This window comes from Pseudomonas sp. SWRI51 (assembly GCF_014268825.1).
Lineage (GTDB): Bacteria > Pseudomonadota > Gammaproteobacteria > Pseudomonadales > Pseudomonadaceae > Aquipseudomonas > Aquipseudomonas farsensis.
This window is the reverse complement of the sequence record NZ_JABWRG010000021.1, coordinates 1-54,896: the sequence shown is the minus strand read 5'-3', so window position 1 is coordinate 54,896 and position 54,896 is coordinate 1. Positions and strand designations below refer to the sequence as shown.

The 54,896-nt window shown below is 63.2% G+C and carries 52 protein-coding genes and 1 tRNA gene; 23 read left to right on the top strand and 30 right to left on the bottom strand.

The genetic code is table 11. The features are described 5' to 3' along the window. Positions 1 to 98 precede the first annotated feature (98 nt). Both HU720_RS09705 and ompR read right to left on the bottom strand, forming a co-directional pair. A complete protein-coding gene (locus HU720_RS09705) occupies positions 99 to 1,412 on the bottom strand; it encodes an ATP-binding protein (RefSeq protein WP_186519511.1) in 1,314 nt (437 codons plus the stop codon). Between the two features lie 103 nt (positions 1,413 to 1,515). After that, positions 1,516 to 2,256 carry a two-component system response regulator OmpR gene (ompR, locus tag HU720_RS09700; RefSeq protein ID WP_186519509.1) on the bottom strand — a complete coding sequence of 247 codons (741 nt, stop codon included), beginning with the start codon at positions 2,254 to 2,256 and terminating at the stop codon, positions 1,516 to 1,518. Between the two features lie 227 nt (positions 2,257 to 2,483). Here ompR and HU720_RS09695 point away from each other — a divergent pair, with 227 nt between their 5' ends. The 4 genes from HU720_RS09695 to HU720_RS09680 all read left to right on the top strand — a co-directional run bounded on the left by HU720_RS09695 (position 2,484) and on the right by HU720_RS09680 (position 7,749). Then, the gene (locus HU720_RS09695) at positions 2,484 to 4,811 is read left to right on the top strand and encodes a Tex family protein (RefSeq protein WP_186519507.1); all 2,328 of its coding nucleotides are present in this window, start codon (positions 2,484 to 2,486) and stop codon (positions 4,809 to 4,811) included. Next, on the top strand, positions 4,811 to 5,194 hold the full coding sequence (locus tag HU720_RS09690; protein WP_186519505.1) for a PaaI family thioesterase: 384 nt from the start codon (positions 4,811 to 4,813) through the stop codon (positions 5,192 to 5,194). Before HU720_RS09695 ends, HU720_RS09690 begins: the two co-directional genes overlap by 1 nt. Before the next feature lie 330 nt (positions 5,195 to 5,524). Then, positions 5,525 to 7,117: a glutamate--cysteine ligase gene (gshA, locus tag HU720_RS09685; RefSeq protein ID WP_186519503.1), complete on the top strand. Its 1,593-nt coding sequence runs from the start codon at positions 5,525 to 5,527 to the stop codon at positions 7,115 to 7,117. Then, positions 7,117 to 7,749, top strand: coding sequence for a TetR/AcrR family transcriptional regulator (locus tag HU720_RS09680; RefSeq protein ID WP_186519501.1), 633 nt, complete (start codon positions 7,117 to 7,119; stop codon positions 7,747 to 7,749). The genes gshA and HU720_RS09680 overlap by 1 nt, the downstream gene beginning before the upstream one ends. Before the next feature lie 353 nt (positions 7,750 to 8,102). On the opposite strand, the gene HU720_RS09675 is transcribed toward HU720_RS09680, so the two are convergent. The 8 genes from HU720_RS09675 to HU720_RS09640 form a co-directional block, all read right to left on the bottom strand. After that, positions 8,103 to 8,318 (bottom strand): molybdopterin-binding protein, encoded by a 216-nt coding sequence (locus HU720_RS09675; RefSeq protein ID WP_008095172.1) that lies wholly within the window; start codon positions 8,316 to 8,318, stop codon positions 8,103 to 8,105. A 31-nt stretch (positions 8,319 to 8,349) separates the two neighbouring features. Next, complete coding sequence (gene ssuB, locus HU720_RS09670; RefSeq protein WP_186519499.1) at positions 8,350 to 9,162, bottom strand: aliphatic sulfonates ABC transporter ATP-binding protein; 813 nt, start codon at positions 9,160 to 9,162, stop codon at positions 8,350 to 8,352. Then, the gene (gene ssuC / locus HU720_RS09665; protein ID WP_186519497.1) at positions 9,162 to 9,959 is read right to left on the bottom strand and encodes an aliphatic sulfonate ABC transporter permease SsuC; all 798 of its coding nucleotides are present in this window, start codon (positions 9,957 to 9,959) and stop codon (positions 9,162 to 9,164) included. The genes ssuB and ssuC overlap by 1 nt, the downstream gene beginning before the upstream one ends. A 10-nt stretch (positions 9,960 to 9,969) precedes the next feature. Next, entirely contained in the window at positions 9,970 to 11,118 is a 1,149-nt protein-coding gene (ssuD, locus tag HU720_RS09660) for an FMNH2-dependent alkanesulfonate monooxygenase (protein WP_186519495.1), read from the bottom strand. 60 nt (positions 11,119 to 11,178) lie between these two features. Beyond that, positions 11,179 to 12,144: a sulfonate ABC transporter substrate-binding protein gene (locus tag HU720_RS09655; protein ID WP_186519493.1), complete on the bottom strand. Its 966-nt coding sequence runs from the start codon at positions 12,142 to 12,144 to the stop codon at positions 11,179 to 11,181. A 99-nt stretch (positions 12,145 to 12,243) separates the two neighbouring features. Continuing rightward, entirely contained in the window at positions 12,244 to 12,837 is a 594-nt protein-coding gene (gene ssuE / locus HU720_RS09650) for an NADPH-dependent FMN reductase (protein ID WP_186519491.1), read from the bottom strand. A 331-nt stretch (positions 12,838 to 13,168) separates the two neighbouring features. Next, the gene (locus tag HU720_RS09645; protein ID WP_186519488.1) at positions 13,169 to 13,807 is read right to left on the bottom strand and encodes a peroxiredoxin; all 639 of its coding nucleotides are present in this window, start codon (positions 13,805 to 13,807) and stop codon (positions 13,169 to 13,171) included. A 164-nt stretch (positions 13,808 to 13,971) separates the two neighbouring features. Beyond that, the gene (locus tag HU720_RS09640; RefSeq protein WP_186519486.1) at positions 13,972 to 15,324 is read right to left on the bottom strand and encodes an OprD family porin; all 1,353 of its coding nucleotides are present in this window, start codon (positions 15,322 to 15,324) and stop codon (positions 13,972 to 13,974) included. A 498-nt stretch (positions 15,325 to 15,822) separates the two neighbouring features. Between HU720_RS09640 and tauA the strand changes: the two genes are divergently transcribed. The 4 genes from tauA to tauD are packed head-to-tail and all read left to right on the top strand — an operon-like array spanning position 15,823 to position 19,288. Next, positions 15,823 to 16,794 carry a taurine ABC transporter substrate-binding protein gene (gene tauA, locus HU720_RS09635; protein ID WP_186519484.1) on the top strand — a complete coding sequence of 324 codons (972 nt, stop codon included), beginning with the start codon at positions 15,823 to 15,825 and terminating at the stop codon, positions 16,792 to 16,794. Between the two features lie 24 nt (positions 16,795 to 16,818). Further along, positions 16,819 to 17,607 carry a taurine ABC transporter ATP-binding subunit gene (tauB, locus tag HU720_RS09630; RefSeq protein WP_186519482.1) on the top strand — a complete coding sequence of 263 codons (789 nt, stop codon included), beginning with the start codon at positions 16,819 to 16,821 and terminating at the stop codon, positions 17,605 to 17,607. After that, the gene (gene tauC / locus HU720_RS09625; RefSeq protein WP_186519480.1) at positions 17,604 to 18,443 is read left to right on the top strand and encodes a taurine ABC transporter permease TauC; all 840 of its coding nucleotides are present in this window, start codon (positions 17,604 to 17,606) and stop codon (positions 18,441 to 18,443) included. The genes tauB and tauC overlap by 4 nt, the downstream gene beginning before the upstream one ends. Positions 18,444 to 18,454: 11 nt before the next feature. Further along, positions 18,455 to 19,288 carry a taurine dioxygenase gene (tauD, locus tag HU720_RS09620; protein WP_186519478.1) on the top strand — a complete coding sequence of 278 codons (834 nt, stop codon included), beginning with the start codon at positions 18,455 to 18,457 and terminating at the stop codon, positions 19,286 to 19,288. A gap of 178 nt (positions 19,289 to 19,466) precedes the next feature. Here tauD and betT read toward each other — a convergent pair whose 3' ends face one another. Continuing rightward, positions 19,467 to 21,428, bottom strand: a complete 1,962-nt coding sequence (betT, locus tag HU720_RS09615) for a choline transporter BetT (protein ID WP_186519520.1) — start codon at positions 21,426 to 21,428, stop codon at positions 19,467 to 19,469. Between the two features lie 415 nt (positions 21,429 to 21,843). Further along, positions 21,844 to 22,761: a serine O-acetyltransferase EpsC gene (epsC, locus tag HU720_RS09610; RefSeq protein ID WP_202883361.1), complete on the bottom strand. Its 918-nt coding sequence runs from the start codon at positions 22,759 to 22,761 to the stop codon at positions 21,844 to 21,846. Between the two features lie 368 nt (positions 22,762 to 23,129). Here epsC and tcyJ point away from each other — a divergent pair, with 368 nt between their 5' ends. From tcyJ to HU720_RS09565, 9 genes are all read left to right on the top strand, one after another. Further along, the gene (tcyJ, locus tag HU720_RS09605) at positions 23,130 to 23,924 is read left to right on the top strand and encodes a cystine ABC transporter substrate-binding protein (protein WP_186519474.1); all 795 of its coding nucleotides are present in this window, start codon (positions 23,130 to 23,132) and stop codon (positions 23,922 to 23,924) included. Beyond that, on the top strand, positions 23,921 to 24,589 hold the full coding sequence (gene tcyL / locus HU720_RS09600; protein ID WP_186519472.1) for a cystine ABC transporter permease: 669 nt from the start codon (positions 23,921 to 23,923) through the stop codon (positions 24,587 to 24,589). The genes tcyJ and tcyL overlap by 4 nt, the downstream gene beginning before the upstream one ends. Before the next feature lie 2 nt (positions 24,590 to 24,591). After that, positions 24,592 to 25,353 (top strand): L-cystine ABC transporter ATP-binding protein TcyN, encoded by a 762-nt coding sequence (gene tcyN, locus HU720_RS09595; RefSeq protein WP_186519470.1) that lies wholly within the window; start codon positions 24,592 to 24,594, stop codon positions 25,351 to 25,353. Positions 25,354 to 25,750: 397 nt separating this feature from the next. Then, positions 25,751 to 26,992, top strand: a complete 1,242-nt coding sequence (locus HU720_RS09590) for an SfnB family sulfur acquisition oxidoreductase (RefSeq protein WP_186519468.1) — start codon at positions 25,751 to 25,753, stop codon at positions 26,990 to 26,992. Positions 26,993 to 27,068: 76 nt separating this feature from the next. After that, on the top strand, positions 27,069 to 28,250 hold the full coding sequence (locus tag HU720_RS09585) for an SfnB family sulfur acquisition oxidoreductase (RefSeq protein ID WP_186519466.1): 1,182 nt from the start codon (positions 27,069 to 27,071) through the stop codon (positions 28,248 to 28,250). After that, positions 28,250 to 29,638, top strand: a complete 1,389-nt coding sequence (locus tag HU720_RS09580; protein ID WP_186519464.1) for an LLM class flavin-dependent oxidoreductase — start codon at positions 28,250 to 28,252, stop codon at positions 29,636 to 29,638. Before HU720_RS09585 ends, HU720_RS09580 begins: the two co-directional genes overlap by 1 nt. Next, positions 29,631 to 30,431, top strand: coding sequence for a MetQ/NlpA family ABC transporter substrate-binding protein (locus tag HU720_RS09575; RefSeq protein WP_186519462.1), 801 nt, complete (start codon positions 29,631 to 29,633; stop codon positions 30,429 to 30,431). Before HU720_RS09580 ends, HU720_RS09575 begins: the two co-directional genes overlap by 8 nt. A 1-nt stretch (position 30,432) precedes the next feature. Then, a complete protein-coding gene (locus HU720_RS09570; RefSeq protein ID WP_186519460.1) occupies positions 30,433 to 31,542 on the top strand; it encodes an ATP-binding cassette domain-containing protein in 1,110 nt (369 codons plus the stop codon). Beyond that, positions 31,532 to 32,176, top strand: coding sequence for a methionine ABC transporter permease (locus HU720_RS09565; protein ID WP_186519458.1), 645 nt, complete (start codon positions 31,532 to 31,534; stop codon positions 32,174 to 32,176). Before HU720_RS09570 ends, HU720_RS09565 begins: the two co-directional genes overlap by 11 nt. A 166-nt stretch (positions 32,177 to 32,342) precedes the next feature. On the opposite strand, the gene dibA is transcribed toward HU720_RS09565, so the two are convergent. Next, positions 32,343 to 34,238, bottom strand: a complete 1,896-nt coding sequence (gene dibA / locus HU720_RS09560) for a phosphodiesterase DibA (RefSeq protein WP_186519456.1) — start codon at positions 34,236 to 34,238, stop codon at positions 32,343 to 32,345. 150 nt (positions 34,239 to 34,388) lie between these two features. On the opposite strand from dibA, the gene desA reads away from it, so the two are divergent. Beyond that, positions 34,389 to 35,573, top strand: a complete 1,185-nt coding sequence (desA, locus tag HU720_RS09555; RefSeq protein ID WP_186519454.1) for a delta-9 fatty acid desaturase DesA — start codon at positions 34,389 to 34,391, stop codon at positions 35,571 to 35,573. Between the two features lie 140 nt (positions 35,574 to 35,713). Next, positions 35,714 to 36,703: a diguanylate cyclase gene (locus HU720_RS09550; protein WP_186519518.1), complete on the top strand. Its 990-nt coding sequence runs from the start codon at positions 35,714 to 35,716 to the stop codon at positions 36,701 to 36,703. Between the two features lie 12 nt (positions 36,704 to 36,715). Here the strand turns inward: HU720_RS09550 and HU720_RS09545 are convergent, their stop codons facing one another. The 3 genes from HU720_RS09545 to gabD all read right to left on the bottom strand — a co-directional run bounded on the left by HU720_RS09545 (position 36,716) and on the right by gabD (position 41,095). Beyond that, positions 36,716 to 38,062, bottom strand: a complete 1,347-nt coding sequence (locus HU720_RS09545) for an HDOD domain-containing protein (protein ID WP_186519451.1) — start codon at positions 38,060 to 38,062, stop codon at positions 36,716 to 36,718. Between the two features lie 129 nt (positions 38,063 to 38,191). Further along, entirely contained in the window at positions 38,192 to 39,469 is a 1,278-nt protein-coding gene (gene gabT, locus HU720_RS09540) for a 4-aminobutyrate--2-oxoglutarate transaminase (RefSeq protein WP_186519449.1), read from the bottom strand. A gap of 183 nt (positions 39,470 to 39,652) precedes the next feature. Beyond that, positions 39,653 to 41,095, bottom strand: a complete 1,443-nt coding sequence (gene gabD / locus HU720_RS09535; RefSeq protein WP_186519447.1) for an NADP-dependent succinate-semialdehyde dehydrogenase — start codon at positions 41,093 to 41,095, stop codon at positions 39,653 to 39,655. Positions 41,096 to 41,399: 304 nt separating this feature from the next. Between gabD and HU720_RS09530 the strand changes: the two genes are divergently transcribed. The 4 genes from HU720_RS09530 (at position 41,400) to HU720_RS09515 (ending at position 43,168) form a co-directional block, all read left to right on the top strand. Next, positions 41,400 to 41,476 (top strand) — tRNA-Arg (locus HU720_RS09530). 245 nt (positions 41,477 to 41,721) lie between these two features. Further along, entirely contained in the window at positions 41,722 to 42,075 is a 354-nt protein-coding gene (locus tag HU720_RS09525; protein WP_186519515.1) for a DUF4190 domain-containing protein, read from the top strand. Between the two features lie 25 nt (positions 42,076 to 42,100). Then, positions 42,101 to 42,559 (top strand): DUF805 domain-containing protein, encoded by a 459-nt coding sequence (locus HU720_RS09520; RefSeq protein WP_186519513.1) that lies wholly within the window; start codon positions 42,101 to 42,103, stop codon positions 42,557 to 42,559. 171 nt (positions 42,560 to 42,730) lie between these two features. Continuing rightward, the gene (locus HU720_RS09515) at positions 42,731 to 43,168 is read left to right on the top strand and encodes a CBS domain-containing protein (protein WP_186519444.1); all 438 of its coding nucleotides are present in this window, start codon (positions 42,731 to 42,733) and stop codon (positions 43,166 to 43,168) included. Between the two features lie 7 nt (positions 43,169 to 43,175). On the opposite strand, the gene HU720_RS09510 is transcribed toward HU720_RS09515, so the two are convergent. From HU720_RS09510 to oscA, 14 genes are all read right to left on the bottom strand, one after another. Beyond that, positions 43,176 to 43,814: an NADH:ubiquinone oxidoreductase subunit N gene (locus tag HU720_RS09510; RefSeq protein WP_186519442.1), complete on the bottom strand. Its 639-nt coding sequence runs from the start codon at positions 43,812 to 43,814 to the stop codon at positions 43,176 to 43,178. A 68-nt stretch (positions 43,815 to 43,882) separates the two neighbouring features. Then, entirely contained in the window at positions 43,883 to 44,125 is a 243-nt protein-coding gene (locus HU720_RS09505; protein ID WP_186519440.1) for a DUF2789 domain-containing protein, read from the bottom strand. A gap of 127 nt (positions 44,126 to 44,252) precedes the next feature. After that, positions 44,253 to 44,885 carry a LysE family transporter gene (locus HU720_RS09500; RefSeq protein ID WP_186519438.1) on the bottom strand — a complete coding sequence of 211 codons (633 nt, stop codon included), beginning with the start codon at positions 44,883 to 44,885 and terminating at the stop codon, positions 44,253 to 44,255. Between the two features lie 397 nt (positions 44,886 to 45,282). Further along, positions 45,283 to 46,068: a MetQ/NlpA family ABC transporter substrate-binding protein gene (locus HU720_RS09495; protein ID WP_186519436.1), complete on the bottom strand. Its 786-nt coding sequence runs from the start codon at positions 46,066 to 46,068 to the stop codon at positions 45,283 to 45,285. 305 nt (positions 46,069 to 46,373) lie between these two features. Beyond that, positions 46,374 to 47,312 (bottom strand): sigma 54-interacting transcriptional regulator, encoded by a 939-nt coding sequence (locus HU720_RS09490; RefSeq protein WP_186519434.1) that lies wholly within the window; start codon positions 47,310 to 47,312, stop codon positions 46,374 to 46,376. Positions 47,313 to 47,368: 56 nt separating this feature from the next. After that, positions 47,369 to 47,950, bottom strand: a complete 582-nt coding sequence (locus HU720_RS09485; RefSeq protein ID WP_186519432.1) for an alpha/beta hydrolase — start codon at positions 47,948 to 47,950, stop codon at positions 47,369 to 47,371. 278 nt (positions 47,951 to 48,228) lie between these two features. Continuing rightward, positions 48,229 to 48,630 carry a biopolymer transporter ExbD gene (locus HU720_RS09480; RefSeq protein WP_186519430.1) on the bottom strand — a complete coding sequence of 134 codons (402 nt, stop codon included), beginning with the start codon at positions 48,628 to 48,630 and terminating at the stop codon, positions 48,229 to 48,231. Between the two features lies 1 nt (position 48,631). Continuing rightward, positions 48,632 to 49,354 (bottom strand): MotA/TolQ/ExbB proton channel family protein, encoded by a 723-nt coding sequence (locus HU720_RS09475; protein ID WP_186519428.1) that lies wholly within the window; start codon positions 49,352 to 49,354, stop codon positions 48,632 to 48,634. Between the two features lie 32 nt (positions 49,355 to 49,386). Then, a complete protein-coding gene (locus tag HU720_RS09470) occupies positions 49,387 to 50,172 on the bottom strand; it encodes an energy transducer TonB (protein ID WP_186519426.1) in 786 nt (261 codons plus the stop codon). A 383-nt stretch (positions 50,173 to 50,555) separates the two neighbouring features. Continuing rightward, positions 50,556 to 51,545: a sulfate ABC transporter ATP-binding protein gene (locus HU720_RS09465; RefSeq protein WP_186519424.1), complete on the bottom strand. Its 990-nt coding sequence runs from the start codon at positions 51,543 to 51,545 to the stop codon at positions 50,556 to 50,558. Positions 51,546 to 51,548: 3 nt separating this feature from the next. Continuing rightward, positions 51,549 to 52,421: a sulfate ABC transporter permease subunit CysW gene (gene cysW / locus HU720_RS09460; RefSeq protein WP_186519422.1), complete on the bottom strand. Its 873-nt coding sequence runs from the start codon at positions 52,419 to 52,421 to the stop codon at positions 51,549 to 51,551. A gap of 13 nt (positions 52,422 to 52,434) precedes the next feature. Next, positions 52,435 to 53,253: a sulfate ABC transporter permease subunit CysT gene (cysT, locus tag HU720_RS09455; RefSeq protein ID WP_186519420.1), complete on the bottom strand. Its 819-nt coding sequence runs from the start codon at positions 53,251 to 53,253 to the stop codon at positions 52,435 to 52,437. Between the two features lie 185 nt (positions 53,254 to 53,438). Further along, complete coding sequence (locus HU720_RS09450; protein ID WP_186519418.1) at positions 53,439 to 54,446, bottom strand: sulfate ABC transporter substrate-binding protein; 1,008 nt, start codon at positions 54,444 to 54,446, stop codon at positions 53,439 to 53,441. 47 nt (positions 54,447 to 54,493) lie between these two features. Beyond that, positions 54,494 to 54,676 (bottom strand): sulfur starvation response protein OscA, encoded by a 183-nt coding sequence (gene oscA, locus HU720_RS09445; RefSeq protein ID WP_003248957.1) that lies wholly within the window; start codon positions 54,674 to 54,676, stop codon positions 54,494 to 54,496. Positions 54,677 to 54,896 lie beyond the last annotated feature (220 nt).

Genomic DNA, 54,896 nt, shown 5'->3' with positions numbered 1-54,896 from the left:
GGCGCGCAGCGGCCCCGACGATCTTGAATGAATCCTAGATTTCAGGGCCGCTGCGCGCCCCCTTCGCGACACAAGGCCGCTCCTACACCGCGTAAGCCCTAGACTGCGTCGCGCGGCAACATCAGGCCCAATGGCAAGCGCACCCGCGCCTCGATGCCACCGCCGGAGCGGTTGCGCAGCTCGACATTGCCGCCATGCTGCGCGGCAATGCGTTTGACGATTGCCAGGCCCAACCCAGTGCCCTTGCCACCGCGCGCACGGTCGCCGCGGATGAACGGGTTGAAGATGGTTTCGAGCTCCGATTCGTCAATGCCCGTGCCCCGGTCCAGCACGCTCAGCACCACATAAGGCGCGCTCTGCTCGCCCGACACATAAGCGGCCACTTCAACCCCCTGCCCGGCATGGTGCAGCGCGTTGCCGATCAGGTTGCCCAGCATGCGTTTGAGCGATACACGGCGCAGCGGGAACGGCGGGATGGGCTCCAGGCACAGGCGCACCCGCTCCTCTTGCTGGTTATACGGCGCCACCACTTCGCGGATCAGCTCGTTGAAGTCGACTTCCTCGACCGGCTCGTCACGCCCATCGCGGATAAACGCCAGGAACTGGTCCAGAATGGCGTCCATGTCTTCGATATCACGCACCATGTCATCGCTGAGGTCGTCGTCGTTACCCATCAGCGACAGCGACAGGCGCAGGCGGGTCAACGGGGTACGCAGGTCGTGGGACACCCCGGCCAGCATCAGTTCGCGCTCACGCCCGGCCTGCTCGACGTCCTCGGCCATTTGATTGAAGGCGCGGTACACCTCGGTCATTTCGCTGGGGGTGTCGCTGATCGGCAGGCGCACGCTACGGCCCTGGCCAAGCTGGCGGGCGGCAAACACCAGGCGCTTGAGCGGCTGGTTGAGCTGGCGCACGAAGATCCATGCCGAGGCGGTAGACAGCAGCCCGATGGCCAGGAACCAGCCCAGCACGTTCCAGATTTTCTGCCCACGCAGCGGGTGTGGGTACAGCGGCACCTTTAGCCAGCCCGGGCCCAGGCTCGGCGCGTTCACCCACAGCGCAGGCGGCGCATGGATGCGCAGGCGCACTTCGGTGTCCTCGCCAAGCTCTGCCTGCATCTGGCGCTGGTAGATCTCGCTGTACGGCCAGTGCTGCTCGCCTTCCGGCACACCAGACCCGGTAACCCGGATCAGCCCGGCGGCTTCGGCGATCTGCTCGCGGTTTTCCTCGTCTGCCGCCCAGTAGGCACGCAGGGTCAGGGCCACGCCGTGGCTGTACTGGCGGTCTACCAGCACGTCCTCGTTCATCAGCAGGTAGACCAGCGTCAGCGCCTTGGAAAACAGCACGACGATCAGCACCAGCCAAAGGGTGCGGGCGAAGAAGCTTTGCGGGAACCAGAGTGGGGTTTTCATCGATCGCTACGAGTCGGCAAGGGCAACGCGAGGGGCGCATGCCCCATACGAAAACAGGGCGGCCCGTTCGAGCCGCCCTGCACTGGCAGGATGAGCCGCAGGCTCATTTGCTGGCGTTTCCGTCCGGCACGAACACATAACCCACACCCCATACGGTCTGGATGTAGCGCGGCTTGGACGGGTCGGGCTCGATCATGCGGCGCAGGCGCGAGATCTGCACATCGATGGAGCGCTCCAGCGCGTCCCACTCGCGGCCACGGGCCAGGTTCATGAGCTTGTCACGGGTCAGCGGCTCACGGGCGTGCATCACCAGCGCCTTGAGCACGGCGAATTCGCCGGTGGTCAGCATGTGGATTTCGTCGCCGCGCTTGAGCTCGCGGGTTGCCAGCGACAGCTCGTAGTCGCCGAAGGTGACGGTTTCTTCTTCGCTACCAGGCGCACCCGGCACGCTTGGGGCCTGCCGGCGCAGCACGGCTTTGACCCGGGCCACCAGCTCGTCAGGGTTGAACGGCTTGGCCAGGTAGTCGTCGGCGCCAAGCTCCAGGCCCTTGATGCGGCTGAGTTCATCGCCCTTGGCGGTGAGCATGATGATCGGGATCTGGTTGTTGGACGCGCGCAGGCGGCGGCAGGCAGACAAGCCGTCCTCGCCAGGCAGCATCAGGTCGAGCACCACCAGGTTGAACACTTCACGGGCCAGCAGGCGGTCCATCTGTTCGACGTTGGGCACGGTGCGCACGCGAAAGCCTTTGCTGGTGAAGAAACGGTCCAGCAGGCTGCTCAGGCCCGGGTCATCGTCGACGATGAGAATCTTGTCGCCTTCAGCGTTGTTTGCGGTGCTGGTCATGAAAAACTCCTCTAGGATCGCCGCGCATTATGGCGTAGCCACTGCCACGCGTGCCGTGTGCATTGTTAGCAGATTTTTCCCGCGGTGCCACTTCCGCACCATCAGGGCTGGCGCCGCGCCATCACCGCAACCCCGGCACGATGGGTATAATGCGCCGCTTTCATCCAGCGCCGCCGGGCCAAACGCCCTGCCAGCGGCCCCGTTTTCACAATTGTCAGGTGGTTTACATGGACAGCATCAACAGCCGTATCGCCGAGGAACTGGGTGTACGCCCACAACAGGTCGAGGCGGCCGTGGGCCTGTTGGACGAAGGCTCTACCGTGCCTTTCATCGCCCGTTACCGCAAGGAAGTGACCGGCAGCCTGGACGACACGCAACTGCGCCACCTGGAAGAGCGCCTGCGCTACCTGCGCGAACTCGACGAGCGCCGCGCCAGCATCCTTTCCAGCATCGAGGAGCAAGGCAAGCTGACCCCGGAGCTTGCCCGCGAGATCAAGCTGGCTGACACCAAGACCCGCCTCGAAGACCTGTACCTGCCGTACAAGCAAAAGCGCCGCACCAAGGGCCAGATCGCCCTGGAAGCCGGCCTTGGCGAGCTGGCCGACGGCCTGTTCAACGACCCGCAGCTCACCCCTGAAAGCGAAGCCGCCCGTTTTGTCGATGCCGAAAAAGGCGTGGCCGACATCAAGGCAGCGCTGGAAGGCGCCAAGTACATCCTCATGGAGCGCTTCGCCGAAGACGCCGCCCTGCTGGAAAAACTGCGCAACTTCCTCAAGCAGGAAGCCGTGCTCAGCGCCCGCGTGGTGGCGGGCAAGGAAGAGGAAGGCGCCAAGTTTCGCGATTACTTCGCCCACGACGAGCTGCTGCGCAACGCACCGTCGCACCGTGCGCTGGCCATCTTCCGTGGCCGCAACGAAGGCGTGCTGAGCGCTTCGCTGAAAGTCGGCGAAGAACTGCCAGGCACCCTGCACCCGTGCGAAGTGATGATCGGCAGCCACTTTGGCGTGGAAAACCGCAACCGCCCCGCCGACAAATGGCTGAGTGAAGTGGTGCGCTGGACCTGGAAGGTCAAGCTGTACACCCACCTTGAGACCGACCTGTTCGGCGAGCTGCGCGACAACGCCGAAAGCGAGGCGATCAACGTTTTCGCCCACAACCTGCACGACCTGCTGCTGGCCGCCCCGGCCGGCCCGCGCGCAACCCTGGGCTTCGACCCTGGCCTGCGTACCGGCTGCAAGGTTGCGGTGGTGGATGCCACCGGCAAGCTGCTGGACTACACCACGGTTTACCCACATGCCCCGCGCAATGACTGGGACCGCACCCTTTCGGTCCTCGCCGCCCTGTGCGCCAAGCACTCGGTCGAGCTGATCGCCATCGGCAACGGCACCGCCAGCCGCGAAAGCGACAAGCTGATCGCCGACCTGGTTAAAAAATACCCAGCCCTGCAGATCACCAAGATCATGGTTTCTGAAGCCGGGGCCTCGGTGTATTCGGCGTCCGAACTTGCCGCCCGTGAATTCCCCGACCTTGACGTGTCCATCCGTGGCGCGGTGTCGATTGCCAGACGCCTGCAGGACCCACTGGCGGAGCTGGTGAAAATCGACCCGAAATCCATCGGTGTCGGCCAGTACCAGCACGATGTGTCGCAGCTCAAACTGGCACGCGGCCTGGACGCGGTGGTCGAGGACTGCGTGAACGCCGTGGGCGTTGACGTCAACACGGCCTCCGTGGCGCTGCTGACGCGTATCTCGGGGCTTAACGCCACCCTGGCGCAGAATATCGTGGCCCACCGCGACGCCAACGGCCCGTTCGCCACCCGTGCGGCGCTGAAAAAGGTCAGCCGCCTGGGTGAAAAAACCTACGAACAAGCTGCAGGCTTCCTGCGTGTGATGAACGGCGACAACCCACTGGACGCCTCGGCGGTGCACCCGGAGGCCTACCCGCTGGTCAAGCGCATCGCCGCCGATACCGGCCGCGACATCCGCTCGCTGATCGGCGACAGCGCCTTCCTCAAGCGCCTGGACCCGAAGCAGTTCACCGACGAAAGCTTCGGCCTGCCGACCGTCACCGACATCCTCCAGGAACTCGATAAACCGGGCCGCGACCCGCGCCCAGAGTTCAAGACCGCCACCTTCCAGGACGGCGTCGAAGACCTCAAGGACCTGGAACCGGGCATGATCCTTGAAGGCGTGGTGACCAACGTCACCAACTTCGGTGCCTTCGTCGACATCGGCGTGCACCAGGACGGCCTGGTGCACATCTCGGCGCTGTCGGAAAAGTTCGTCAAGGACCCGCGTGAGGCGGTCAAGGCCGGCGACGTGGTCAAGGTCAAGGTCATGGAAGTGGACATCCCGCGCAAACGCGTCGGCCTGACCATGCGCATGAGCGACACCCCAGGCGAAAAGGTCGAGGGCAACCGCGGCGGTAACCGTGGCGGCAATGGCGGCAAGCGCCCGCAACAGGCGCCACGCCAACGCGAAACCGCTACCGCAGCGCCAGCCAACAACGCCATGGCGGCGCTGTTCGCCAACGCCAAGCAGATCAAGAAGAAGTGATGGACGTACCCAAGGAATACGTCGAAAGCGCCTTCAGCCAGTTGCTCGGCTGCCACCTGCAACGCCTCGATGCCGGCGTTGCCGAGGTGGCGCTGGCGTTGCAGCCGCAATTGCGCAACCGTGGCCAGAAGCTGCACGGCGGTGCGATCTTCAGCCTGGTGGACATCGCCATGGGCCTGGCCTGCTCGGCCAGCCATGGCTTCGACCAGCAGAGCGTGACCATTGAGTGCAAGATCAACTACATGCGCGCCGTCAGTGACGGCGAAGTGGTCTGCACCGCGCGGGTGCTGCATGCCGGGCGGCGCACGCTGGTGGTCGAGGCCCAGGTGCTGCAGGACGAAAAGCTCGTGGCCAAGGCACAGGGCACCTTTGCGGTGCTTTGAGGCAAGACCGCCCAGCGTCGACGCCGGCATGCTTGCCGGCGACAGCCGCAAAGGCCCGATGCAGCAACCTTGCACAGTTCTCTAGCTGATAATGGCCGATCTGCGGTATTTTCAGCAGCAACCGAACAACAGGGCCGAACCGCCTCTGATTCTGTGATCTGGGTGCAAACCTGTTCTGGCCTCATCGCAGGCTTGCGCCAGCTCCCACAGGGGTCTGCGTTGCTCTTGAGCGACAGGCCGGAACCGCGTAAACCAGGCGACAACGCCAGTTCCTTACCAAACTACCCTTGTAGACGGTCACTTCCACCCCCATATTGGGGCGACTGACGCGTGAAGGAATCCATCTTGAGCGAACTCCTCAACCGCCGCCTGAGCCTGCTCGGCGCGAATCTTCCCCTACTCGCGCAGTGCCTGCACGGCATCGAGCGCGAATGCCTGCGGGTAACCAGCGAAGGCCGCCTGGCCCAGACCCCGCACCCCGAAGCCCTGGGTTCGGCGCTGACCAACGAGCAGATCACCACTGATTATTCCGAGTCGCTGCTGGAGTTCATCACACCAGCCCTGGCCGACCCTGCCGAGGTGCTCGACAACCTCGAACAGATCCACCGCTTCGTCTACACCAAGCTCGGTGACGAATACCTGTGGAGCCCTTCGATGCCGTGTGCGCTGCCGGCCGAAGAAGACATCCCGATCGCCGAATACGGCACCTCGAACATCGGCAAGCTCAAGCACGTTTACCGCAAGGGCCTGGCGCTGCGCTACGGCCGCACCATGCAGTGCATTGCCGGCATCCATTACAACTTCTCGCTGCCCGAGGCCTTGTGGCCGCTGCTGCGTGAAGCCGAAGGCAGCCCGCTGGACAACCGTGACTATCAGTCCTCGGCCTACATCGCGCTGATCCGCAATTTCCGCCGCTACAGCTGGCTGCTGATGTACCTGTTCGGCGCCTCGCCGACGCTGGACAAAGGCTTCCTGCGCGGCCACCCGCACCAGCTCGACGAGCTCGACGCCGACACCTTGTACCTGCCGTACGCCACCAGCCTGCGCATGAGCGACCTGGGTTACCAGAGCAATGCCCAGGCCGGCCTTACCCCTTGCTACAACGACCTGGCCAGCTACACCGACAGCCTGCGCAAGGCCGTCGGCACGCCCTACCCGCCGTATGTCGAAGTCGGCACCCATGTCGATGGCGACTGGGTGCAGCTCAATACCAACATCCTGCAGATCGAGAACGAGTACTACTCGAACATCCGCCCCAAGCGCGTCACCTATACCGGCGAACGGCCGATCCAGGCCCTGACCTCGCGCGGCGTGCAGTATGTCGAAGTGCGCTGCCTGGATATCAACCCGTTCCTGCCGGTGGGTATCGACCTCACCGAGGCGCGCTTCCTGGATGCCTTCCTGCTGTTCTGTGCCCTCGAAGCCAGCCCGCAGTTCGAGAATGGCGAGTGCGGCCAGTGCACCGATAACTTCCTGACCGTGGTCAAGGAAGGCCGCCGCCCAGGGCTTGAGCTGCAACGCGACGGCCAGGCAGTCACCCTCAAGGCCTGGGCCACCGAGCTGATCGGGCGTATTGGCCCGTTGGCCGACCTGCTCGACCGTGTGCATGGCGGCGACGCCCATGCCGAGGCCCTGGCAGAGCAGCAAGCCAAGGTCGATGACGCGGCGCTGACCCCGTCGGCGCAGGTGCTGGCGCGCATGACCGAGCACGGTGAAAGCTTCCTCGAGTTCTCGCTGCGCCAAAGCCAGGTGCACGCCGAGCGCTTGCGTGAGCAGCCGTTGAGCCCCGACCAGCAACAGCGCTTCGAGCGCATTGCCCGCGAGTCGCTGGTCGAGCAGTCGCGCCTGGAACAGGAAGAGGTCGGCGACTTCGACCTGTTCGTCGGCGCCTACCAGGCAAGCATCCTGGCCATCAGCAACTGATGACCCGCCCCGTACCTTCGCGCAAGCCACGCGCCAGCAGCCAGGCCCGCATCGCGGCAATCCTTGCGGCGGCGCGCGAGTTGCTGGCAGGCGAAGGGGTGGCGGGGTTGTCGATGTACAGCGTGGCCGAGCGGGCGCAGATTCCACCGTCGTCGGTGTATCACTTCTTTGCCAGCGTGCCCGCGTTGCTGGAGGCGCTGACGGCAGACGTGCACCGGGCGTTCCGCGAGGCCTTGAATGCGCCCATCGACAGCAGCGCGTTCAACACCTGGCAAGGCCTCGGCAGGCTGATCGAGCAGCGCATGCTGGATATCTACAACGGCGATGCCGCCGCACGGCAACTGATCCTGGCCCAGCATGGGCTAAGCGATGTGGTGCAGGCCGACCGCCAGCATGACCTGGAACTCGGCGAGCTGATGCACCGCCTGTTCGACCGGCATTTCCATTTACCGGTCATGCCCAACGATGTCGATGTGTTCGCCTTGGCGATGGAGCTGAGTGACCGGGTGTATGCCCGCTCGATGCAGCTGCATGAGCAGATAACGCCGCGCATGGCCGAGGAAGGCATGCGCGTGTTCGAGGCGTATATGGGGCTGTACCTGCCGGCGTTTCTGGCCAGGCGTATAGCCTGAGCGCTTTGCAGGAAATCGCGTAGCCCTTGGGCGGTTTGTACGATCCTGTCCTGGCCTCATCGCAGGCTGTCGCCAGCTCCCACAAAGACCGCGCACAACCCCTATATGGATTACGCGGTCAGTGTAGGAGCGGCCTTGTGTCGCGATGGGCTGCGTAGCAGCCCCAGGATCTGAGCACCCTACCGAACTGCTGGGGCTGCTATGCAGCCCATCGCGACACAAGGCCGCTCCTACACAAAACCGCGCGCAACGCCACTATCGTGGCCTGACTCGGTTTCTGTGGGAGCTGGCGACAGCCTGCGATGAGGCCGGAACAGGCCTGCACATCACTGTGCGATCTCGTCAGCAGCCCATCACAGCTTGGCGATGGAAACCTCGGTCGATTTGACGAAGGCGATCACTTCGCTGCCCACTTGCAGCTCCAGCTCTTTCACCGAACGGGTGGTGATCACCGAGGTGACGATGCCGGAGGCGGTCTGCACGTCGATTTCCGACAGTACCGGGCCTTCGAGGATTTCCTTCACGGTGCCTTTGAACTGGTTGCGCACGTTGATGGCTTTAATAGTCATGGGGTCATTCCTTCTGATTGGCTTCTGGGGTTCAGTGCGCCCAACGCAGTTGCGTGGGCAAAGGGGCTACAGGTTCCGGCTCCGGGGCAATGCCCGGCGCCGACAGAACACGGTTGAGTACTTCGCTTTCAAGCGACGCCAGGCGGTGCGACCCACGCGCCCTGGGCCTTGCCAGGTCGACGTTGAGGTCCAGGCCTACGGCGCCGTCCTCGATCAGGATCACCCGGTCAGCCACCGCCACAGCCTCGCTGACGTCGTGGGTAACCAGCAGCACAGTGAAACCGTGCTGGCGCCACAGGCGCTCGATCAGTTGCTGCATCTCGATCCGGGTCAGGGCATCCAGCGCCCCCAGCGGCTCGTCCAGTAAAAGCAGGCGCGGCTGGTGGATCAGCGCACGGGCCAGGGCCACGCGCTGCTTCTGCCCGCCCGACAACGCAGCCGGCCATTCATTGGCGCGGTCCGCCAGGCCCACCGCCTCCAGCGCATCCAGCGCGCGTTGGCGCCAGTTGCCAGTCAAGCCAAGGCCGACGTTGTCGATCACTTTTTTCCACGGCAGCAGGCGTGCGTCCTGGAACATCAGCCGGGTTTCCTCGCGGGCCTCGGCCAAGGGCGCAGCACCTGCCAGCAACTCACCCGCGCTGGGCAGGTCGAGCCCGGCCAACAGGCGCAGCAAGGTGCTCTTGCCGCAGCCGCTGCGCCCGACGATGGCGACGAACTGGCCGGCCGGGATATGCAGGTCGATACCGCGCAGTACTTCACGCTGGCCGAACGTCTTGCGCACGCCCTTGGCAGCCAGCGGGATGCCACGCAGCAGGCGCGGCGGCTGTTCTTTGAGCACAGTCATCACGCGCCCTCCTTCTTGGCGACCTGGTACGCCGGGTGCCAGCGCAGCCACACACGTTCCAGGCCACGGGCGGCCAGGTCGGCCAGTTTGCCGAGCACGGCGTACAGCACGATGGCCAGCACCACGACGTCGGTCTGCAGGAATTCACGGGCGTTCATCGCCAGGTAGCCAATGCCGGAACTGGCCGAAATGGTCTCGGCGACGATCAGCGTCAGCCACATGAAGCCCAGCGCGAAGCGCACACCCACCAGGATCGACGGCAGCGCACCCGGCAGGATTACCTGGCGGAACAGGCCGAAGCCCGACAGCCCGTAGCTGCGCGCCATCTCCACCAAGGCCGGGTCGACATTGCGGATGCCGTGGTAGGTGTTGAGGTAGATCGGGAACAAGGTGCCCAGCGCTACCAGGAAAATCTTCGCCGACTCATCGATGCCGAACCACAGGATCACCAGCGGGATCAGCGCCAGGTGCGGCACGTTGCGGATCATCTGCACGGAGCTGTCGAGCAGGCGTTCGCCCCAGTTCGAAAGGCCGGTGATGAAGCCCAGCAGCAGGCCGATGCTGCCGCCGATGGCAAAGCCCAGCCCGGCACGCCAGCCGCTGATGGCCAGGTGCGTCCAGATATCGCCACTGCGCACCAGCTCGACACCGGCGCTGACCACCGCGCTCGGCGCCGGCAGAATGCGCGTGGACAACCAGCCTGCGCTGACCGCCAGTTGCCAGACCGCCAGCAGCAGCAATGGCAGGGCCCAGGGCGCAAAGCGTTTGGACCAGGTTGTGGAAGTTGCTCGACTCATGACCCCACCCTCAACTTTGCGCAACGGACTTGGGCAGGATGTCGTTGGCGACCATTTCGCCAAACGGGCTCACATAGCCACCGCTCTTGGGTTGCTCGGGGCGATTGACGTCGATGTGCGGGAACAGCAGCTCGGCAACCCGGTACGACTCTTCAAGGTGCGGGTAGCCCGAGAAGATGAAGGTATCGATGCCCAGCGCCGCGTATTCCTTGACCCGCGCCGCCACCGTCGGCCCATCGCCGACCAGTGCCGTACCGGCACCGCCACGTACCAGGCCCACGCCGGCCCACAGATTGGGGCTGACTTCGAGCTTGTCGCGGTTGCCGTTGTGCAGCGCCGCCATGCGCTGCTGGCCCACCGAGTCGAAGCGCGCAAGCGAGGCCTGGGCGCGGGCGATGGTGTCGTCGTCCAGGTGCGAAATCAGCTTGTCAGCCGCAGCCCAGGCTTCTTCGTTGGTTTCGCGCACGATCACATGCAGGCGGATACCAAAGCGGACTTCACGGCCCTGGGCGGCAGCTTTTGCGCGCACCTGGGCGATTTTTTCGGCGACCGCAGCCGGCGGCTCACCCCAGGTCAGGTACAGCTCGACCTGCTCGGCGGCCAGGTCCTGGGCGGCGTCGGAAGAGCCGCCAAAGTACAGCGGCGGGCGCGGTTGCTGGATGGGCGGGTAGAGCAGCTTGGCGCCCTTTACCTGCAAGTGCTTGCCGTCGTAGTCGACCACTTCGCCTTCGAGCACCTTGCGCCAGATGCGAGTGAATTCGACCGAGGCTTCGTAGCGCTCCTGATGGTTCAGGTGCAGGCCATCGCCGGCCAGCTCGTCCGGGTCACCGCCGGTCACCAGGTTGAACAGCGCACGGCCATTGGACAGCCGGTCGAGGGTGGCCGCCTGGCGCGCCGCCACGGTCGGCGAAATGATCCCCGGGCGCAGGGCAACCAGGAACTTCAGGCGTTCGGTGACCGGGATCAGCGACGCGGCAACCAGCCAGGAATCCTCGCAGGACCGCCCGGTCGGGATCAGCACACCGCCAAAGCCAAGGCGGTCGGCGGCCTGGGCGATCTGCGCCAGGTAGCCATGGTCGACGGCGCGGGCGCCTTCGCTGGTGCCCAGGTACTTGCCGTCACCGTGGGTGGGTAGAAACCAGAAGATGTTCAGGCTCATTGGAGTTGTCTCCTCAAGGGTGGCACTGGCCGAGGCGGCGCCCCGGCGCAGGCAAAAGGTTCAGGGCGCGCTGGCAACCTTGGCCGGCGGGGTCCAGATCACGTCCTTGATACTCAAGGGCTTGGGGATCAGCTTCAGGGCCTGGAAGGTGTCGGCGATCTTCTGCTGTGCTGCGACCACCTCAGGGGTCAAAGGCGCAGCGCCGTAGCCCTGGCGCTTGACCGAGGTGAGGGTGATGTCGGCAGGCAGGCCAAGCAGCGGTGCGACCTGGTCGGTGACCTGCTGCGGGTTGGCCTGGGACCACTGGCCCACGGCGCGCACTTCCTCGATCAGCGCGCTGATCACCGCCGGGTGCTGGGTGGCGTAGCTACGGGTGGCCAGGTAGAACTGGTGGTTGTCGACCAGCCCCTTGCCGTCACGCAGGGTGCGCGCTTGCAGCTGCTGCTCGGCGGCAGCCTGGTACGGGTCCCAGATCACCCAGGCATCGACACTGCCGCGCTCGAAGGCGGCGCGGGCGTCGGCGGGCGGCAGGTACACAGGTTGGATATCGCTGTACTTGAGGCCCGCGTCTTCCAGGGCGCGCACCAACAGGTAGTGCACGTTGGAGCCCTTGTTGAGCACGACTTTCTTGCCTTTGAGGTCCTTCACCGACTGGATCGTCGAGCCCTTGGGAACCAGGATCGCCTCGCTGTGCGGCGCTGGCGGCTCGTAGGCGACATACAGCAGGTCGGCGCCTGCGGCCTGGGCGAACACCGGTGGCGTTTCGCCGGTGACGCCGAAGTCGATGGAGCCCACGTTGAGGCCCTCAAGCAGCTGCGGGCCGCCGGGGAACTCGGTCCATTGCACGTCGATGCCCTGCGCCTTCAGGCGTTGCTCCAGCGAGCCCTTGGCCTTGAGCAGCACCAGCGTGCCGTATTTCTGATAACCGATACGCAGGCTTTCGGCCTGGGCTTGGGTAATGGCGCCGAGGGATACAGCCGCCGCAAACAGGGCGACCAGACCACGACGCAAGAAGACAGTGCGCATGGCGCTCTCCTGTGCGATTTGGGTTCGGGTAGCACCTGCTTGCCTCGTTGACGGGCGAGTAAGGTGGGACAGCGGTAAAGCGTTAGCGCTACAGCGGGCTCAGATGCTCCAGCGAGCACTGAGCAGGCGTTCGTTGAGCAGGCCCGGAGCGACCGGCTTGGGCCGGCGCGCCAGGGCGCTGTGGAAGGTCTCCAGCGAGTCGAGCAGGCGTTGTTCCAAGGCCTGGGACAATTGCGCAGGCTTGCTGCCTTCGCCGTAGGCGATCTGGCTGTCGTCGGCGAAGATCCCTTGCAGGGTCTCCTGCGCCTTGAGTGCCGACAGCACGGGCTTGAGCGCGTAATCCACGGCCAGCATGTGGGCGATGCTGCCGCCGGTGGCCACTGGCAGCACCACTTTGTGCTCCAGGGCGCGCTCGGGCAGCAGGTCGAGCAGGGTTTTCAGGGCGCCGGCAAACGAGGCCTTGTACACCGGGGTAGCGACCACCAGGCCATCGGCCTGGGCGACCAGTTCGTTGAAGTGGCGCACTTGCGGGCTGTCGAAACGTGCATGCAGCAGGTCTTCGGCACTGAACTCGCGCACTTGGAAGGTCACCACCTCGACGCCACGCTCTTGCAGCCAGTCGCGCGAACGATCGAGCAGCACGCCGGAACGTGAACGAAGACTTGGGCTACCACCGATAGAAACAACCAGCATGGAAAACGCTTCCTTCGATTCGATTGCAGGGCCGCGAGGGGATGGCCCCGCTGGATGGAACTGACAGTAACAGCTCAATACATATATCTATAAATCATATTTTTTCATTTGTTTATTCGATAAAGGACTATGAGCATTACTGACCCTGTAGGAGCGGCCTTGTGCCGCGAATGGGTCGCAAAGCGGCCCCGGCGATGCCTGCATAGACCGGGGGGCCGCTGCGCGCCCCTTTCGCGACACAAGGCCGCTCCTACGACAGGCATAAAAAAAGGGCCGTCGAAACGGCCCGAAAATCCCTGCTATGGCTAAGAGCATTACAACGAGGATTACATCAACGATTCGGTTGCGGGGTCAGGCGCAGATAGGGTTTGACGGCCCGATACCCTTTCGGGAAACGCTGTTTGATTTCGTCTTCATCCTTGAGCGAAGGCACGATCACCACGTCGTCGCCGTCCTGCCAGTTACCTGGCGTGGCCACTTTGTAGTTATCGGTCAGTTGCAGCGAGTCGATCACCCGCAGGATTTCATTGAAGTTGCGCCCCGTGCTGGCCGGGTAGGTGATGGTCAGGCGCACCTTCTTGTTCGGGTCGATGATGAACAGCGAGCGCACGGTCAGGGTGTCGCTGGCATTAGGGTGGATCAGGTCGTAGAGGTCGGACACCTTGCGGTCGGCGTCGGCGATGATCGGGAAATTGACCACCGTGTTCTGCGTCTCGTTGATGTCATCGATCCACTTGTGGTGCGAGTCCACCGGGTCCACCGACAGCGCAATGGCCTTGACCCCACGCTTGGCAAAGTCGTCCTTGAGTTTGGCCGTCAGCCCAAGCTCGGTGGTGCACACCGGGGTGAAGTCGGCCGGGTGGGAGAACAGCACGCCCCAGCTGTTGCCCAGCCACTCATGGAAGCGGATCTTGCCTTCGCTGGAATCCTGTTCGAAGTCTGGGGCGATGTCACCGAGTTTGAGGCTCATGGAGCGGCTCCTGTGCTGTGTCTGGCCTGTATGGGTTCAATGTGCCTGCTTCTGAAACAAAACAAAAAGAATAAATATCGATTTATTTATAACTTAATTACATATCGAATTTTGCGTACAAAAAAGCCTCGCACTAGGCGAGGCTTCTTGTGTGCAGCTACGACTTACTTGAAGGCGTAAGTGTAGTTCACGATGAAGCGGGTTTGGTCGACGTCACGTGCAGAGCTGGTACCAGTACCACGGTAAACACCCTGACGCAGGCTGAAGCCCAGGCCTTTGAGGGTGCCTTCCTGCAGCACGTAGTCAACGCGTGCGTCACGTTCCCACTCGCTGAAGGTACCGTTGCCATTCTGGTTACGGCCATCTTCACCGCGCAGGTAGGAAACCGAGGCTTTCAGGCCCGGTACACCAAGGCGAGCAAAGTCGTAAGAGTACTGACCGAAGGTGGTGTTTTCACCGGCCTTGGCGAACTGGTTGATCATGCTGTCGGTGAACAGGTAGAAGCTAGCACCACCTGCGCCTTCGCTACGACCATTGCCGTCAACAACACCACCTTGGTTCAACCACACGAAGCCGCCATCATCACTGACTTGTTGGTGACCGAGCATAAGCGCGTGGCCGCCGAGCGTGTAGGTGAACATTGCGGACCAGGTCTTGTTATCAACTTCCCCAGCGTGCTTGGCATAGCCGCCGTTGTTGTCGAAATTGTAGCCACCGCCGCTGCCGTTCTTACCGTCGCTGCTGCTGTCGAAGTAGCGCAGATCGGTCTTGAACGACTGGTCATCAGCGATTTTGAACACATGAGTCGCGCCCAGGAATTGCTGCTTGTAGAAGTCTTCTAGGTTCGAGTAGTAGTACTGGAGCGTCAGATCCGGGGTGAGCTTGTAATCCAAGCCACCGTAACGGAACTTGTTGCTGTCGGCACTAGCGCCAGAAACAGACATACCGGTGCGGTTGGTCGATGCACGACCCATGGCATGGGTCAGCTGGCCAGCGTTGATGGTCAGGTTGTCGATTTCCTTCGAGGTGATAGTGCCACCCTCAAAGGACTGAGGCAGCAGACGACCATCGTTAGTCACGAGGATTGGCAGCATTGGCGCGAGGGCGCTACCGAAATGCGCCTCGGTTTTGGAGAAGCGAGCCTTGGCATTAGCGCCAATACGACCCCACTGGCTTTCCGAAGAGCCATCGCTAGAGTCTGGGGAGAAACCAGTCTTGTGGTAACCACGGCCGCCATCTAGGTGAATACCCCAAATGGCCTGAGCGTCAACGCCGAACCCTACAGTGCCTTCAGTGAAGCCGGAAATATAATCGAGCTTGAAGCCCTGACCGACTTCACGCTGGTCGCGACGCTTGAAGTTGGTGCTGGCAGCAGCATGATCTTCACGGACGTTGTTATCGAAATACATGGTGCGCGAGCTAAGGGACAGTTTGCTGTCCTCAACGAAACCGGCAGCGCCTGCTTGTTGGGCGAGAACCCCCAGTGCCACGGCCAGGGCCAGGCTAGACTTGTACATGCTTTGCTCCTCTACGTTCTAATTTTTGTGCGTCTCAAGCGGCAGGATCTGAAGCCCCACTCACCCGGTTTGGCGATTAGCCCTAAAGCGTGACCACTAAGTCAATCCCTAATGGCTGTTCCACGACTTTGGTCTAACCCGCCACCTGCGCTACAGGATAATGACAATCCTATAAATCCAAAATGACCGTTTTGTGAATCTGTAAGATTATTAAGGAATAACGTCTGAACCTTTACTGCGTAAAGTTGTATCGACGTGCGCCCACATAGCTTTAGGTTATGTGAAAACGTTTGCCCCACTCCCCCGCATCCAATCCTCGCAGCGCGGCTGAGACAGGCTAGCAGTTGCCGTCGATTCCGCCAGCCAACGGCCGTATGCCCCCCGGCGTTTCGCTCAGAGCGTTTGGCTTTTAAGCTAATGCTAAAAAGTTATTTATTTGAGTTTTCTTAGATCATTTAGTCTTTTCGTCATTCAACCCTGCCTGACGAGAGGTTCACCATGATCCCGCACACCCCGCTGCGCCTGTTCGCCGCCCTGACCCTCGCCAGTGCCAGCTGGCTGGCCCATGCCGCCGACCTGACCGTTGCCTACCAGACCACCGTCGACCCGGCCAAAGTGGCGCAGGTGGACGGCGACTACGAAAAAGCCAGCAAGGCCAGCATCGACTGGCGCAAGTTCGATAACGGCGCCGATGTGATCACCGCGGTTGCCAGCGGCGATGTGCAGATCGGCTACCTCGGCTCCAGCCCGCTGGCCGCCGCCGCCACCCGCAAGCTGCCGGTGGAAACCTTCCTGATCGCCACGCAGATCGGCGCCGGTGAAGCGCTGGTCGCCCGCGACAGCATCAAGACCCCGCAAGACCTGATCGGCAAGAAAATCGCCGTGCCGTTCGTTTCCACCGGCCATTACAGCCTGTTGGCGGCGCTGAAGAACTGGAACATCGACCCCTCGAAAGTGCAGATTCTCAACCTCGCGCCACCGGCCATCATCGCCGCCTGGAAGCGTGGCGACATCGATGCCACCTACGTGTGGGACCCGGCGCTGGGCGTTGCCAAGGAGAACGGCAAGGTGCTGATCACCTCGGGCGAACTGGCCAGCAAAGGCGCCCCCACTTTCGACGCGTGGATCGTACGCAAGGACTTCGCCGCCAAGCACCCCGAGGTGGTCAAGGCCTTCGCCAAAGTCACCCTGGACGCCTACGCCGACTACCGCAAAGACCCGAAAGCCTGGCTGGCCAACCCCGACAACATCGCCAAACTGGCCAAGCTGTCCGGCGCCAAACCTACCGACATCCCGGTATTGCTGCAGGGCAACGTCTACCCGCTGGCGGCTGACCAGGCCGCTGCGCTCGGCGCGCCGACCACCCAGGCGCTGACCGACACCGCTACCTTCCTCAAGCAGCAGGGCAAGGTCGATGCGGTGCTGCCGGACTACGCGCCCTACGTCAGCAAGCAGTTCCTGCCCAACTAACCTGCCCGCAGACCGGAGCCCGTCATGGCCTTGCTTGAACTGGAGCGCATCAGCGCACAGTACCCCGGCGCCAGCACCCCGGTGCTGGCCGACATCGACCTCTCGCTGGGCCCGCGCCAGCTGCTGGTGGCCCTTGGGCCGTCCGGCAGCGGCAAGACCTCGCTACTCAACCTGATTGCAGGCTTCGTCGCCCCCAGTGGCGGGCGCATCACCCTGGATGGCGTGCCGGTGCAAGGGCCGGGCGCCGAGCGTGGCGTGGTGTTCCAGGACGATGCCCTGCTGCCTTGGCAGGACGTGCTGGGCAACGTCGCCTTTGGCCTTGAGCTGGCCGGCGTGCCGCGCCAGCAGCGCGAAGCCAAGGCCCGTGAAATGCTCAAGCTGGTCGACCTCGAAGGTTTTGCCCAACGCCGTGTGTGGCAATTGTCGGGTGGGCAGAAACAGCGCGTGGGCCTGGCCCGGGCGCTGGCCGCCGACCCACGGGTGCTGCTGATGGACGAGCCGTTCGGCGCCCTCGATGCCTTTACCCGCGAACAGATGCAGGAATTGCTGCTGCAGGTGTGGCAACGCACGGCCAAGCCGGTGTTCCTGATTACCCACGACATCGAAGAAGCCGTGTTTCTGGCCACCGAACTGGTGCTGCTGGCGCCCAACCCCGGGCGCGTGGTCGAGCGCCTGCACCTGGACTTTGGCCAGCGCTACGCCGCCGGTGAGCCAGCCCGTGCGATCAAGTCCGACCCGCGTTTCATCGAAACCCGCGAGCATGTGCTGGCGCGGGTGTTCTCACAACGCCAGACCCTGCAGGAGCCCGCATGAGCAGCCTGAACCTGCCGGTCACCGGCAAGCCCGAAGCCGTTGCGCAAACGGCCAGCAACCCACCGCGCAGCCTGTCCACCCGCTGGATCAGCACGCTGACCTTGGCGACGTTGTTGCTGGTCTGGTGGCTGGTGACGGCTGCCGGATGGGTCGAGCCGCTATTCCTGCCCTCGCCTGCCGACATTCTGGGCAAAGGCTGGAGCTTGCTGACCCAGGGTTACATGGACGCAAGCCTGTGGCAGCACCTTGGCGCAAGCCTTGGGCGCATCGGCGTGGCGCTGCTGGCGGCAACCCTGAGCGCAATCCCGGTGGGCATCGCCATTGGCTGCAACCGCGTGGCCCGTGGCATTTTCGACCCGTTGATCGAGTTCTACCGGCCCATCCCGCCGCTGGCCTACCTGCCGCTGATCGTGATCTGGTGCGGCATCGGCGAGCTGTCGAAGGTATTGCTCATTTATCTTGCGATCTTTGCCCCCATTGCCATTGCCACTGCCACCGGGGTACGCACCGTCGACCCGGCCAAGCTGCGTGCCGCGCAGTCGCTGGGCGCCAGCCGAGCGCAATTGATCCGTCATGTGATTTTGCCTAGCGCCTTGCCGGACATTCTGACCGGCGTGCGCATCGGCCTGGGCGTCGGCTGGTCGACCTTGGTGGCCGCCGAGCTGATCGCCGCAACCAGCGGGCTGGGCTTCATGGTGCAGTCGGCGGCGCAGTTTCTGGTCACCGATGTGGTGGTACTGGGCATCCTGCTGATAGCCCTGATCGCCTTCGCGCTGGAAATGAGCCTGCGCGCCCTGCAACGCAAGCTGGTGCCCTGGCACGGGCAGAGCCACTGAGAGAGCCAACCATGAGCCTGACCATTACCCCCTTGAGCCCGGCCCTGGGCGCGCAGATCAGCGGTGTGGATATCAGCCGCGAGATCACCGCCCAGGAGCGTGACGCCATCGAGCAGGCGCTGCTGAAGCACCAGGTGCTGTTCCTGCGCGAGCAGCCGCTCACCCCGGCGCAGCAAGCCCGCTTTGCCGCGCGCTTCGGCGACCTGCATATCCACCCGATCTACCCCAACGTGCCCGAAACCCCGCAGGTGCTGGTGCTCGACACCGCCGTGACCGACGTGCGCGACAACGCCGTGTGGCACACCGACGTGACCTTTTTACCCACCCCGGCGCTGGGTGCGGTGCTCAGCGCCAAGCAACTGCCGGCCTACGGTGGCGATACCCTGTGGGCCAGTGGCATTGCGGCGTTTGAAGCACTTTCGGCGCCGCTGCGCCAAATGCTTGATGGCCTCACGGCCACCCACGATTTCACCAAGTCATTCCCGCTTGAGCGCTTTGGCACCACGCCTGAAGACCTGGCGCGCTGGGAAGCGGCACGGCGCAACAACCCGCCGCTGACGCACCCGGTGGTGCGCACCCATCCGGTCAGCGGGCGCAAGGCGTTGTTCGTCAATGAAGGGTTCACCACGCGCATCAACGAGCTCAATGAATACGAGAGCGAGGCGTTGCTGAAATTGTTGTTTGCCCATGCCACCCGGCCAGAGTTCAGCATTCGCTGGCGTTGGCAGCAAAACGACGTGGCGTTCTGGGATAACCGCGTGACCCAGCACTTTGCGGTGGATGATTACCGGCCGAATCGGCGGGTGATGCACCGGGCGACGATTCTGGGGGATGCGCCGTTCTGAAGTTCCGTAGCGAGGCAACAAGCGACGCAGTCTTTGTGTAGGAGCGGCCTTGTGTCGCGAATGGGCTGCGAAGCAGCCCCAGGATCGCCTTTTCATGCAAGATCGCGGGGGCCGCTTCGCAGCCCTTTCGCGACACAAGGCCGCTCCTACATTGACCGCGTAAGCCCTGGGGACGCTATCAGCGGACCAGATGCAGGTACTGCATGTGCCGCTCGTACTGGTCGAGGATGTCGTTGATGATCTGCTCTTTGCTGTAGCCCACCAGGTCGTAGTTCTGGCTGCCTTCGCTCAAGTACACCTCCGCCCGGTAATAACGGCGGTTCTTCAACTCCTGCGCCCCCAGCCCACCCAGCGCGAACGACGGCGTGAAGTAGCCGCGCATCTGCACCTGGTAAATGAACGGCTGTTCCTCGCCATGGCCCACCTTGAGGCTGACATTGTCATGGCTCGGGTCGTCCTGGGTCACCAGCACCAGGCCCTTCTGCTCGAACACCTCGCGCACGTCGTCGATGGCCGGGCGCACCACGTCGTCCATGAAGCGATACACCTCATCACGTGACGGGAAGTGCACAGCCTGGCTCAGGCGCTGCCGCCAGCCACCACGGCCACGGCGCGACTGGGCAAACGGCGCCAGCGAGTGCATCTGCGCAATCTGCCGCTGGCTCTCCAGATAGAAGGCCTTGTGCAGGCCCCACATCATGCACAGCAGAATCAGCGAGAACGGCAACGACGTCAGCACCACCGCCGACTTCAATGAGTCGATGCTGCCCGCAAACAGCAGGCCGCTGGTCACCAGCGCGGTCATTGCACCCCAGAAGATGCGCAGCCAGTTCGGCCCGTCCTGGTCGGCATCGCCGCCTTTGGCCGAAAGCGTCGACAGCACCACGGTGCCGGAGTCGGCGGAGGTGACGAAGAACACGAAACTGATGAACACCGTCACGGCGATCACCGTCTTGCTCCACGGGTAGGTCTCAAGCAGCAGGTACAGGCTCATCGACGGGTTGTCGATGGCCGACTGGCCCAGCGCGGTCATGCCGTGGTTGATCACCTGGTCGAGCGCGCTGTTGCCGAAGATCGACATCCACGCCAGGGTGAAGCCCAGCGGAATCAGCAGCACGCCGAAGACGAACTCGCGGATGGTACGCCCGCGCGAAATGCGCGCAATGAACAGCCCAACGAACGGCGCCCAGGCAATCCACCAGGCCCAGTAGAACACCGTCCAGCCGCCCAGCCAGTCGCGCTGCTCGCCATAGGCGTAAACATCGAAGCTCTTGCGCGGCAAGGCGCCCAGATAATCGCCAAGGTTCTGGATCAGGGTGTTGAACAGGTGCTGGGTAGGGCCTGCAAACAGCACGAACAGCAACAGCGCGCAGGCCAGGAACAGGTTGATGTCGCTCATCACCCGCACGCCCTTCTCGACCCCGGCTACTGCCACGGCCACCGCAGCGCCCATCATCAGGGTAATCAGCAGCACCTGCACCCACTGGCTGTGGCTGATACCGAACAAGTAATCCAGGCCAGCGTTCAGGTGCAGCACGCCAAAGCCCATGTCGGCGCCCAGGCCGAACACCGTGGCGATGATGCCGAAGCCATCCACTGCATAGCCGATCGGCCCGTTGATGCGCTTGCCGATCAGCGGGTATAGCGCCGAACGCAGCGCCAGCGGCAGGTTGTGGCGGTAGGCGAAGTAGGCCAGCGCCATGCCGACGAAGGCAAACACGCCCCAGCCATGCAGGCCCCAGTGCAGGAACAGTATCTGCATCGCCTGGCGCCCAGCCTCGGCCGTACCCGCCTCGCCCACCGGGGGCTGGAGCATATGGGTCAGCGGTTCGGAGACGCAGAAGAAGAACAGCGTAATGCTGATACCGGCGGCAAACAGCATGCCCGCCCAGGACAGATAACTGAATTCGGGCTCGTCATGGTCGGCGCCGAGCTTGATCTTGCCGTAGCCCGACAGCGCGGTAACCACCACGAACACCAGGTACAAGGTCATGGCCAGCATGTAGTACCAGCCGACCGTGTTGGCCGCCCAGTTTTGCGCAGCCATCAGCCACTCGCCAGAGGCCTGTGGGAAGGCGATGACAACAAGGCCGAAGATCAGAATGAAGCTTGCCGCGAAGTAGAACACCGGGGGGTTCATGCGGACCTTGCCGTTGGCAAGGGAGGGGGTTGATGCACTCATCGAACAGGCACCTCGTGGCACGGGAGGTGCGGATTGAACGGGTTCAGCAAAGGCAAATCCTCCTTTTGAACACCAGCAATGGACCAGCGTTTTTTCGTTGAACAAGCGTTCAAGTTAAACATGGATTGACTATCAATGCGACCCGCAAGGGCTGAGCGGCGGTGCCGCCCTGGTTGCATACGGGTCATGTCACAGACATCAAAAACGCAGCTGAGTGCGGTCTTTGTAGGAGCGGCCTTGTGCCGCGAAAGGGGTGCGAAGCGCCCCCGGCGACCCTGCGATCTTGCATAAGGCACATACCCTGAGGCTGCTTCGCAGCCTTTCGCGGCACCAGGCCGCTCCTACACGCCTGACCGCGTCGAGCCGCGACTGCTCAAAGCGCCTTTTTACCCTCGCAATCAAGCTGCAGATTGGCCTGGGTGATGTTGCTTTCAGCCGGCACGCTGCGGGTCAGCCAGACGTTACCGCCGATGGTCGAGCCTTTGCCGATGGTGATGCGGCCCAGAATGGTCGCACCGGCATAGATCACCACGTCGTCCTCGACAATCGGGTGACGCGCCAGGCCCTTGTGCAGGGTGCCCGATTCGTCGCTGGGGAAGCGCTTGGCGCCCAGCGTCACAGCCTGGTAAATCCGCACCCGCTCGCCAATGATCGCCGTCTCGCCAATCACCACGCCGGTGCCATGGTCGATGAAGAAGCTCTGGCCAATCTGCGCCCCGGGGTGGATGTCGATGCCGGTCGCCGAGTGTGCAAGCTCCGCAATGATCCGCGCCAGCAGCGGCAGGCCAGCCTGGTACAAATGGTGCGCAAGGCGATGGTGAATCACCGCAAGAATGCCGGGGTAGCACAGCAGCACTTCATCGACGCTGCGCGCAGCCGGGTCGCCGTGGTAGGCGGCCAGCACATCGGTGTCCAGCAGCACGCGCAGCTGCGGCAAGGCGGCTGCAAAGCCCTGAATCAGGCGCAGGGCATGGGCGTCGACGTTCTCGACGTCGGCCTTGCCGTGGCGGGCCGCGTAGCGCAGCTCCAGGCGCGCCTGCGCCAGCAGTGCGGTGAGGGCCACGTCGAGGGTGTGGCCAACATAGAAATCTTCGCTTTCTTCGCGCAGGTCCACAGGCCCCAGGCGCATCGGGAACAGCGCACCGCACAGGTGTTCGAGGATCTGGCGCAGCGCCTCGCGCGAGGGCAATTCACGCCCGCCATGCTCGCCGCTGCACCGGCCATTGCCACTGCGCCACTGTTCACGGGCGCTACGCAGGCCACTGACAATGGCAGGCAGCTGCCACTGCATGGATATTGGGTGTTCGCTCACGGTGTTCTCCTGCCAGGCCATTTTCCGGGTGCTTGTCCCCGTGGGAGCGGGCTTGCCCCGCGATGGCGCTCGCGGGGCAAGCCCGCTCCCACAAGTGCTCAGAGTTGTAGTGCCATCACCATACGACAAATCCCCCTCTTGGAAAAAACAACGCTTTATTCCATTCTGCGCGCAGTCGGGCATAAGCAACGCTGACGGGCCGTCCATTCGTGACTACCCTCAACCCTGCCACGGGATGGCAATCTGCTCACAGGGAATAACAACCGGTTTTTTTATTATTTCCAGGCCTATACAGCCCACCTTTATAGTTGCCACCCACTACTTACACCACAAGCGCGGGGCCACACATGACCAGATTCGCCAAACCGATCCTCAACGCAAGCCTGGCGCTGCTGCTGGGTGCAGGCCTGCTCGGCCAGGCCTTTGCCGGCGAGCAACTGAAGACCATCCAGGAAAAGGGCGTGATCAACGTCGGCCTCGAAGGCACCTACCCACCGTTCAGCTTCCAGGACGAAAACGGCAAGCTCACCGGCTTCGAAGTCGAGCTGTCCGAGCTGCTGGCCAAGGAGCTTGGCGTCAAGGCTAAGGTGCAACCAACCAAGTGGGACGGCATCCTTGCGGCCCTGGAGTCCAAGCGGCTGGACGTCGTCATCAACCAGGTGACCATCTCTGACGAGCGCAAGAAGAAATACGACTTCTCCGAGCCTTACACGATCTCCGGCATCCAGGCGCTGATCCTGAAGAAAAAGGCCGAGCAGCTGAACATCAAGAGCGCACAGGACCTGGCCGGCAAAAAGGTCGGTGTGGGCCTGGGCACCAACTACGAGCAGTGGGTGAAAAAGGACGTGCCTAAGGCTGACGTGCGCACCTACGAAGACGACCCAAGCAAGTTTGCCGACCTGCGCAACGGCCGTATCGACGCCATTCTGGTCGACCGCCTGGCCGCACTCGAATACGCGCAAAAAGCCAAGGACACCCAGCTGGCTGGCGATGCCTTCTCGCGCCTCGAAAGCGGCGTAGCCCTGCGCAAAGGTGAACCGGAGCTGCTGGCCGCCATCAACAAGGCGCTGGACAAGCTCAAGGCTGACGGCACCCTGGCCAAGCTGTCCGAGAAATACTTCGGTGCTGATGTCACCCAATGATCCCTGAAAGCCTGCAACTCGTTGCCGACTCCGCGCCCTTCCTGTTGAAGGGCGCAGGCTACACGGTGCTGCTCAGCGTTGGCGGCATGTTCTTCGGCCTGGTGCTGGGCTTTGCCCTGGCGCTGATGCGGTTGTCGAAGATCCTGCCGCTGGACTGGCTGGCGCGTATCTATGTGTCGTTCTTCCGAGGCACGCCGCTGCTGGTGCAGCTGTTCGTGATCTACTTCGGCATGCCGCAGATCGGCATCGAACTCGACCCCATCCCCGCCTCGCTGATCGGCCTGTCGCTGAACATGGCGGCGTATATCTGTGAAATCCTGCGTGCGGCGATCTCCTCGATCGACCGTGGCCAGTGGGAAGCTGCAGCGTCCATCGGCATGACCCGCACCCAGGCCATGCGCCGGGCGATCCTGCCGCAGGCGCTGCGCACAGCCCTGCCGCCGTTGGGCAACAGCTTTATCTCGCTGGTCAAGGACACCGCGCTGGCGGCCACCATCCAGGTGCCCGAGCTGTTCCGCCAGGCGCAGCTGATTACCGCGCGTACCCTTGAAGTGTTCACCATGTACGTGGCGGTGGCAGTGATCTACTGGGTCCTCTGCAGCATCCTTGCGCACTTCCAGAACCGCATGGAAGCGCGGGTCAACCAGCACGACGTGGAGCGCTGAAGATGATCGTAGTAGAAGGCCTGACCAAGCGGTTCAATGGCCAGACCGTGCTCAAGGGCATCGACCTGACCGTGCAGCCTGGCGAAGTGGTGGCCATCATCGGCCCCAGCGGCTCGGGCAAGACCACCTTCCTGCGCTGCCTGAACCTGCTGGAAACCCCCGACGCCGGGCGCATCCAGGTGGGCGACATCCGTATCGACGCCAACGTGTCGCTGGGCAGCCAGCAAGGCGCGATCCGCCGTCTGCGCCAGCAGGCCGGGTTCGTGTTCCAGAACTTCAACCTGTTCCCGCACCGCACGGCCCTGGAAAACGTCATCGAGGGGCCGGTGATCGTCAAGAAGACCCCGCGTGAGCAAGCCATCGAGCTTGGCCGAAGGCTACTGGCCAAGGTTGGCCTGGCCGGGCGTGAAGACGCCTACCCGCGGCGCCTGTCCGGTGGCCAGCAGCAGCGCGTGGCCATCGCCCGGGCGCTGGCCATGGAGCCTGAGGTGATCCTGTTCGACGAACCCACCTCGGCGCTCGACCCGGAGCTTGTGGGCGAAGTGCTGGAAACCATTCGTGGCCTGGCCGAAGAGAAACGCACCATGGTCATCGTCACCCATGAGATGAGCTTTGCCCGGGATGTGGCCAACCGCGTGGTGTTTTTCGACAAGGGCGTGATCGTCGAGCAGGGTGAGGCCAAGGCGCTGTTCGCCAACCCCCAGCAGGAGCGCACGCGGCAGTTTCTGAGCAAGTTCCTGGGTACTGCAGCAGCGCAGGATTGATACAGCTTTACACGGTAGGAGCGGCCTTGTGCCGCGATGGGCTGCAACGCAGCCCCAGCGATTGCGCATGAAGCACAGACACTGGGGCTGCGTTGCAGCCCATCGCGGCACAAGGCCGCTCCTACACAAAAGACCGCGTCGCTTATGGTTTTGCGATGGGAGCAGAGCAGACTTGTGCAAAACCACCAACCCAGCTCTTCTATTCATATTCCAAAGAGTTAGTTCATAAACTTTTAATAAGCCATTAGGGTATATCCACCGGACCACCGGACCAGCAAACGTCGGCCGCCAACCAATAAGGCGGCCCCAACTATTTTGTGAGGTCAACGATGGTCAGGGTCACAATCACCCCAGTGCGTAACGCCAGGGCATTGAGTGCAGCCAAGGAGCGGCACTGATGTCCAGCCAGCCAACCAAACCCCTGCATAGCGATATCGACAGCTCGCCACCGCTGCTGCCGGCCAAGGTGCTGCGCAACGACGCAGAAGCCCTGCAAGCCGCCCGCGAACTGGCCGAGGCCGCCCGCCAGCAAGCCTCGCGCCGCGATCAGCAACGCAAGCTGCCGTGGGCAGAAATCGAACAGTTCACCCGCAGCGGCCTGGGCAGCATCAGCGTGCCCAAGGCCTATGGCGGCCCGCAAGTCTCCTTCGAAACCACTGCCGAAGTATTCCGCCTGATCAGCGCCGCAGACCCGGCGCTGGGGCAAATCCCGCAGAACCAGTTCGGCATGCTGCAACTGGTCAACCTGACCGCCACCGAAGCGCAGAAGCAACGCATCTTCCGCTCGGTGCTGGACGGCTGGCGTATCGGCAATGCCGGCCCCGAGCGCAGCACCAAGGACACCCTCACCCTCAAGGCGCGCATCACCCGCGAAGGCGAAGGTTTTGTCGTCAGCGGCGAGAAGTTCTATTCCACCGGCGCCCTGTACGCGCACTGGGTCACGGTCAAGGCACTGGATGACCAAGGCCGCCAGCGCCTGGCGTTCGTGCGCCGTGGCAGCCCTGGCCTGCGCATCGTCGACGACTGGTCAGGCTTCGGCCAACGCACCACCGCCAGCGGCACCGTGTTGCTGGACCAGGTACCGGTAGAGGCAGAGCTGGTGCTGGACAACTGGCGCCAGCGTGACGTGCCGAATATCCAGGGCGCCAGCTCGCAGCTGGTGCAGGCGGCCATCGACGCAGGCATTGCCGAAGCCGCCATCAACGACGCCATCGCCTTTGTACGTGAAAAATCCAGGCCGTGGATCGAAGCCAAGGTCGAGCGCGCCAGCGATGACCCTTACGTCATCGCCGACATCGGCCGCCTGAAACTCGACTTGCATGCCGCCGAGGCGCTGCTGCGCAAGGCCGGCAGGGTGCTTGACGAAGTCAACGCCGCGCCCATCGACGCCGCCTCCGCCGCCCGTGCCTCGATTGCCGTGGCCGAAGCCAAGGTGCTCACCACCGAGATCGCCCTGCAAGCCAGCGAAAAGCTCTTCGAGCTGGCCGGCAGCCGCGCCAGCCTTGCCGAATTCAACCTGGACCGGCACTGGCGCAATGCCCGGGTGCACACCCTGCATGACCCGGTGCGCTGGAAGTACCACGCGGTCGGCGCCTACTACCTCAACGGCACCCTGCCCGCCCGCCATTCCTGGATCTGAAACATTGCCCATCAACCGGCAAGCCAGCCCCCTTGTGGGAGCGGGCTTGCCCCGCGATGGGCCCTCGGAGAGCACCATGACTGCATCCCTTATCACCAGCGACGCCCAGGCCCTGGCTGTCGCCGAAGAAATCGCCGTGCTGCTGCGCCCTGAAAGCGCCACCCGCGACCGCGAGCGCCGCCTGCCCCACGCCGAACTCGACCGCTTCGTGCAATCGGGCCTGTGGGGCATCAGCGTGCCCAAGGCCTTTGGCGGCGCGGGCGTGTCCAACGCCACCCTGGCCAAGGTCGTTGCCCGCATCGCCCAGGCCGACGCCTCCATCGGGCAGATCCCGCAGAACCACTACTACGCCCTGGAAGTGCTGCGCGTTAACGGTACCCCCGAACAACAGCAGCGCCTGTACGCCGAAGTGCTGGCGGGCCGGCGTTTCGGCAATGCCCTGGCCGAAATCGGCACCAAGAATGCCCACGAGCGCACCACCCGCCTGACCCGCGACGGCGACCAGTTGCGCATCAATGGCCGCAAGTTCTACTGCACTGGCGCCTTGTACGCCCAACGTATCCCGACCTTGGTCATCGATGAACAGGATGCCCAGCACCTGGCCTTCGTCCCCGCCGACAGCCACGGCCTGCAAGTGATCGATGACTGGAGCGGCTTCGGCCAACGCACCACCGGCAGCGGCTCGGTGGTATTCGACAACGTGCAGGTGCGTAGCGAAGACGTGGTGCCGTTCGGCAGCGCCTTCGAGCGCCCAACCACGGTCGGCCCACTGGCGCAGATTCTCCACGCAGCCATCGACACCGGCATTGCCCGCGCAGCCTTCGAAGACGCCCTGCACTTCGTGCGCACCCGCAGCCGGCCCTGGGTCGATTCCGGCCTGGACAAAGCCTGCGATGACCCACTGACGCTCAAGAGCTTCGGCCACCTGGCGATCCGCTTGCACGCCACCGAAGCCTTGCTGGAACGCGCCGGAGAGATCCTCGACCGCGCCCAACACGACAGCAGCGCCGACAACGTCGCCGCCGCGTCCATCGCCGTGGCCGAGGCGCGGGCGATCAGCACCGAAATCTCGCTGGCCGCCGGCACCACACTGTTCGAACTGGCCGGCAGCCAGGCCACATTGGCCGAGCACAACCTCGACCGCCACTGGCGCAACGCCCGCGTGCACACCCTGCACGACCCGGTGCGCTGGAAATACCACGCCATCGGCAACTACTACCTCAACGACGAAAACCCGCCACGCCGGGGGACCATCTGATGGCCAGGCAGATTCTGCTCAATGCGTTCAACATGAACTGCATCGGCCACATCAACCATGGGCTGTGGACCCATCCGCGCGACACCTCCACCCAGTACAAGACCCTGGCCTACTGGACAGAGCTGGCGCAGTTGCTCGAGCGCGGCCTGTTCGACGGGTTGTTCATTGCCGATATCGTCGGCACCTACGATGTCTATGGCCAGTCGCTGGACGTGACCCTCAAGGAGTCCATCCAGTTGCCGGTCAACGACCCGCTGCTGCTGGTCTCGGCCATGGCTGGCGTGACCCGCAACCTGGGCTTCGGCATCACCGCCAACCTCACCTACGAGGCGCCGTACCTGTTCGCCCGGCGGCTTTCGACCCTCGACCACCTGAGCAATGGCCGGGTGGGCTGGAACATCGTCACCGGCTACCTGGACAGCGCCGCCCGCGCCATGGGCCTGCACGCGCAGCCCGAGCACGACCGCCGCTACGACCAGGCCGACGAATACCTGCAAGTACTCTACAAACTGCTCGAAGGCAGCTGGGACGACGATGCCGTGCTGGCTGACCGCGCCCAGCGGGTGTACGCGGACCCGGCCAAGGTGCGCAAGGTGCGCCACCACGGCGAGTTCTACGATGTCGAAGGCTACCACCTGTGCGAGCCCTCGCCGCAGCGCACGCCGGTGTTGTTCCAGGCCGGCAGCTCGGCACGGGGCCTGGGTTTTGCCGGCCAGCATGCCGAATGCGTGTTCATCAGCGGCCAGGACAAGGCCGGCACCCGCGCCCAGGTCGACAAGGTGCGCGCGGCTGCCAGCGCCGCGGGCCGCGATGGGCATGCCATCAAAGTATTCATGGGCATCACAGTGATCGTCGCGTCGACCGAGCAGCAAGCCCACGAGCGCCACGCCGAGTACCTGCGCTATGCCAGCCCCGAGGCCGGGGTCGCGCACTTTGCCGCCTCCACCGGCATCGACTTCGCGGCCTTCGAGCTGGACGAGCCGATTGCCTTCAGCAAAGGCAACGCCATCCAGTCCGCCACCCGCCAGTTGCAGGAAAACGCCTGGACGCGCCGGCGCCTGCTGCAACAGCACGCCCTTGGCGGGCGCTACGTGACATTGGTCGGCTCACCCGAGCAGGTGGCCGAGCAATTGATCAGCTGGATCGACGACACCGGCCTGGACGGCTTCAACCTGACCCGCACTGTCACCCCGGAAAGCTTCGAGGCCTTCATCGACCTGGTGGTCCCGCAACTGCAACAGCGCGGCCGCTACAAGACCGCCTACGCCGAGGGCACGCTGCGCGAAAAACTCTTCGCCAGCGACCATCCGCACCTGCCTGCCGACCACCCAGGCGCTACCTACCGCACACCCCAAACCGCCCCGACTGGAGCTTTGCACCATGCTTGAAAAACTGTTCCGGCCCGTTGCGGCCATTGCCCTGGGCCTCGGCCTGTCGGCCACGGTACTTGCCGCCGAGCCGCTGAAAATCGGCACCACGGCAGCATTCGCCATCCCTCTGGAAGCCGCCGTCGAAGAGGCCCACAAACAAGGCCTTGAGGTGAAGCTGATCGAGTTCAGCGACTGGATCGCGCCGAACGTGAGCCTTAACAGCGGCGACATCGACGTGAACTACTTCCAGCACATTCCATTCCTGGAAAACGCCAAGGCCGCCGCCGGCTTCAACCTGGTGCCCTATGCGCCCGGCATCATCAACAACGTCGGCCTGTACTCGAAAAAGTACAAAAGCTTTGCCGAGCTGCCCGAAGGCGCCAGCGTTGCCATCGCCAACGACCCGATCAACAGCGGGCGCGGCCTGCAACTGCTGGCCAAGGCCGGGCTGATTACCCTCAAGCCCGGGGTCGGCTACAAGGCCACCGAAGACGACATCATCGCCAACCCGAAGAAAATCAAGATTCTGCAGGTGGAGGCGGTACAACTGGTGCGGGCCTACGATGACGCCGATCTGGTGCAGGGCTACCCGGCGTACATCCGCCTGGCCAACACCTTCGATGCCACCTCGGCGCTGCTGTTCGACGGCCTGGAAAACAAGGAATACGTGATCCAGTTCGTCATCCGCCCACAAGAGAAAAACGACCCGCGCCTGGCCAAGTTCGTCGACATCTACCAGCACTCGCCAGCCGTGCGTGCCGCGCTCGACAAAGCCCACGGTTCGCTGTACCAGGCCGGCTGGGAAGGGTGACATGAGCCAGGCCCGCGCCCTCAAGGCGCCTACTGCGCACAGCACACCCGCGCTTGCCACCGAGCAGGTGCTGCGCCCGGAGGTCAATCAGGCCCATGTGCGCTTCATCGGCCTGGGCAAGACCTACCCCGGCCAGGCCCAGCCTGCGCTGCACGGCATCGACCTGAACATCCGCCGTGGCGAGATCTTCGGCATCATTGGCCGCAGCGGCGCCGGCAAGTCATCGATGCTGCGCACTATCAATCGCCTGGAACAGCCGAGCCAAGGCCGGGTGCTGATCGACCAGGTGGATATCGCGCCCTTCGACGAAAACCAGTTGGTCGCGCTGCGCAGGCGCATCGGCATGATCTTCCAGCACTTCAACCTGATGTCGGCCAAGACCGTGTGGCAGAACGTCGAGCTGCCGCTGAAGGTGGCCGGGGTCGGCAAACCTGAGCGCCAGCGCAAGGTGCGCGAGTTGCTGGAGCTGGTGGGCCTGACCGACAAGCACCATGTGTACCCGGCGCAGTTGTCTGGCGGGCAGAAGCAGCGGGTCGGCATCGCCCGGGCGCTGGTGCATGACCCGGAAATTCTGCTGTGCGATGAAGCCACCTCGGCGCTGGACCCAGAGACCACTGCCTCGATTCTTGAGCTGCTGCGCGATATCAACGCGCGCCTGGGCCTGACCGTGGTGCTGATCACCCACGAAATGGCGGTGATCCGCGATATCTGCCACCGCGTGGTGGTGCTGGAACGCGGCGCGGTGGTGGAACAGGGTGAGGTCTGGCAGGTGTTCGGCGCGCCGCGCCACGACGTCACCCGCACCTTGCTGGCACCGCTTCAAGCGCGGCTGCCGGCCAGCCTGCAAGGTAGCCTGCGCGCCAGCCCCAGCAGCCAAAGCGCCGCCGTGGTGCTACGCCTGCAACTGGTCGGCGAGCCGCAACTGAGCGAGCTGTTCGCCGAGCTGGGCGGGACGGTGCGGCTGCTGCAAGGCGGCATCGAGACCATCGGCGAGCATGCGCTGGGGCAATTGATACTTGCGGTGCGCGGCTCGCCGCTGGGCACCGCGCAACTACTCGAACGCGCGCGCCGCTGGGCCGCCGATGTGGAGGTGTTGGGCCATGTGGATTGATCGCCTGCTGCAAGGCTTGCTCGACACCCTGCTGATGGTCGGTGTGTCTTCGCTGGTGGCGCTGCTGGTCGGGGTGCCGATGGCGGTGCTGCTGGTCACCAGCGACAAGGGCGGCATCTTCGAAGCGCCCGCGCTGAACCGCGTGCTGGGCGCCATCGTCAACCTGTTCCGCTCGATCCCGTTCCTGATCCTGATGGTGGCGCTGATCCCCTTCACCCGGCTGGTGGTCGGCACTACCTACGGGGTGTGGGCGGCCGTGGTGCCATTGACCATCGCCGCCACGCCGTTTTTTGCGCGCATTGCCGAAGTCAGCCTGCGCGAAGTCGACCATGGCCTGATCGAAGCCGCCCAGGCCATGGGCTGCCGGCGCTGGCATATCGTCTGGCACGTGCTGTTGCCCGAGGCACTGCCGGGCATCGTCGGCGGCTTTACCATCACCTTGGTAACGCTGATCAACTCATCCGCCATGGCCGGGGCGATTGGCGCCGGCGGGCTGGGCGACATCGCTTACCGCTATGGCTACCAACGCTTCGACAGCCAGATCATGTTGACGGTAATCGTGATGCTGGTGGTGCTGGTGGCGGTTATTCAGGTGGGCGGCGACCGGCTGGCGAAGGGGTTGAACAAGCGCTGATGTACTGGGCTTGCTCGGCTGAGCGAATGACCGTTGATTCGCACTGCAAGCGGTCAGTGTAGGAGCGGCCTTGTGCCGCGATGGGCTGCGAAGCGGCCCCGGCAATTTCGCATGAGCCGCACCCTCCTGGGGCTGCTTTGCAGCCCATCGCGACACAAGGCCGCTCCTACGCCCAGCGCAGCTCCTGCGCGGGCACGGGCCTGCCGAACCAGTAGCCCTGCCCCAGCTGGCACTGCTGCTCCAGCAGAAAGCGCGCCTGCTCGGCCTGCTCGATCCCTTCGGCATGCACCTTCATGCCCATGCTGCGGGCAAGGGCGATGATCACCCGCACAATCGCCACATCGTCGTCATCACACGGCAAGCCGGCGACGAAGCCCTGGTCGATCTTGAGTTTCTGCACCGGCATGCGCTTGAGGCGCAACAGTGATGAATAACCGGTGCCGAAATCATCGATGGCCAGGTTCAGGCCCAATTCGCGCAGGCGGTGCAACTGTTCGAGCGCCACTTCAGGGTCTTCCATCACCGCGCTTTCGGTCACTTCCAGCTCCAGCAGCGCCGGGTCCAGGCCGGTGTCGTGCAGCACATCGGCCACCTCGCGGAACAGCTCGTGCTGGCCGAACAGGCGGCTGGAGATATTCACCGCAACGAACTCCAAGTGCTTGCCCTGCGCCTGCCACTGCACCATCTGCCGGCAGGCCTGGCGAAGTACCCAGGCATCGATTTCAGCGATCAGCCCGGTGCGCTCGGCAATCGGGATGAACTCCCCCGGCGGCACCAGGCCGCGCTCCGGGTGGTGCCAGCGCACCAGCGCCTCGACGCCGACCATCTGGCTGCTGAACAGGTCGTGCACCGGCTGGAAGAACACGCGCAGCTCTTGCTGCTCCAGCGCCCGGCGCAGTTCACCTGCGGTTTCTACCCGGTGCTGGGCGTGGGCGGTCAGCTCTTCGGTGTACAACGCATAGCAGGCGCGGCCGTTGTTCTTGGCCTTGAACAGCGCAGAATCCGCGTTACGCAGCAGTTGCTCGGCGCTCAGCGCATCGCTTGGGAACAGGCTGATGCCGATGCTGGCACTGATGAACAGGCGATGGTCATCGCACAGAAACGGCTCGCGCAGCCGCTCGATGATGGTCTGCGCCAGTTTGCCGGCATGGCCGATCTGCTGGCAGTTTTCGGCCAGCACACCAAATTCGTCGCCCCCCAGGCGCGCCAGGGTAACGCTGGTGCCCAGCACCTCACGCAGACGCTCGCCCACCAGCTTGAGCAACTGGTCGCCGATGGTATGGCCCAGGCCGTCGTTGATGCTCTGAAAGTGGTCAAGATCGAGCAGCAGCAAGGTGCAACCGCGCTTGTTGGCCTGCGCAGCGGCAATCGCCTGTTCGGCGCGGTCGTTGAACAACAGGCGGTTGGGCAGGCCCGTCAGCGGGTCATGGTGGGCCAGAAAGGCCAGTTCCTGCTCGCTGTGCTTGATCGCGCTGATATCGCTGAACACCGCCACGTAATGGCTAAGCTCGCCGCTGTCGTCACAAATGGCGCGGATCGTCTGCCATTGCGGGTAGATCTCGCCACTTTTGCGCCGGTTCCAGATCTCGCCACTCCACTCGCCCTGCTCGGTGAGGGTGGTGTAGATCTGCTGGTAGAACGCAGCCCCATGGCGGCCAGACTTGAACTTGCTCGGGCGCTGGCCGATGACTTCGTCCTGCTGGTAACCGGTAATGCGCATGAAAGCGCGGTTGACGTGCACGATCAGGCCGTTACGGTCGGTGACCAGCACCCCTTCCAGGGTGCTGTCGAACACCGCTGCCGCCATGCGCAGCCGCTCGCGGTCCTCGCTGCGCAGCCGTGCACCGGCGCCGATGAAATTGAGCAGCCGTGCGCGCGAGACAAAAATCAGCACGGCGCTGAACAGCACCCAGACCACCAGGTTGATCTGCCGACCGATGGCCAAGGCCAGCGGGGTATCCGCCATACGCTGCAACAACAGCTCCGAGAGCCCCAACCAGAGGATCGAAAGCACCACGTAAAGCGCGGCCATGCGCAAGGCGTCGCGAACGGAAACGGACATGTCGGGTGGATGAGCCCTTTGAAATTGAGGGGGCATTATAAAGGCTGAAACACCCTGTGACTTCCTATCCCAAAGGGCGACTGGTTTTATTTCCCTGCCAAGGGATAATGCAACCGCTGTTTCCCTGTGTTTCCGAGGGTCTTTCCCGTTATGTGGTATTACGGTTTGCTCGATCTGTCGGCCTGGCAACTGGTCGGCGTCACCCTACTGATGACGCACGTGACCATCGTCAGCGTGACCATCTACCTGCACCGCTATTCGGCGCACCGCGCGCTCGAACTCAACGCAGGCCTCAAGCATTTCTTCCGCTTCTGGCTGTGGCTCACCACAGCGCAGAACACCCGCGAGTGGACAGCCATCCACCGCAAGCACCACGCCAAATGCGAAACCCCGGACGACCCCCACAGCCCCGTGCACAAGGGCCTGGGCACCGTCCTGCGCAAAGGCGCCGAGCTGTACCGCGAAGAGGCACGCAACCCCGAAACCCTGCGCATCTATGGCAAAAACTGCCCGGACGACTGGATCGAGCGCAACCTCTACTCGCGCTCCAAGCTCGGTGGCATCGCCTTGATGGCAGTCATCGACCTGCTGTTGTTCGGCACCATCGGCATTACCATCTGGGCCGTGCAAATGGCCTGGATTCCCTTCTGGGCGGCCGGCGTGGTCAACGGCCTGGGCCATGCCGTGGGCTATCGCAACTTCGAGTGCCGTGACGCTGCCACCAACCTGGTGCCGTGGGGCATCATCATTGGCGGCGAAGAACTGCACAACAATCACCACACCTACCCCAACTCGGCCAAGCTGTCGGTGCGCCGCTGGGAGTTCGACATGGGCTGGATGTGGATCCGCCTGCTGAGCATGCTGCGCCTGGCCAAGGTGCAGCGTGTGGCGCCTATCGCGCACCGGGTCGAGGGCAAGGCCTCGCTGGACATGGACACCGCCATGGCCATCCTCAACAACCGGTTCCAGATCATGGCGCAGTACCGCAAGCTGGTCATCGCGCCGCTGGTGAAGCAGGAAGTCGGCAATCTCGACACCTCGGTGCGGCATCACTTCCGCCGCGCCAAGCGCCTGCTGTCGCGTGAAACCAGCCTGCTGCAGGATCGTCATCACCTGCGTATCGAGTCGATGCTGGCGCACAGCCAGGCGCTGAAGACCATCTACGAAAAACGCCTTGCCCTGCAGCAGATATGGGCCCGCACCAGCGCCAACGGCCATGACATGCTCGCGGCCATGAAAGACTGGGTCCACGAGGCCGAAGCCAGTGGTATCCAGTCGCTGCGCGACTTCGCCGCACAGCTTAAAACCTACTCGCTGCGCCCCACCGGCGCCTGACGCCCGCTGATCGCCATGCCCTGCAACAGGGCATGGCATCTGGAACTTTACCCCCGCGCAACGACTCAAACCCGGCACATCGCCCGCGTGGCGGGCCGGTCCCAGGCCGCACGCCCTTCGTCGAGATTCGTTTCGTGCTCATGGCCAAAGACCGCCCAACCCTGCCCACCGGCGGCCCCCGCCCGGAGGCTGCCCAAACACTACTCGCCCTGCTGCACGCCCAGGGTGAAGTGGCGCGCCTCAGTGAACGCGAGCAGCTGTATTCGTCGCTGCTCGACAGCGTCAATGCAGCGTTGTGGGCCTTCGACTGGGAAACCCGCCAGGTGATCTATGTAAGCCCGGCGTTCGAGCGCATTTTTGGGCGCCCCGCCAGCCTGGTGATGGCCGACTACAACGAATGGCGCGATGCGATCTACCCCGACGACCTGGAATACGCCGAGCGCAGCCTGGCGCAAGTGTTGGTCAAGGGCACCGTCGAGGACCGTGAGTACCGCATCATCAACGCCGCAGGCGAAGTGCGTTGGCTGAGCGACAAGTGCTACATCAACCAGCAGCGCGAGGGTGACCCGCGGGTGATCATCGTTGGCATTGCCGAAGACATCACCGAAAAGAAGCAGCTCGAAGGCGAACTGCAACGCCTGGCCACCACCGATGTGCTCACCCAGAGCAGCAACCGCCGGCACTTCTTCGAGTGTGCCCAGCAGGCTTTCGAGAATGCCCGTGAAGACGGCACGCCCATGGCGTTTTTGCTGTTGGACATCGACGATTTCAAACTTATCAACGACAGCTACGGCCACCAGGAAGGCGACCAGGTGCTGCAACGCATCGCCGACAGTGGCAAGGCCGTGCTACGCCGGGGCGACCTGTTCGGGCGCATTGGCGGTGAAGAGTTCGCGGCGGTGTTCCCCGGCTGCACAGCAGAGGTCGCCGAGCAGATCGCCGAGCGCCTGCAGCGCGAGATCCAGCGCTTGAGCTTCAGCCATGGCGAGCAAACCTATGGTGTGACCGTCAGCCAGGGGTTGACCGGCCTACGCGATGAAGACGCAACGCTGGACACCTTGTATGCCCGTGCCGATGCCGCGATGTACCAGGCAAAGCGGCAGGGCAAGAATCAGATCGTGCTGGGCTGATTTTCTGAAGCGCTATTCAGGGCTGGCTTTGACAGCCTCATCCGAAACAGCCTCCCCCTCGCCTACCGTACCCTCCACCTCATCCTGCGGCACCGCCTGTTCACGGGCCAGCGCCGCCTGCCGCTCGGCCTCTTCCTCGGCCACCGCATGCGGGTTGACCTTGCGCAGCGCGGTAAGCTCGGGCAGCCCAAGCTTGAGCAAGCGCGCAGTCTTGCCGCCGGCAATCTTCTCAAGCCCGGCGCTGGGCTTGAGCCGGGCCATCTGCCCGGCCAGGCTCATGGCGAGGATCTCGCGGGAATACACCCCGCCGCCCAGTTGATAGACAGCGGCAATGAGCTCGCGCAGATCCAGCGGCAAGCGCCAGCGAGTCCGTAGCGCCGAGCCGAACGGGGCGCCGAACTCGTTGAGCGACAATTGCACCTGGTCTTCATCCAGCTCGCCCCCGGCCAGGCGCCACTCCTGCAACGTCCGCAACACCGCCAGATCGCCCAGACAATGCAAAAGCCCGGCGCAATAACAGCGCTCTTCGTCGACCTCCAACTGCCGCGCCAAGGTGCGGCCGTACTCGGCGGTATGCAGCGACAGGTTCCAGTAATGCGCCGCATGCCGCGCCAGCAGCGGGTCGCTCAGGCGGGCGCTGCGCTTGAGCGTAAGGCCCAGGATCAGGTTCATGCTCTGGGTGCTGCCGAGCTTGTTCAGCGCCTGCAACAGCGTCTGCACCGAGCCGTCGCGGTGCAACGCTGCGCTGTTGGCAGCGGCAATCAGCATACCCGTGATTTGCGGGTCGCTGCGCACCTCTTGCTCCAACACCTTGAGGTCAAGGCCGTGGGGGTTCAGGGCGCGCTTGATCGCCACCTCCACATCGGCGAACAACGGGCCGCCATCGGCAGTGGCGCGGCGCTGTTCCAGAAAGTCCACCAGCCGGGCACCCGCTTGCAGCGCCGGGACCGGGCAGGCAACCTGCTGACCGGCATCGAGCAGCAGGTGCTCCAGGCGCTTGCGCAGGTTGTCCATGTCGAGCGGTTTGCTCAGGTAGGCGGTGGGCTGCAGCGGCAACGCTTCGCGCACACTGGCGCTGTCGGCACGATTGCTCAGCAGAATGAACGGCAGGCCCGCGCGCTCGCCCTTGGCGCGCACCTTGCGCAGCAGGTCGAGGCCATCGACGCCGGACAGTTCACGGGCTGCGATGATCAGGTCAGGGTTGGCCGCCAGCGCGGTGACCGCCTGCGCGCCGTCGGCGCAGATCTGCAGGCGCGCATCGCAGCGCACGCTAAGCAGCATCTCGCTGAGCATGTCGCGCACCCAAGGGTCGCTTTCGACGATCAGCACGCGGGGGGGTAAGGGGTCGGCCGCACTCATGGCGAATCTCCAGTAATGACACGCGATCCATCGCAGCTTCCACGGATTCCTCTTACAACCTTAGCGCCACACGCCTGCAAACGGCACAAAAAAACCCGCCGAGGCGGGTTTTTTCTGAAGCGGGTCACATCAGCCGAGTTCAGCGAAGCACTCTTCGATGATGGCCAGGCCTTTGTCCAGCAGGGCATCTTCGGCGGTCAGCGGCACGAGAATGCGCAGGACGTTGCCGTAGGTGCCGCAGGACAGCAGGATCAGGCCCTTGTCACGTGCCTTGGCCACCACCTGAGCAACAGCAGCGGCGTTCGGGGTGTGGGTGCCTTTCTCGAACACTTCTACCGCGATCATGGAACCCATGCCGCGCACGTCACCGATGATGGCGTGTTTAGCCTGGATCTTACGCAGGCCAGCGGTCAGGTGCTCGCCAACAGCCTTGCTGCGGTCCAGCAGTTTTTCTTCCTCGAACACCTGGATAACCGCCAGGGCCGCCGCGCAAGCGATCGGCGAACCGGCGTAGGTGCCGCCCAGGCCGCCCGGGGCGATGGCGTCCATGTATTCGGCCTTGCCGCACACACCGGCCAGCGGGAAGCCGCCAGCGATGGACTTGGCGAAGGTGGTCAGGTCAGGCGCGACGCCCATCTGCTCCATGGCGAAGAAGGTGCCAGTACGGCCAGCGCCGGTCTGTACTTCGTCAGCGATCAGCAGGATGCCGTGCTGGTCGCACAGCGCGCGCAGGCGCTTCATCAGCTCTTTAGGCGCTGGCAGGAAGCCGCCTTCGCCTTGTACCGGCTCGAGGATGATGGCAGCGATATCACGCGGCTCGGCATCGTTCTTGAAGATGCGCTCGACCGAGGCAATGGCGTCGTCAACACTGACACCGTGCAGCTCGCTCGGGAACAGCGCGCGGAACACGCCACCTGGCATCAGGCCCATGCCGGCCGAGTACGGCACGACTTTGCCGGTCAGGCCCAGGGTCATCATGGTGCGGCCGTGGTAGCCGCCAGTGAAGGCGATGACGCCGGCACGGCCAGTGGCGGCGCGGGCGATCTTCACGGCGTTTTCAACGGCTTCGGAGCCGGAGGTGACCAGCAGGGTCTTCTTCTCGAAGTCGCCTGGGACCAGCTTGTTGATCTTTTCGCACAGCTCGACGTAGGGCTCGTAGGCCAGCACCTGGAAGCAGGTGTGGCTGACCTTGGTCAGCTGCTCTTGCACAGCGGCAACCACTTTCGGGTGCAGGTGGCCGGTGTTGAGTACGGCAATGCCGCCAGCGAAGTCGATCAGTTCGCGGCCTTCAACGTCGATTACCGTCGCGTTCTTCGCCGACTCGACGAAGATCGGGTGGATCTGGCCAACGCCACGTGGGACGGCGGCGATACGGCGTTGCATCAAGGATTCGTTGGTCTTGCTCATAATGCCCTCATTCGCGCCGATGGAAACGGCGCTTTTATTCGGGGGTGGCTGGAACGTGCGTGATCAGTATTCGTTGATCGACTGTCGCGAACACCCTGGCCACCAGGTACTGCAATGTCAAAAAGACCAGCGAGGCGTCGCTCTCGCGCCCCGCTGGCAGAGGTAAAAACAGCGAATGCCGGATCAGATGCTAAGGCACAGGTATTTGATTTCGAGGTAGTCCTCGATGCCGTACTTGGAACCTTCGCGGCCCAGGCCCGAGGCCTTGATGCCACCGAACGGTGCCACTTCGTTGGAAATCAGGCCGGTGTTGATACCCACCATGCCGTATTCCAGGGCTTCGGCCACACGGAACACGCGGCTCATGTCGCGCGCATAGAAGTACGAGGCCAGGCCGAACTCGGTGTCGTTGGACATGGCGATGACTTCAGCCTCGTCCTTGAAGCGGAACAGCGGCGCCAGCGGGCCGAAGGTCTCTTCTTTGGCGACAGCGGCGTTTTTCGGCACATCGACCAGAATGGTCGGCTCGAAGAAGTTGCCTTCGATCAGCTTGCCGCCGGACAGCACCTTGGCGCCCTTGGAGACGGCGTCTTCGATGTGTTCCTGGACCTTGGCCACAGCCTTGCCATCGATCAGCGGGCCGGTGGTGGTGCCTTCTTCCAGGCCGTTACCGATCTTCAGCTTGGCCACCGCAGCCTTGAGCTTCTCGGCGAACGCGTCGTAGACGCCGTCCTGCACGTAGATACGGTTGGCGCAGACGCAGGTCTGGCCGTTGTTGCGGTACTTGGAGATGATCGCGCCCTCGACCGCCTTGTCCAGGTCGGCGTCGTCGAACACGATGAACGGGGCGTTGCCACCCAACTCCAGGGAAACCTTCTTGATGTCCTTGGCGCACTCTTGCATCAGCTGACGGCCGATTTCGGTGGAGCCGGTGAAGGACAGCTTGCGTACCAGCGAGTTGCCGGTCAGCTCGGAGCCGACTTCGCCAGCGCTGCCGGTGATGACGCTGAGCACACCAGCCGGGATGCCGGCACGGGTAGCCAGTTCGACCAGGGCCAGGGCCGAGTAAGGGGTCTGCGAAGCAGGCTTGAGCACCATGGTGCAACCGGCGGCCAGGGCTGGGCCGGCTTTACGGGTGATCATTGCCGCCGGGAAGTTCCACGGGGTGATGGCCGCGGTAACGCCGATAGGCTGCTTGATGACGATCAGGCGCTTGTCCGGCTGGTGGCCGGGAATGACGTCGCCATAGACGCGCTTGGCTTCTTCGGCGAACCACTCGATGAACGAGGCGGCGTAGGCGATTTCGCCCTTGGCTTCGGCCAGCGGCTTGCCTTGCTCGGTGGTCATCAGGCGGGCCAGGTCGTCCTGGTGCTCGATCATCAGCTCGAACCAGCGGCGCAGCTTGCCGGCACGCTCTTTGGCAGTCAGGGCACGCCAGGCCGGCAGCGCTTTGTCGGCAGCTTCGATGGCGCGACGGGTTTCGGCAGCGCCCATCTTCGGCACGGTACCGATCACGTCACCGGTGGCCGGGTTGGTCACCTTGATGGTCTGACCGTTGTCCGCATCCAGCCATTCACCGTTGATGAAGGCCTGCTGGCGGAACAACTGAGCGTCTTTGAGCTGCATGTCGGCTTCCCTTTACTGCGAATTATTGATTGTTGAAAAGGCGCCCATAATGCGGGCGGCCGTCAGGAATTCGTGCACCAGGGTGTTCGACGCCTGGCGGCTGAGCGTTTGAAATCTCAAACGGAATGCTAAGCGGGTGCTGGGGGGTTGGACAATAGCCTGTTCGAAAAAAAGAACGAATGGTTGAACACCCCGTCTGAAATCCCACCTCGCAGGTGCCCCACCATAGCGCCCCGCAGGTAAAAACAGCTACAGATCAAGGCGATGGACGTCCTCGGTCCAGACCGGTATCATGCGCCCCGTTGCACTCGTAGCTCAGCTGGATAGAGTACTGCCCTCCGAAGGCAGGGGTCGTGGGTTCGAATCCCGCCGAGTGCGCCATGAATTCTCGCGAGCATCGCGACAGACCAAGCCCCATCAGGTACGCCTGATGGGGCTTTTTCGTTACTGCGGGCTGCGTATGAGGCCCCAAGCGGCACAGGGTGACGCCGTTCACAGCGCACATCTTTTCTGACGCCACTGTTTCGCCACTTGCGAAATGTTTGGTAACCTCTGCGCCGCTGCCGGCTCCGGCAGCCTTTTATACGAACATGGATGCGTTCGACGAACGCCAAGAAGGACTTGCGATGGCGATGGTCTATTGCCGCGGCTGTGCCAAACAGCTGCACGAATCAGCACCTACCTGCCCCCAGTGCGGCGCCCCTCAATTCGCAACGTCCAACGCAGGGCCTGCCAGCGGCGGCTCGGCGTGGCTGGCGATCGTTTCCCTGTGCCTGGGCATCCTCTGCACGCTCGCGCTGTTCGATGACAGCGAGTGGGACATGGATACCATGGCCGGCCTCGGCCTGTTCGCAGGCACCGGTCTGATCATGGGCATCATCAGCATCAACCAGAAAAAGCCCGGCAATGGCATGGCCATCGCCGGCGTCGTCATGGCAGTCATTTCGCTGCTGTGCCTAATCGGCCTATCAGCCAGCTAACTAATGTGAGGGAAAACAAATGAGCATGGTGTTCTGCCGTGGCTGCGCCAAACAGATCCATCAATCGGCCGTCAGCTGCCCAGGTTGCGGCGCGACCCAAAACGGCAATGCCGGCGCGGCGCCTGGTATCAAAGGCGACGTTGCCAACATTACCTTCGGCAACGTGTTCTTCACCGTAATGAAGCAGTACGCCACCTTCAGCGGCCGTGCCCGCCGCAAGGAATACTGGCTGTTTACCCTGGTCATCAACCTGATCGGCTTGGCCATCAGCTTCATTGAAGGCACCTTGGGCATGGCTGGCTTCATCAACATGCTGTTCAGCCTGGCCGTGATGATCCCGGCCATCGCCGTCGGCGTACGCCGCCTGCACGACACCGACCGCAGCGGCTGGTGGCTGCTGGTGCCGATCGTCAACCTGGTGTTCCTGTGCCAGGACAGCACCCCAGGCAACAACCGCTTCGGCCCGAACCCTAAAGGCCTGTAAGCGAAACTGGAAAAGGCGGCCTGCGGGCCGCCTTTTTCATGCCCGCAGAAAATACCGCCTCATGACGTTTTTCAATCGGCTCCATGCCGTTTCCTGCATTGCCGTGCAGAGCGCGGTGCCGGATGCTTTATTTAATCCGACACATCGCGTTTTCCACCCACCGAGGCCTGTATGAAGAACGTCGAGCAAATCCTCAAAGCCAAAGCCCAGCACCAGACCGTCTACACCATCAGCCCCGATGACTCGGTCCTCGATGCCCTGCGGCTGCTGGCTGATAAAAACGTCGGCGCGCTACCGGTGGTGGAAGACAACCAGGTGGTCGGCATCGTCAGCGAACGTGACTACGCCCGCAAGCTGGTGCTCAAGGGCCGCTCTTCGGCGGCAACGCCGGTACGCGAGATCATGAGTGCGCCAGTGGTCACCGTTGAGCCCAAGCAGAACCTTGAGTACTGCATGAACCTCATGACCAACCGCCACCTGCGCCACCTGCCCGTGGTCAGCAACGGCGTACTGCTGGGGTTGCTGTCGATCGGCGACCTGGTCAAGGAAACCATTGCCGAGCAAGCCAGCCTGATCGCACAACTGGAGCAGTACATCCGCGGCGAATGAGCCCAACTCAGTGGTAGCCACGTTCCAGTTCGTCGAGCTGATGATCGAAGCTGCGTAGCCGCGCCGACCAGGTGTACACCAGTACTTCCAGGTCGCGGTTGAGCAGCGCCGTGTTGCCCCCCGCCCGTACCGGCGCGTCACCAAGGTCCAACTGGTAGCGCTCCCGGGCCATGGCGGTAGCCACGCTCGACAGGTCGCGGGCATTGGCCAGCCAGTGGTGGTGGTGATCGTGGATTTCGCGGTCAAGCTCGCGACATTGGCGCTTGAGTGCATCCAGGCTCTGCTCCAGCGGCGTGCCCTTTAGCTCGCCCATCACCTCTTCGAAGGTGCGCCCGGAATGCCAGTAGCTGCCCCAGAAATAGCGGTCGAATACCGTTTCGACCCGGCGCAGCGCCACCTTTGTGTTCCAGATGGTCAACAACGTGCGGCCCTGGGCCACTTCGCGGCGGTTCAGGTGCAGGTATTGCCAGGCGATCCACGTCAGCCCGCACAGCGCCACCGCTGCGGTAACAGCGGCGGCAGCGTACAGAAACTGCACGGCGTGGTTCATGTGCTGGGTGTGCCGGATGCCGTAGTAATAACCGGTGGTCAGGGTGCCCAGGATCGTCACGGTGCACCAGAAGCCTGGTGCGTAGGGATCTTTCATCGCGCCATCCCCTATTGTTTTCCTGAGCATAGCAACGGCCCGTTCACCCAACAGGTGCCGCTCGGCGCTTATTTCTTGCTGGCGTGCAGGGCCTCGTTGAGTTGGTCGATCATCGGTATCCAATCGGCGTCGGCAATGTAGGCTTCTTTCAGGAATGCGCGCTGGGCGTCGCTCCAGAACCAGGCATCGACCAGCTTTACATCGTCAGGCAGGGGTGAGTGAGTGGCGATGAAACGTTCGATCTCGACCGGGTCATCTTCCAGGCCAAGTTGCTTGAAAATCTCGGAAAACGGATGGATCGGGGCGTCCATGGGTAGTCTCCTGTCGAGCCAGGCTGGCTGGCATGGTGGCGATAGCGGGCAGGTGATGGTAATCACCCGCCTTCAGGTAGACAGCACCCAGCTGGCCAAGACTCAACCCGATGCGCCGCGCGCCGGTTCAGAGCGGTGCGCGGCGCAGCGTAGCGAGGAAAGTCGCAGCACCGATGAACAACCCGGCAAAGGTGCGGTTGACCCGCGTTTGCTGCTTGGGCGTGCGCAGCAGGCGCAGCACCTTGGAGGCAAGCCCGGTGTAGCCGGCCATGACCAGCATGTCGACGCTGACCATGGTCACGGCGATCATGACGTACTGCATCAGCAGCGGCGCGTGCGGGTTGATGAACTGCGGCAGCACCGCGAGCATGAATACCAGTGCCTTGGGGTTGCTGACGTTGACCAGAAACCCGCGGAACACCAGGCTCAACGGCTTGCCGATGGGCCGCACAGCGACGTCGTCGCTCATATCCATGGGCAGGGCGCGCCATTGCTTGTAGGCGAGGTAGACCAGATAGGCCACGCCGAACCACTTGATGGCGTGAAACGCGGTGGCGGAGGCCGCCAGGATGGCGCCGACGCCGGCGGCGATGATCGCGATCTGCACGATCAGGCCCAGTTGCAAACCCAGGGCATTCCAGTAACCGCGCCAGAAACCATAACGCAGCCCGCTGGACATCGAGGCAATCGCCCCGGCCCCCGGTGACAGGCTGATGACCCAGCACGCGGCAAAGAAAGCCAACCAGGTTTCCATCGACATCACACACCTCGCTCGAACGAATGTTGCAAAACGTTAAGCTAAGGTTTCGGTGAAAAGATGACCAGTGATTTCTGCGCGGTGGCCTCGTCGCAGGCTATCGCCAGCTCCCACAGGGTCTGGGTCAGCCCCTATACCAAAGGCTGGGCAAGTTCACTGTGAGAGATCACCCAACTCTTCCGGCTGCGCTGCCGCGCAGAGAAATGGGCAACGTGGGAGCGGGCTTGCCCCGCGATGCGATGTTGGCAGTGCTATCGCTATCGCGGGGCAAGCCCGCTCCCACGTTTCGATGTAAATCAGTTAGTTAGCGTTTGTTCTATGAGAGCTGGCGACAGCCTGCGATGAGGCCAGTGCAGGCTTACGCAAAACCATGGAACCTCCCACAGCGCAAAGGGCCGGATCAGAACGCCGGCAGTACCGCGCCTTGGTATTTCTTGGCGATGAAGGCTTTCACTTCAGGGCTGGTCAGGGCCTTGGCCAGCTTCTGGATGGCGTCGCTGTTCTTGTTGTCCGGGCGGGCAACCAGGAAGTTTACGTAAGGCGAGTCGCTGCCTTCGATCAGCAGGGCATCCTTGGCCGGGTTCAGGCCGGCTTCCAGCGCATAGTTGGTGTTGATCATGTCCAGGTCGACCTGGTCCAGCACGCGCGGCAGCATGGCCGATTCCAGCTCACGGAACTTGAGCTTTTTCGGGTTCTCGGCGATGTCTTTCGGGGTAGCCAAGGCGTTTTTCGGGTCTTTCAGGGTGATCAGGCCAGCCTTCTGCAGCAGCAGCAGGGCGCGGCCGCTGTTGCTACCTTCATTGGGGATGGCAACGGTAGCGCCTTCCTTCAGGTCAGCCAGGTTCTTGACCTTCTTCGAGTAGCCACCGAAGGGTTCGACGTGCACGCCGATCACGGTTTCCAGGTGGGTGCCTTTGCCTTCGTTGAAGCTTTGCAGGTACGGCAGGGTCTGGAAGTAGTTGGCGTCCAGGCGCTTCTGGTCGACCTGCACGTTGGGCTGCACGTAATCGGTGAAGACTTTGATCTCAAGGTCGACGCCTTCTTTGGCCAGGGTCGGCTTGATCAGCTCAAGAATTTCGGCGTGCGGCACCGGGGTAGCAGCAACCACCAGTTTTTCGGCAGCGGAGGCCAGCCCGGCAAACGACAGGGCAGCGGCCAGGGCGGTGGTCAGCAGTGTTTTTTTCATGGTGATCCTTGTTCTGAATGCTGGGCCATCGCAGATGGCGGCTAGGTCGGGGCCCACCCTCGCGGGTGAGCGTGAAGCGGACGATACCGGTAATTTTTATTCCGTAACAATATCTTTTAGGTAGCTGCTTATTCCAAAAGCAAATTGCCATCAATCGCTTTGCTTATGAGCCCGCCCCACTGACGATTAACCCCGCGTAGGAGCGGCCTTGCGTCGCGAAAGGGCTGCGTAGCGGCCCCAGCAATTTTGCATGAAACCGAGATTCTGGGGCCGCTGCGCAGCCCTTTCGCGGCACAAGGCCGCTCCTACAGGTCGAGGGTTTGCAGGGTGTTCAGGAGCAACTGGCGCAGCTCGGCGACAGTCTGGGTTTCGCGGCTGCGGGCCAGTTGCCCGAGGGTGCGCGCCAGCGAATCGAGCGGCTTGCGGTCGGGCAGGTCGAGGTGCTCGGGGAGGATTTCCTCGCCATCGCTGACCAGCAACGCAAAGTGGATGACGTTCTCAAGCTCGCGGGTATTCCCGGGCCAGGCATGGGCCTCCAGCGCCTGCTGGGCGGCTTCGCTGATCAGCGGCAAGGGGCGGCCCAGGCGCACGCTGTAGATGCCGACGAAGTACTCGGCCAAGGGCAGGATATCGCCGACCCGCTCCCGCAGTGCCGGCAGCTCCAGCTCGCCCTCATGCAGATAATGGTATAGCCGCTCGTTGAAGCGCCCGGCTTGCACCGCCAACGCCAGGTCAATACTGGAAGCGGCCACCAGGCGCACGTCCACCGGCTGTGGATGGCTGGCACCGACCCGTGTCACCTCGCGGTTTTCCAGCGCGGCCAGTAACTTGCCCTGAATGGCCAGCGGCAGGTCGGCGATTTCGTCCAGGTACAAGGTGCCGCCATTGGCCGAGCCGAACCAGCCTGCACGGCTGCTGGCGGTGCCGCCCTGGCTGCCGGCGCTGTAGCCGAACAGCTCGGCGTCGGCGTAGGTCGGGCTGATGGCCGCGCAGTTGACCGAAACGAACAGCCCCGCACGGTCGCTGGCCCGATGGATTTGCCGCGCCAGCAGCTCCTTGCCAGTGCCGGACTCGCCGCGGATCAGCACCGGCAACGGCTGTGGCGCCAGGCGTTCAAGGGCCTGGCGCAGCGCCTGGGAGCGCGGGTCGACAAACACCAGCGCCTTGGCGCGAATGCTCAGCGGGCTTTTGTCCAGTTCGGGAAAGGTCAGCAGCGGCTGGCCGAATGGGGCATGAAACGTCATGGAATACTCCCGCCCCGGCCACCCAGCCGGGGTTCAAGGCAAAGCGGTTGATGGCGTCAGGCGCGGCGCAGCGCGCGCTGGTCGACACGGGCCTGCAGGCGGAACAGGTAAGCGAAGCCCTGCTCCCAGCGCAGGTGGCCTGACTTGACGTTGATATGCCCGGCATTGGCCAGCAGCCCGGCCTCAGCGCCCCAGGCGCGGGCCAGGTGCAGCGCACGCGGCACGCTCACCGCCGGGTCGTTGTCCGAGCTGACCACCTGGCTTGGAAACGGCAGGCCCTGCAGCGGAATCGGCGCAAAGTTGCGCAGCGCTTGCGCGCAGGCTGGGCGTTCAACATCAGCCGGCGCCACCAACAGCGCACCGCGTACCCGGCGCAGCAGCGCGGGGCTTGCCTGTGCAGCCCAGTGGGTGACGGTGATGCAGCCCAGGCTGTGGGCAATCAGGATGACCGGCGAGCGCTCGGCGGCGATGGCCTGTTCCAGCGCTTGCACCCAATCGTGTTTTTGCGGTGTCAGCCAGTCGCGCTGCTCGACCCGTGCGCTGTTGGGCAGGGTCCGCTGCCAGTGGCTTTGCCAATGGTTGTCTGGCGATCCTTGCCAGCCCGGCACAATCAGGTAACGAATCGACTCATTGCGCATGGGGACGCCTCCGAAAGTTTGCGTGCTTGGGGTGCAAGTATAGGGAGGTTGATATATGCGTAAAGGAATAAGAAGCTATTTGTTAATAACTGTAAGTTTTAAGTTGCAAACTACAAGAAGCAGCCGCTGCGGCGCATCGGATCTTTCTTTCAGCTTGCAGCTAAAAAAAAAGGACCATCCCCTGCCAAGGAAAATGGTCCGTAAGCACTTGCCTGAAGAAAGTCACTGCCGAGCAGGCGCACGCGGTCTGCTGTCTCTTGCAGCTTGCCGCTCCCGCGTCAGCGGGCGGTGATGACCGCCAGCTTGCTGATGCCGGCACGTTCGATGGCTGCCATCGCGCGCGCGACTTCGCCGTAGTTCACGCCATCATCGGCCTGCAATTGCACGCGCAGTTCGGTGTCTTTGCTCTTGGCCGTCTTGAGGTTGCTCTCAAGCTGGTCGGGCGGGATCTGCTCTTTATTGATGAACAACTGGCCGCTGCCATCGATGCTCACCACCAGCGGGTCCTTCTGCTCGACCGGGGCCACGGCCTCGGTCTTGGGCAGGTTGATCGGGATCGCGTTGGTCAACAGGGGCGCCGTGACGATGAATACCACCAGCAGCACCAGCATGACGTCCACCAACGGCGTGACGTTGATTTCACTCAACACTTCATCGCTGTCCTGGGTCGAGAAGGCCATGTCAGGAAGCCTCCTGCACAGGCTGGGTGAAACCACTGTGCGTGCGCTGCACAGCCGGGTGCACCAGCACGCGGAAGGCACTCTTCTGCGCCAGGCTGTAGAAGTCGTGGGCAAAGTCATCCAAGTCGGCAGCGGTGAGCTTCAGGCGCCGCAGGAAGTAGTTGTAGACCAGCACCGCAGGCACCGCGACGGCGATCCCCACCCCCGTCGCCACCAACGCTGCACCAATCGGGCCGGCCACCGTTTCGAGGCTGGCCGAGCCAGCCGCGCTGATGCCCTTGAGCGCTTCCATGATGCCCCACACGGTGCCGAACAGGCCGATGAAGGGCGACGTGCTGCCAATACTGGCAACCACCGCCAGGCCGGTTTCAAGCGAGCGGCGCTCACGCACGATCTGCTGGCGCAGGGCACGCTCGAGGCGGTCTTGATGGTTGATGGCATGGCTCAGGTCGTTCGCCTGGCCGGGCTCGCCCACGGCGATGGCCGCGTAGCCGGCCTGCGCCACGCGGGCGGCCGGGCCTGGTTGCTGGTGACTGATCTCGGCGGCCGAATCCAGGCTGGAAGCCGCCCAGAATTGTTTGTGGAAGCGCTTGTCCTGGTTTTTCAATCGGCCGAACTGCACGGCCTTGACCAGCGCCAGCGCCCAAGTGGCCACGGAAAAGCCAACCAGCAGCCAGATGACGGTGCTTTCAACGGATTCGAGGGGGGATGCCAACAGGCTCATGGGTAGTCCTTCCTATGTATGCGCTCGCAAAGTTAACGAAGCTTGAAATCGATCGGTACGCTGACCCAGCCGGCCTGCGCGACATCGCCCTGCTTGGCCGGGACAAAACTCCAGCGCTTGACCGCTGCCAGCGCGGCGGCGTCGAGGGCATCGCGGCCGCTGCTTTGCTGGACCTGAATCTGCCCCGGCTTGCCGCTTGGCAGCACCTCGACCCGCAGCAGCACAGTGCCTTCCCAGCCACGGCGCTGAGCCATCTGCGGGTACTCCGGCGCCGGGTTCTTCAGGTAAGCGGCATTGGCCGACGGCGGCGTGACCGGGGCCGGTGCGGGTGGCGCAGGGGCCGCGACCGGCGCAGGGGTTGGCGCCTGGACAGGCGTGGGTACGGGTTTCGGCTCGGGTTTGGCCTTGACCACAGGCTTGGTCACGGGCTTGGCCTTCGGCTTGGGCTTTGCCGCCAGCTCATCGATCACCGGTGCTGGAGGCTCGACCACAGGGGGTGCAGGCGCGGGTGGCGGCGGCTCGACAACGGGCGGCGCAGGCGCGGCGAACTCGATGGTCATGGGGGGAATCTGCGGCGGTACAATCGGCAGCGCTGCTGTCGGCGTTTGGCTGACCCAGTAGGCGGCGGCGCCATGCAAGGCCAGCACCAGCAAGCCCAACACCAGTTTGTCGCGGCGCTTGAGGCCGCTTGCTGGCGTGCGTTGCAGACGCAGTTGGCCCAGCGGCAGGCGTGGCGTGCGTCCGAGCTCGACCAGTTCACCCGCTGCCGGGTGCCATGGCTGGTCGAAGGCTCTGACGGCCGTCTGGACATTACCCATTTGCTCAACCCCCTGTGGGCTGGATTCAGGTGTGTGGCTGAATCATCGGGGGTCGAGGCTTATGCTTTGAAGTAATGTTTGAAGTTAACGTTATATCAATTATTCATATTGTTTTTTGGCGAATGGCTCAAGCCCGCGTATTTCGGGGGGTGTGGGGAGGTATTAACCCGTCAATGCCTTGTGAGCATGAGAAATATTCGTGCAAGGCATCGAATTGCCGCGAGGGCTGCGCCCTCGTTCGCGACACAAGGCCGCTCCTACAGGGTTACGCGGCCCCTGTAGGAGCGGCCTCGTGCCGCGAAAGGGCTGCAAAGCAGCCCGGCCATTCATCAGGCATAAAAAAACCCGGGACCAGGCCCGGGTTCCACTCAGCAAACAGCAGCTCAGATATCCGCCACCTTCTGCCAAACCTTCGGCCGGAAGAACAATGTCTCGCCCCGCGCCAGCCCGGCCAGGCTGTCGTGGTCCTTGACCACTTCGGCTTCGATCAGCTCGCTCTGCCCTTCCACCTTCAGCGTCACCCGCGTGGTCGCGCCCAGCGGACGGATGTCACGCACTTCGGCGGCGTGGTGGCCTTCGGTTTCGTGGCGTGACAGCGACACCTCATGCGGGCGGAACAACACATGGTTGCCCTCGCTCAGGGCGAAGCGGTTGGAGTCGCCCAGGAAGTGATAGACGAAGTCGTTGGCCGGCTTCTCATACACCTCGCCGGGCGAGCCGATCTGCTCGATCACCCCCTTGTTCATCACCACGATACGGTCCGCCACTTCCATGGCTTCTTCCTGGTCGTGGGTCACGAACACCGAGGTCAGGTTGATGTCCTCGTGCAGGCGCGCCAGCCAGCGGCGCAGCTCTTTACGCACCTTGGCATCCAGCGCACCAAACGGCTCATCGAGCAGCAGCACCTTGGGCTCGACCGCCAAGGCGCGGGCCAGGGCGATGCGCTGGCGCTGGCCACCGGACAACTGCTCGGGGTAACGGTCGGACAGCCAGTCGAGCTGGACCATGTTCAGCAGTTCATGCACTTTCTCGGCAATTTTGCTTTCGCTCGGGCGTTCGCCCTTGGGCTTCATGCGCAGGCCGAAGGCTACGTTGTCGAACACGCTCATGTGGCGGAACAACGCATAGTGCTGGAACACAAAGCCGACGTTGCGATCACGCACATCGTGGCCGGAAACATCCTCGCCATGGAACACGATGCTGCCATCGTCCGGGGTTTCCAGGCCGGCGATGATGCGCAGCAGGGTGGTCTTGCCGCAGCCGGACGGGCCCAGCAGCGCCACCAGTTCACCGCTGTTGATATCCAGGTTGATGTTGTTCAGGGCCTGGAAGCTGTTGAAGCGCTTGCTGACATTACGAACTTCGATCGACATGACTCATTCCTCCGCGGCGCTGTGGCGCAGGCGGTTAATACGGTTCTCGCTCCACTGCTTGAGCAGCAGGATGAAGAGCGCCAGGATCAGCAACAGGCTGGCCACACTGAAGGCGGCGACGTGGTTGTACTCGTTGTAGAGAATCTCCACGTGCAGCGGCAAGGTATTGGTGACGCCGCGGATATGCCCGGACACCACCGACACCGCGCCGAACTCGCCCATGGCCCGCGCGGTACACAGCACCACGCCGTAAATCAGGCCCCACTTGATGTTGGGCAGGGTCACGTGCCAGAACATCTGCCAGCCATTGGCGCCCAGCAGGCGCGCGGCCTCTTCCTCCTGGGTGCCCTGCTCCTGCATCAGCGGGATCAGTTCACGCGCCACGAATGGCACGGTGACGAAGATGGTCGCCAGCACAATGCCCGGCAGGGCGAAGACGATCTGGATATCGTGGTCCTGCAGCCACGGCCCGAACAGGCCCTGGGCACCGAACATCAGCACGTAGACCAGGCCCGCGATCACCGGCGATACCGAGAACGGCAGGTCGATCAGGGTCACCAGGATGCTCTTGCCACGGAAGGTGTATTTGCTCACGCACCAGGCGGCGGACACCCCGAACACCAGGTTCAGCGGCACCGAAATCGCTACGGCGAGCAAGGTGAGCTTGAGCGCCGACAATGCGTCGGCTTCGAAGATGGCCTCAAAGAACGTACCGAAGCCGTTCTTCAATGCCTGCGACACCACGATCACCAGCGGCAGCAGCAAAAACAGCGCGAACACGACCCAGCCGAGGGTAATCAGCACGCGGCGCGAGGTGGCACTGCCGCGCCGGGCTGCGTTGGCGGCGGCGCTGGCGCCAAGAGTTGATGAAGACATTAACCGGCCTCCTTCATGGGGTTTCGATGCGCCGCTGCAACAGGTTGATCAGCAGCAGCAGGATGAAGGAAACCACCAGCATCAGAACGCCGATGGCGGTGGCGCCGGTGTAGTCGTACTGGTCGAGCTTGACCATGATCAGCAGCGGCAGAATCTCGGTCTTCATGGGCATGTTGCCGGCGATGAAAATCACCGAACCGTACTCACCGACCCCACGGGCGAACGCCAGGGCAAAACCGGTCAGCCAGGCCGGCAGCAGCGCCGGCGCCAGCACATGGCGGAACACCTGCAACGGCTTGGCGCCCAGGCAGGCGGCGGCCTCCTCCACCTCACGCGGGATATCGGCCAGCACCGGCTGTACCGTGCGCACCACGAACGGCAGGGTCACGAAGGTCAGCGCCAGGGTGATGCCCAGCGGCGTGTAGGCGATCTTGAAGCCAAGGTCGGTGGCGAACTGGCCGACCCAGCCCGAGGGCGCGTACAAGGCTGTCAGGGCGATACCGGCAACCGCGGTGGGCAAGGCGAACGGCAGGTCGATCATCGCGTCGATGATCTTGCGCCCTGGGAAGGTATAGCGCACCAGCACCCAGGCCAGCAGGGTGCCGATCACACCATTGATGATGGCGGCGAACAGGGCGGTACCGAAACTCAGCTTCAGTGCCGCGATGACACGCGGTGCACTGATGATGGTCCAGAACTGCTCCCAGGTCAGCTGCGAGGCATGGATGAACATGGCCGCCAGCGGTATCAGCACGATCAGGCTGAGGTACACCAAGGTGTAGCCCAGCGTCAGCCCGAAGCCGGGTATGACGGGGGAAATGCGACGTGACATAAAGGTCCCTGGTTGAACGCACGAGGCCCGGCGGTTATGCCGGGCCGGTGCAGGCTTGTGAATCCTGGGGCGGCGTTGCAGCCCTTTCGCGGCGCAAGGCCGCTCCTACAAAAGCACGCGATTCCCTGTAGGAGCGGCCTTGTGCCGCGAAAGGGCCGCAATGCGGCCCCCGCTTTTCCTTGGACTTACTGTGCCTGATAAATCTGGTCGAACACACCGCCGTCATTGAAGAACTTCGGCTGCGCAGTCTTCCAGCCGCCGAAGTCTTTGTCGATGGTCACCAGGTCCAGTTTGGGGAACTGCTTGCCAAACTCGGCAGCCACTTTCGCATCACGCGGGCGGTAGAAGTTCTCGGCGGCAATCTTCTGCCCAGCCGGGCTGTACAGGTGCTTGAGGTACTCGGTGGCAATCTCGGTGTTGCCCTTCTTCTCGGCGTTCTTGTCCACCACGGCCACTGGCGGCTCGGCCAGGATCGACAGCGAAGGCACGACGATTTCGAACTTGTCGGCGCCGCCATCTTCTTTCAGCGCCAGGAAGGCTTCGTTTTCCCAGGCCAGCAACACGTCGCCCTGGCCGTTGTTGACGAAGGTGATGGTCGAGCCACGGGCGCCGGTGTCCAGCACGGGGACATGCTTGAACAGCTCCTGCACATACTCTTTGGCCTTGGCTTCGCTACCGCCTGCCTTCAGGCCATAGGCCCAGGCGGCGAGGAAGTTCCAGCGCGCACCGCCGGAGGTTTTCGGGTTGGGGGTGATGACCGAAACGTCTTTCTTGACCAGGTCGCCCCAGTCCTTGATGCCTTTCGGGTTGCCCTTGCGCACCAGGAACACGATGGTCGAGGTGTACGGGGTGCTGGCGTCCGGCAGGCGGGTCTGCCAGTTCTCTGGCAGGGTCTTGCCGAGCTTGGCGATTTCGTCGATGTCACCGGCCAGTGCCAGGGTCACGACGTCGGCGCGCAGGCCGTCGATGACCGCCCGGCCTTGCTTGCCCGAACCGCCGTGGGACTGCTGGATCTTCACTTTGTCGTCCGGGTGGCTCTGCTGCCAGTGCTTGATGAACTCGGCGTTGTACTGCTGGTACAGCTCGCGGGTAGGGTCGTAGGACACGTTCAGCAGTTCGTAGTCCTTGGCGATGGCGGAACCGGCAAAAACGGCACTGGCCAGAGCGGCGAGCGCATAACGGCGGATGGACATGGTGAAGCTCCCGATTGGCATTTTTCTAATTAGTTGGGTAATGCGCTTCAGCCGGGCTTGTTGCCGGGCTGTTGCAGGCGGAACTTCTCTTTGCGCTCGATCTGCACCACTTGGGCGTTGTGCACGGTGATCTCTACCGCGCCAAAGCGCAGGTCGCGCAGGGCGCTCTGGATTTCACGCAAAATGGTGGCTTCGTCCTGACCATCAATGCTACGCAGAGATGCACTCATGCTCGTTCTCCTGGTGAATAAGGGTGCCGGGCATGGGTTCGAAGGGGATTTGCGCCTGGCTTGAGGGCAATAGTAGTGAGGCGCGGTTATTCTTAAAAATACTGTTTAAGAATGTTTATATAACCACTTTTACATTTCACCTCAGACCCTCTGTAGGAGCGGCCTTGTGTCGCGAAAGGGCTGCGCAGCAGCCCCCGGCAATTTTGCATGATGGCAAGAA

Coding starts and splice junctions, on each gene's coding strand:
- HU720_RS09705 (WP_186519511.1), bottom strand. CDS start 1,412: ATGAAAACCCCACTCTGGTTCCCGCAAAGCTTCTTCGCCCGCACCCTT.
- ompR (WP_186519509.1), bottom strand. CDS start 2,256: ATGACCAGCACCGCAAACAACGCTGAAGGCGACAAGATTCTCATCGTC.
- HU720_RS09695 (WP_186519507.1), top strand. CDS start 2,484: ATGGACAGCATCAACAGCCGTATCGCCGAGGAACTGGGTGTACGCCCA.
- HU720_RS09690 (WP_186519505.1), top strand. CDS start 4,811: ATGGACGTACCCAAGGAATACGTCGAAAGCGCCTTCAGCCAGTTGCTC.
- HU720_RS09680 (WP_186519501.1), top strand. CDS start 7,117: ATGACCCGCCCCGTACCTTCGCGCAAGCCACGCGCCAGCAGCCAGGCC.
- HU720_RS09675 (WP_008095172.1), bottom strand. CDS start 8,318: ATGACTATTAAAGCCATCAACGTGCGCAACCAGTTCAAAGGCACCGTG.
- ssuB (WP_186519499.1), bottom strand. CDS start 9,162: ATGACTGTGCTCAAAGAACAGCCGCCGCGCCTGCTGCGTGGCATCCCG.
- ssuC (WP_186519497.1), bottom strand. CDS start 9,959: ATGAGTCGAGCAACTTCCACAACCTGGTCCAAACGCTTTGCGCCCTGG.
- ssuD (WP_186519495.1), bottom strand. CDS start 11,118: ATGAGCCTGAACATCTTCTGGTTTCTACCCACCCACGGTGACGGCAAG.
- HU720_RS09655 (WP_186519493.1), bottom strand. CDS start 12,144: ATGCGCACTGTCTTCTTGCGTCGTGGTCTGGTCGCCCTGTTTGCGGCG.
- ssuE (WP_186519491.1), bottom strand. CDS start 12,837: ATGCTGGTTGTTTCTATCGGTGGTAGCCCAAGTCTTCGTTCACGTTCC.
- HU720_RS09645 (WP_186519488.1), bottom strand. CDS start 13,807: ATGAGCCTCAAACTCGGTGACATCGCCCCAGACTTCGAACAGGATTCC.
- HU720_RS09640 (WP_186519486.1), bottom strand. CDS start 15,324: ATGTACAAGTCTAGCCTGGCCCTGGCCGTGGCACTGGGGGTTCTCGCC.
- tauA (WP_186519484.1), top strand. CDS start 15,823: ATGATCCCGCACACCCCGCTGCGCCTGTTCGCCGCCCTGACCCTCGCC.
- tauB (WP_186519482.1), top strand. CDS start 16,819: ATGGCCTTGCTTGAACTGGAGCGCATCAGCGCACAGTACCCCGGCGCC.
- tauC (WP_186519480.1), top strand. CDS start 17,604: ATGAGCAGCCTGAACCTGCCGGTCACCGGCAAGCCCGAAGCCGTTGCG.
- tauD (WP_186519478.1), top strand. CDS start 18,455: ATGAGCCTGACCATTACCCCCTTGAGCCCGGCCCTGGGCGCGCAGATC.
- betT (WP_186519520.1), bottom strand. CDS start 21,428: ATGAACCCCCCGGTGTTCTACTTCGCGGCAAGCTTCATTCTGATCTTC.
- epsC (WP_202883361.1), bottom strand. CDS start 22,761: ATGCAGTGGCAGCTGCCTGCCATTGTCAGTGGCCTGCGTAGCGCCCGT.
- tcyJ (WP_186519474.1), top strand. CDS start 23,130: ATGACCAGATTCGCCAAACCGATCCTCAACGCAAGCCTGGCGCTGCTG.
- tcyL (WP_186519472.1), top strand. CDS start 23,921: ATGATCCCTGAAAGCCTGCAACTCGTTGCCGACTCCGCGCCCTTCCTG.
- tcyN (WP_186519470.1), top strand. CDS start 24,592: ATGATCGTAGTAGAAGGCCTGACCAAGCGGTTCAATGGCCAGACCGTG.
- HU720_RS09590 (WP_186519468.1), top strand. CDS start 25,751: ATGTCCAGCCAGCCAACCAAACCCCTGCATAGCGATATCGACAGCTCG.
- HU720_RS09585 (WP_186519466.1), top strand. CDS start 27,069: ATGACTGCATCCCTTATCACCAGCGACGCCCAGGCCCTGGCTGTCGCC.
- HU720_RS09580 (WP_186519464.1), top strand. CDS start 28,250: ATGGCCAGGCAGATTCTGCTCAATGCGTTCAACATGAACTGCATCGGC.
- HU720_RS09575 (WP_186519462.1), top strand. CDS start 29,631: ATGCTTGAAAAACTGTTCCGGCCCGTTGCGGCCATTGCCCTGGGCCTC.
- HU720_RS09570 (WP_186519460.1), top strand. CDS start 30,433: ATGAGCCAGGCCCGCGCCCTCAAGGCGCCTACTGCGCACAGCACACCC.
- HU720_RS09565 (WP_186519458.1), top strand. CDS start 31,532: ATGTGGATTGATCGCCTGCTGCAAGGCTTGCTCGACACCCTGCTGATG.
- dibA (WP_186519456.1), bottom strand. CDS start 34,238: ATGTCCGTTTCCGTTCGCGACGCCTTGCGCATGGCCGCGCTTTACGTG.
- desA (WP_186519454.1), top strand. CDS start 34,389: ATGTGGTATTACGGTTTGCTCGATCTGTCGGCCTGGCAACTGGTCGGC.
- HU720_RS09550 (WP_186519518.1), top strand. CDS start 35,714: ATGGCCAAAGACCGCCCAACCCTGCCCACCGGCGGCCCCCGCCCGGAG.
- HU720_RS09545 (WP_186519451.1), bottom strand. CDS start 38,062: ATGAGTGCGGCCGACCCCTTACCCCCCCGCGTGCTGATCGTCGAAAGC.
- gabT (WP_186519449.1), bottom strand. CDS start 39,469: ATGAGCAAGACCAACGAATCCTTGATGCAACGCCGTATCGCCGCCGTC.
- gabD (WP_186519447.1), bottom strand. CDS start 41,095: ATGCAGCTCAAAGACGCTCAGTTGTTCCGCCAGCAGGCCTTCATCAAC.
- HU720_RS09525 (WP_186519515.1), top strand. CDS start 41,722: ATGGCGATGGTCTATTGCCGCGGCTGTGCCAAACAGCTGCACGAATCA.
- HU720_RS09520 (WP_186519513.1), top strand. CDS start 42,101: ATGGTGTTCTGCCGTGGCTGCGCCAAACAGATCCATCAATCGGCCGTC.
- HU720_RS09515 (WP_186519444.1), top strand. CDS start 42,731: ATGAAGAACGTCGAGCAAATCCTCAAAGCCAAAGCCCAGCACCAGACC.
- HU720_RS09510 (WP_186519442.1), bottom strand. CDS start 43,814: ATGAAAGATCCCTACGCACCAGGCTTCTGGTGCACCGTGACGATCCTG.
- HU720_RS09505 (WP_186519440.1), bottom strand. CDS start 44,125: ATGGACGCCCCGATCCATCCGTTTTCCGAGATTTTCAAGCAACTTGGC.
- HU720_RS09500 (WP_186519438.1), bottom strand. CDS start 44,885: ATGTCGATGGAAACCTGGTTGGCTTTCTTTGCCGCGTGCTGGGTCATC.
- HU720_RS09495 (WP_186519436.1), bottom strand. CDS start 46,068: ATGAAAAAAACACTGCTGACCACCGCCCTGGCCGCTGCCCTGTCGTTT.
- HU720_RS09490 (WP_186519434.1), bottom strand. CDS start 47,312: ATGACGTTTCATGCCCCATTCGGCCAGCCGCTGCTGACCTTTCCCGAA.
- HU720_RS09485 (WP_186519432.1), bottom strand. CDS start 47,950: ATGCGCAATGAGTCGATTCGTTACCTGATTGTGCCGGGCTGGCAAGGA.
- HU720_RS09480 (WP_186519430.1), bottom strand. CDS start 48,630: ATGGCCTTCTCGACCCAGGACAGCGATGAAGTGTTGAGTGAAATCAAC.
- HU720_RS09475 (WP_186519428.1), bottom strand. CDS start 49,354: ATGAGCCTGTTGGCATCCCCCCTCGAATCCGTTGAAAGCACCGTCATC.
- HU720_RS09470 (WP_186519426.1), bottom strand. CDS start 50,172: ATGGGTAATGTCCAGACGGCCGTCAGAGCCTTCGACCAGCCATGGCAC.
- HU720_RS09465 (WP_186519424.1), bottom strand. CDS start 51,545: ATGTCGATCGAAGTTCGTAATGTCAGCAAGCGCTTCAACAGCTTCCAG.
- cysW (WP_186519422.1), bottom strand. CDS start 52,421: ATGTCTTCATCAACTCTTGGCGCCAGCGCCGCCGCCAACGCAGCCCGG.
- cysT (WP_186519420.1), bottom strand. CDS start 53,253: ATGTCACGTCGCATTTCCCCCGTCATACCCGGCTTCGGGCTGACGCTG.
- HU720_RS09450 (WP_186519418.1), bottom strand. CDS start 54,446: ATGTCCATCCGCCGTTATGCGCTCGCCGCTCTGGCCAGTGCCGTTTTT.
- oscA (WP_003248957.1), bottom strand. CDS start 54,676: ATGAGTGCATCTCTGCGTAGCATTGATGGTCAGGACGAAGCCACCATT.